This window comes from Micromonospora sp. NPDC005367, assembly GCF_040606825.1.
Taxonomy (GTDB): domain Bacteria; phylum Actinomycetota; class Actinomycetes; order Mycobacteriales; family Micromonosporaceae; genus Micromonospora.
In genome coordinates, this window is sequence record NZ_JBEXFP010000043.1 from 1 (window position 1) to 57,671 (window position 57,671).

Genomic DNA, 57,671 nt, shown 5'->3' on the forward strand with positions numbered 1-57,671 from the left:
TGGTCGCCGCCTGGGCGAGCGCGCTCGCCACCGCCGAGGTGGCACCCGGCGAGGTCCGCCTCATCGAGACGCACGGCAGCGGCACCCCGCTCGGCGACGCCATCGAGGTGGCCGCGCTGCACGAGGTGTACGCGGGTGGGCCGGCCGACAGCTGCGCGCTCGGTTCGGTGAAGACGAACATCGGGCACCTGGACGCCGCCGCCGGGATAGCCGGCCTGATCAAGGCGGTGCTCGCCGTCCAGCACGGCACCATCCCGCCGAACCTGCACTACACGCGCCCGCACCCGGAGATCGACCTGGCCGACGGTCCCTTCTACGTGCCCAGCAAGGTGCGGGACTGGCCGCAGGCGGCGCGCCGGGTCGCCGGGGTCAGCTCGTTCGGGCTGGGCGGCACCAACGCCCACGTCGTGGTCGAGCAGCCGCCGCCGGTCGTACCGGTCGGTGGGCAGCCGTCCCCGACGGCGCACCTGCTGCCGGTCTCCGCGCGTACGCCGGCCGCGCTGCGGGACGCGCTGACCCGGCTGCGGCGGCACCTCACCGGCGCCGCCCCGCCCCTGGCCGAGGTCGCCGCCACGCTCGCGCTCGGCCGGCGGGCGTTCGGGTATCGGGCCGCGATGGTGGTCACCGACCTGGCGGGAGCGGTCGCCGCCCTGGACGAGCTGCTGGAGACCGGCGCTCGGGTCGTGGGCGAGCCCGGAGCACTGCGTGAGCTGGCGGGCGCCTGGGTGGCGGGGCAGGACGTCGACTGGGCGGCGCTGCATCCCGAGGGCCGCGTCCGGCGCACCGGCCTGCCCACCTACGCCTTCCAGCGGCAGCGGTACTGGATCGATCCCCCTCGGAAGGGCAACCGGTGAACTGGTTCGTCTCCGCCGGCGGCCGTGGCGTGGCCCCGGTGCAGCTCTTCTGCCTGCCCTATGCCGGTGCCGGGGCCAGCGCCTTCCGGCGCTGGCAGGCCGGCCTCGGCGCCGGTGTCGAGGTGCTGCCGGTGCAACTGCCGGGCCGGGAGAACCGGATCACCGAGGACCCCCGATTCCAGGTGGTGGACGTCGCCCGGGCCATCGCCGAGCGGGTCACCGGCCCGTACGCCGTGTACGGCCACTCGATGGGCGGCCGGCTCGGCTTCGAGGTGGTCCGCGAGTTGAGCCGCGAGGGGCGACCGCTGCCGATCCGGCTCTACGTCGGTGGGGCGCGCGCCCCGCACGTCACCGCACCCAGCCTCTTCGACGGTCTCTCCACGGTGGACGACGACGAGTTGCTGCGCCGCCTCGGTCAGGGAGGTGGCCTGCCCGCCGAGGTCCTCGAGCACCCCGAGCTGGTGGAATTGCTGCTGCCGCTGCTGCGCGCCGACTTCGGCCGGGTGGACAGCTACCGCTACCAGCCCGGTGATCCGCTGCCGGTGCCGATCGTCGCGTACAACGGCCGGCACGACCGGGCGGTGACACGCGAGCACAGCGAAGCCTGGAGCCGGCACAGCGCGGTCGGCTTCACCCTGCACGAGATCGCCGGCGGGCACTTCTTCCTGCACGACGCGTTGGACGAGCTGCTCGCCGCGATCCGCGCCGACCTCGACGCCGCCGTCGCGCAGAGCGCCACCGGGCGCGGTCCGGTGGTCCGGGCCACCACGCCGCTCGGCGCACACCGGGTGCCGCTCGGCGAGGCCGGCTGGTCGGTCTGGCGGGACGCCGTCCTGCGTACCACCGGCTTCCCGGCCGACGGGCTCACCGTCTTCTCCGCACCGCAGGCCGCGGCCGCTGCCGACGAACTGCTGGCGACCGGTTCGGGAGTCGAGCACTTCGACAAGGAGTTCGCCGAGGCGGTGGCGGTCGGCGCCGAGCGGCTGAGCGAGCTGGCCGACGACCGGCTGCTTCGGGAGGCGATCACCTGGCAGAACCGCAACATGCTGACGGCCGCCGACGCGTTGCGGCGAGACGGTGCGGACGCACCCCGCAACGCACGCCGACGGGAGCGGGAACGGGTACTGCTCAGGTACTGGCAGCGTTACTGCGGCAAGAACGAGACGATCGGCTTCTTCGGGCCGAGCTGCTGGGTGACGCTCGACCCGACCCGGCCGGCGACCGTCGCGGTGCGCCCCGGACCAGCCCTCGCCCGTAGTCGTCGGGTGTGGTTGGAGTCGTGGGCGCTGGCCGCGTACGCCGACGCGATCGGGCGGGACCTCGCCGTGCGCGCCTGGTGGCCGCCGTGCCTCGCTGCGCACCTGCGCCTGGTCGACCGTGCGGTACATCGTCCCGGCCGACCACCCGTGCCGCTCACCCCGGTCGAGGCGGCGCTGCTCGCCGCCGCCGACGGCCGCCGCAGTGCTCGGGAGCTGGTCGCCGACCCGGCGATCGGGCTGCGCCGCCCCGAGGACGGGTACACGCTGCTCGACCGGCTCGTCGAGCGGGAACTGATCACGTGGGACGCGGCACTGCCGGTGAGCCCCGCCGCCGAGGACATGTTGCGGAGACGGATCGAGTCGATCGGCGACGGCCCGGCGCGGGAGACGGCCCGGGCCGGCTTCGACGAGCTGTGCGCCGCCCGGGACGAGGCGGCCGTCGCGGCCGGCGACCCGGACCGTCTGCGCGGCGCGCTGGACGCGCTCGACGCGACGTTCAACGCGCTGACCGGTATGCCACCCCGACGGCGCGCCGGTCAGACGTACGCCGGGCGGACACTCTGCTACGAGGACACCAGCCGCGACCTCGACGTGGTGTTCGGCGCGCCGTTCCTCGACGGGATCGCGGCGCCGCTGGACGTGCTGCTGCGGGCCGCCCGCTGGCTGGCCGGCGCGCTGGAGCAGGCGTACGTGGCGGCGTGCCGCGGGCTCTACGAGGAGCTGCGAGCCGAGGCCGACGGCGGGCAGGTGGCCCTGTCCGACCTGTGGTTCCTGATGCAGGGACTCTTCTGGGGCGACGCGGAGCGCCCGGTGGACACGGTGGCCGCCGAATTCGCCGCGCGCTGGGCGGGACTGTTCGGGCTCGCCGACCTGCCGGCGGGGACGACAGATGTTCGGCTACGGGTGGCCGACCTCGTCGACCGGGTCGCCGAGGTGTTTCCGGCCGTCCGCCCGGGGTGGAGCGGCGCCCGGGTACACAGCCCGGATCTGCAGATCTGCGCGACCGACGCGGAGTCACTGGCGCGCGGTGAGTACACCGTGGTCCTCGGTGAGATGCACACCGCCTGGCCGTCCTTCGACTCCGAGCCGCTGGCCCGGTCCCATCCCGACCGGGAGCGGCTGCGCTCGGCGTTCGCCGAGGACCTCGGCGAACGGCGGATCCGGTTGCTCCTCCCCGCCGACTGGCCACGCCACACCGGCCGGGTCGCCGAGGCGCTGACCGGCCCGACCGACCGGCAGCTGGCGTTCGTACCCGCTCCCGGCGCCGATCCCGGGCGGGTGCTGCCGACGGTGGCCCTGACCGTCGGCGAGGTGTCGGGAGAGCTCGTAGCGACGGCACCGGACGGGCAGCGCTGGCCGCTGATCGAGATCTTCGCCGGGGTGCTCGCCGCGCACGCCGTCGACGGGTTCAAGTTGGTGGCCACCGCGCCGTACACACCCCGGATCACACTGGACAGGTTGGTGGTGGCCCGGCAGACCTGGCGGACCACGGTGGGGCGGAGCGGGCTGGCCGCGGTGACCGGAGAGCGGGAACCCTTCCTGGCCGTCCGTGCCTGGCGTAGCCGGCTCGGCCTGCCCGAACAGGTGTACGTGAAGTTCGCGACCGAACCCAAACCCTGCTTCGTGGATCTGAGCAGTCCGGCGTTCGCCACCATGTTGTGCGCCATGGCCCGGGCCGCGGGCGACGAGGCGGCCCTGACGGTCAGCGAGATGCTGCCGACCCCGGACGACGCCTGGGTCCCCGACGCCCAGGGACGGCGCTACCTCAGCGAGCTGCGTCTGCAGATCACCGATCCGATGAGTTACCGGGGAGAGAACGGGTGACCGACATCCTGACCATCAGCGCGGCGCAGGGGGAGTCGCTGCCCTGGCCGGACGCGACGCTGGCCGAGTTGATCGTCGCGCAGGCCGCCCGCACCCCCGACGCGGTGGCGGTGCGCCAGTGGGACGACCGGCTCAGCTACCGCGAGCTGCTGGACCGGGCCGGCGGGGTGGCCGCCGTGCTGCGAGCACGCGGCGTCGGCCGGCAGAGCCGGGTCGGTGTCTGCGGCCAGCGGCGGCCGGAGCTGGTCGCGACCGTTCTCGGCGTGCTGCTCGCCGGGGCGTGTTACGTGCCGTTGGAGCCGGGTGGCCCGCGCCGGCGGCTCCGGGAGATCGCCGCGGACGCGGGCGTGACAGTGGTGATCGGGGACGCGGCCGAGACCGAGTTCGCCGACGCCGCGGGTATCGAGGCGCTGGGGCTGCCCGGTCCGGCGCCCCTCGCACCCTGCCCAGCGCGGCCCGAGGACCTCGCGTACGTGCTGTTCACCTCCGGCTCGACCGGCCGCCCGAAGGGGGTGCTCACCACCCACCGGAACCTGGTCGAGTTCCTGCACGGCGTGGTGGCGATCAGCGGCGCGGACGCGGAGGTGCGCAGCCTCGGCATCGCCTCGCTGGGCTTCGACACGGTCACGATGGACCTGTTCGTTCCGCTGCTGCTCGGCGGCTCGGTGCAGCTGATCGGCGCGGCGGAGCGCGCCGACCCGGTCCGGCTGGGTCGCTTCATCGCCGCGCACGAGGTCAACTGGGGCTTCATCACACCCACCGTGCTGTCGATGCTGGACCCGGCCGAACTGCCCGACTGGCGGGTGGTGTTCTGCGGCGGTGAGGCGGTGCCGGCCGAGCTGGCCGCCCGGTGGGCGCGGGGGCGTACCTTCCTCAACGGCTACGGGCCGACCGAGACCACCGTGCTGGCGTTGAGCTGCCGGTTGACCGCCGACGAGACCGATCCGGTGCCGATCGGCCGACCGCTGCCCAACCACCGCGCGTACGTGGTCGACGCCGGTCTGCGTCCGGTGCCGCCCGGGGAGACCGGCGAGCTGCTGATCGGCGGACCCGGTCTGGCCGACGGCTATCTCAACCGGCCGGGGCTGACCGCCGAGCGGTTCGTCCCGGACCCGTTCTCCGAGGTGCCGGGGGCGCGGTCGTACCGCACCGGTGACCTCGTCCGGCAGCTGCCGGACGGCCGGATCGTCTACCTCGGCCGGGCCGACCGGCAGGTCAAGGTCCGTGGCCAGCGGATCGAGTTGGGCGAGGTGGAGGCGGTGCTGGCCGAACTGCCCGGAGTGGACCGGGTGGTGGTCGAGGCGATACCCGGACCGGCCGGTACGGAACTGGTCGCGTTCGTCACCCCGATGGACGCCCCCGACGACGAACGGCTGCGCGACTACGCCGGACCCCGGTTGACCGCCGCGATGCTGCCGGCGCGGGTGCTGCGCCTCGACGACCTGCCGGTCAGCCCGATCTCCGGCAAGCTGGACCGGCCGGCACTGCGCGCCCTGGCCACCGCCGCCCGTGCGGACGGCCCGGAGCAGGCGCCGGCCGGCACGGACGAGCCGCTCGACGCGGCGGTACGTCGCATCTGGACCCGCCTGCTCGGCACCGTCCCCACCGCGGAGACGGATTTCCTCGCCGCCGGCGGCAACTCGATCGCGGCGATGCGGCTGGTCGCCGCGCTCCGTGCCGAACTCGGCCGGCACGTCGACACTCGCGACGTCCTCACCGACCGGACGTTCACCGGCCTGGTCGAGCGGGTCGCCACCGCCCCGGCGGCCGACGGCGACGCGCTCACCACCGGTAACCCGCCGACCCTGTCCCCACCGCAGCGGCGGCTGTGGTTCCTCGACCAGCTCGCGCCGTCCAGCGCGCCGTACAACATCGCGTTGGCCCACCGGCTGCACGGCCCGCTCGACGTCACCGCGCTCGGTGCGGCGTTGCGGGCGGTCGTCGAGCGGCACGACGTGCTGCGCTGGCGGATCCCGCAGACCGGCGGTGTGCCGTACGCCGTCCGTGAGGAGCCGACCGACGTGGCCGTGCCGGTGGTCGACCTGACCGGCGACGACGACCGCGAGCGGAAACTCGCGGGGATGCTCGCCGCCGGCGCCGGGCACACCTTCGACCTGGCCACCGGGCCGCCGTGGCAGGTGACCGTCTACCGGCTCGGCCCGGCCGAGCACGTGTTGGCGATCACCCTGCACCATGCGGTCTTCGACGGCTGGTCCGAGACGGTTCTCTACGACGACCTCGGGGCCGCGTACGAGCAGGCGGTGGCCGGGCGGACGCCGCGGCTGCCCGCGCTGACCGCCGGCTACGCGGACTACGCGGTGTGGCGGGCGGAACGGGACCGGCGCCGGGGCGAGGCCGACCTGTCCTGGTGGACGGCGCATCTGCGGGGCGCGCCGACCGTGCTGGACCTGCCGCGGGACCGACCTCGCCCGGCCGTGCAGACCTACACCGGAGCCGAGGCCGCCGTCCGGTTGCCTCAGGCGACCGATCGGGCGGTGCGCACCCTGGCCGAACGGCTGGGAACCACGGTCGCCGCGGTGCTGCTGGCCGGCTTCGGTGAGCTGCTGGCCCGGCTCACCGGCGGTGACGACCATGTGCTCGGCGCGGTCGTCGCCGACCGGAGGCTGGCCGCCTTCGACGACGTGGTCGGCTTCTTCATCGACACCGTGCCGGTCCGGGTACGCACCGGCGGGGCGAGCTTCGCCGAGCTGGTCGACCGGTGCGCCACCGAACTGCACGAGGTGACCAGTCATCCGGCCGCGCCGCTGGAGCGGATCGTCGAGGCGCTCGGCGTCGGCCGGGACACCTCCCGCGCGCCACTGGTGCAGGTGCTGTTCAACGTGCTCAACTTCGCGCCGCCCCGCCTGGCGCTGGCCGGCCTCGCCGGCGAGGCGGTCCCGGTGCCGAAACCCGGCTCACCGTTCGACGTGACCGTGTACGTGGTCGAGGACGCCGGCCGGATCGGTGTCGAGGTGGTCCACAACCCGGACCTCTTCGACGGTGAGCGGATCGACGTGCTGCTGACCGACCTGGTGGCCCTGGTCGGCGCGCTCGCCGCCGAGCCCGACGCGCCGGCCCGCGAGGTCGCCGCCGAACTGCCCCGCCCGGCCGTCCGGGTGGCCCAGCTCGGCGCCATGACCGTCGCCGCCACCGAACCGCCGCGCACCGCCCTGCCCGCCGGAGCGGACGGGCTCACCGAAACCGAGGAACTGGTCGCCGGCATCTGGCGGGAGGTGCTGGAGCGCGACCGGATCGCCGTCACCGACAACTTCTTCGACATCGGCGGGCACTCGCTCGCGCTCGCCGAGGTGCACGCCCGGCTGGCCGCCGCCACCGGCCGCTCGATCAAGATGCTCGACCTGTTCCGCCACCCCACGATCCGTGCGCTCGCCGCCAGCCTGGACGGCGCCACCGACCGGCCCGAGCTGGCCCGCGCTGCCCTGCGTGCCGCCGCCCGGCGCGGCCGTACCCGTCGAAACCCACCCCGCCGCCCCGGCGGCACCACGCACTGAAGGAAGCCGTGATGGACGTCCCGACCGCAATCGACCTGTCCGACGGCGACGGCATCGAGCCGATCGCGATCGTCGGAATGGCCGCCCGCCTGCCCGGCGCGGCGGACGTGAACGAGTTCTGGCGCAACCTGGTCGACGGGGTGGAGTCGGTCACCGAGCTCAGCCGCGAGGAGCAGCTGGCCCGGGGCGCCACCGTCGAGGAGGTGGACGATCCGGGCTGGGTCAACCGGGCCCCGCTGATCGACGGGTACGACGAGTTCGACGCCGCGCTGTTCGGGATGACCGATCGGGAAGCGGCGATGACCGACCCGCAGCACCGGCTCTTCCTGGAGTCCTGCCACACGGCGCTGGAGGACGCCGGCTACGACCCGTCCCGCTACGACGGCGCGGTCGGTGTGTACGCGGGCACCGGCGGCAACACGTACCTGCACCGCTACGTGCTGCGCAACAAGCGGGTCGGAGGCAACCCGCACAGCGCGGTCTCCATCGCCGCCGGCAACTCGCCGAACTACGTGGCGACCACCGTGTCGTACCGGCTGGACCTGCGCGGCCCGAGCCTCACCGTCCACACCGCCTGCTCGACGTCGCTGGTCGCGTTCCACCTGGCCTGCGAGGCCCTGCGCAACGGTGAGTGCGACATGGCGCTCGCGGGCGGGGTGAACGTCGAGCTGCCACACGTCGGCTACCTCGGCATGGAGGGTTTCACCTCGCCCGACGGGCGGTGCCGGCCGTTCGAGGCCGGCGCGAACGGCACCGTGTGGGGCAGCGGCGTCGGCGTCACCCTGCTCAAGCGCCTCTCCGACGCGATCGCCGACGGCGACCCGATCCGCGCGGTCGTGCTTGGCAACGCGATCAACAACGACGGCGCCGGCAAGGTCGGCTTCACCGCGCCGAGCGTCGACGGGCAGATGGAGGCGGTCGCCCAGGCGGTCGCCATGGCTCGCGTCGACCCGCGCACCGTCAGCTACATCGAGGCGCACGGCACCGGCACCGCCATGGGCGACCCGATCGAGGTGGCCGCGCTCTCCGCGGTGTACGGCAGCGAGACCGACGACCGGGGCTGGTGCGGCATCGGCTCGGTGAAGTCCAACATCGGCCACCTCAGCCAGCCCTCCGGCATCGTGAGCGTCATCAAGACGGTGCTCGCGATGGAGCACGGCCTGATCCCGCCGACGATCAACTACGAGACCCCGAACCCGGCCATCGACTTCGCCGACACGCCCTTCTACGTGGCGAACACGCTCACCAAGTGGGACACCGACGGTGGTCCGCGTCGGGCCGGCGTCAGCTCGTTCGGCATCGGCGGCACGAACGCCCACGTGGTGCTGGAGCAGGCGCCCGCGGCGTACCGGAGCAACCGGCGGGTGCGTGCGGCGCAGTTGCTGCACGTCTCGGCGCAGACCGCCACCGCGTTGGAGAGCGCGGTGCGGCGGCTCGCGGCGCGCCTCGGCGAAGCGGCCGACGCCGCTCCGGAGTACCTCGCCGACGTGGCGCACACGCTGCGGGTGGGACGGCGAGAGCACCCGCACCGGGCGGCGGTGGTGGCCGTCGACCTGTCCGGCGCGGTGGCCGCCCTCGGCGATCCGAAGCGCCTGCGGCGCGGGGTGACCGACGGTCCACCCCCTCGGGTCGGCTTCCTCTTCTCCGGCCAGGGCGCCCAGTACGCCGGCATGGGCGCGCAGCTCTACGCCGAGGAGCCCGGGTTCGCCGCGGTCGTCGACGAGTGCGCCGAACTGCTCCACCCCGAACTGGGGCTGGACATCCGGGACCTGATCCTGGGCCGGGAGCCGGAGGCCGGCGAGAAGCTGACGCAGACCCGCTACACCCAACCGGCCCTCTTCGTGGTCGAGTACGCCCTGGCGCGCCTCTGGCAGGACGCCGGGGTCAAACCGGCCGCGATGATCGGGCACTCGATCGGCGAGTACGTGGCCGCGACCGTGGCCGGCGTGCTCAGCCTCCCCGACGCGCTGCGGGTGGTTGCCGCCCGCGGTCGGCTGATGCAGTCCCTGCCGGCCGGCTCGATGCTCGCCGTCGCGCTGGACGAGTCGGTGGTCGCCGAGCGCCTGCCCGACGGGTTGGCCGTCGCCACGGTCAACGGCCCCGGCACCTGCGTGGTGGCCGGCCAGACCGAGGCGGTCGCCGCGTTCGCCGAGACGCTCAGGGGCAAGAGCAAACTGCTGCGCACCTCGCACGCCTTCCACTCGCCGATGATGGAGCCGATCCTGGGCGGGTTCACCGCCCTGATGACGTCGGTGACCCTGCGTCCGCCCACGATTCCGTTCCTGTCCAACGTCACCGGCACCTGGATCACCGACGAGCAGGCCACCGACCCCGCGTACTGGGCGTCGCACCTGCGCCGGCCGGTGCGCTTCGGTGACTGCGTGGCCACCCTGCTCGGCGAGGGCACCTGGCAGCTCGTCGAGTGCGGTCCCGGGACGCAGCTGGCCAACCTGGCCCGGATGCAGGTCGCCAAGGCCTCCCCCGAACAGCGCAAGCTCACCCCGCTGGGCAGCCTCCCCGGGCCCGGCGACTCCACCGGCGACCTGGCCACCCTGCTCGGCGCCGCCGCCGTGCTCTGGTGCGCCGGCACGCCGGTACGACTCGGGGCCGACCCGCAGGCGCGGCGGGTGCCGCTGCCCACCTACCCGTTCGAGCGGCGCCGCCACTGGGTCGACCCCGACCCGCAGCAGCAGGTGGCGGCCACGGTGGAGACCGGGCCGCGGCCGCTGCCGGAGTGGTTCGCCGTGCCGGTCTGGCGGCAGGCCGCCGCGGAGCCGCGCACCGAGCCGCTGGGTCGCTGCCTGGTCCTTGTCGACGGTCCGCGCGGCGACGCGCTGCTCGCCGGGCTGCGGGCCGGGGGCGCCGACCCGATCGAGGTACGCCCCGGCGACGGCTTCGCCGCCACACCGACCGGCTACCGGCTGCGCCCCGGATCGCGGGAGGACTACGACACGCTGGTCGCCGCGCTGACCGCCGACGGCGTACCGGCCCGGATCGTGCACGCGTTCACGCTGGACGGTGGGCCGACCGGCACCGACATCACGGCGACCTGGGCCGCGCAGGAACGCGGCTTCTTCAGCGCGCTGCACCTGGTGCAGGCGCTCGCCGGCGCGGGCCTGACCACCGAGGAGGACAGTCGCACGCTGGACCTGGTCACCGCCGGCGTCGGCGACGTACGCGGCGACGACCTGGTCCGGCCGGAGCACGCCACCCTCGCCGGACTGGCCCGGGTGCTCCCGGCCGAGCTGCCCGGGCTCGCCGTCCGGCTGATCGACGCCGACCCGACCGACGACGGCGGGCGTGCCCTCGTGGCCGAGCTCCGTCGCCCGCGCGACCCGGCACGGGCGGAGCTGGCGCTGCGGGGAACGCGCCGCTGGGTGGCCGACTACGAGCAGGTCACCCTCGACGCGGAGGGTGAGCCGGGCGCGCTGCGCGACGGCGGCCGGTACCTGATCACGGGTGGTCTCGGTGGCATCGGCATCACCCTCGCCGAGGACTTCGCCCGGCGGGCGCGGGCCCGGCTGGTGCTGCTGGCCCGTTCCGGCCTGCCCCCGCGGGAGCAGTGGGACGACCACCTCGCCGTGCACGGCAGCGACGACCGGGCCGGCCGGGCGATCGCGGCGATCCGCCGGATGGAGGCCGTCGGCGCCCAGGTGCTGGTGCTCGCCGCCGATGTCACCGACCCCGACGACCTGCGCCGGGCGCGGGCCGCGGCCGAGGAGGCGTACGGCGGGATCGACGGCATCGTGCACGCGGCCGGCCTGCCCGGCGGCGGCATGGCCGAGGTCAAGGAGCGGGACGAGGCGGAACGGGTGCTCGCGCCGAAGCTCGCCGGCACCCTCGCGCTGGCGCAGGTCTTCGGTGACCTGCTGCTGGACTTCGTGGCGCTCTGCTCGTCGATCACCGCGGTGGTCGGCGGGTTCGGGCAGGTCGACTACTGCGCCGCCAACGCGTTCCTCGACGCGCACGCCCGTGCCGGGCAGGGCTGGCGGGCGCCGGTGCTGTCGCAGAACTGGGGCGGCTGGGCCGAGGTCGGCATGGCCGTCGAGACCGAAGTGCCCACCGGGTTCCGCGCCGCCGGCCGGGACACGGTGACCAGCACCGTCGACCATCCGGTGCTCACCACCCGGGTCAGCGGGCCGGAGGGGACCGTGCTGCACGGGCTCGTCTCGGCGACCACCCACTGGCTGCTCGACGAGCACCGGATCGGCGGGGTTCCGGTGGTGCCGGGCACCGCGCACCTGGAGTCGGTGCGCGCCGCGGTGGCCGCGGCGGTGCCCGCTACCGCCGCCGACGCGGTGCTGGAGCTGCGCGACGTGGTCTTCCTGGAACCGTTCGCCGTGCCGGACGGCACGATCGCGCAGTACCGGGTCGAGCTGACCGCCGCCGACGAGGGCGTGGACTTCACGGTGCGCAGCCTCGCCGGCGGGCGGCTGCGGACGCACGTGCGCGGTACGGCCGGCTGGACCACCGAGCCGGCCCCGCCGGCCCGGCAGGTGACCGTACCGGGCCGCCGAGTCGACGACGACGCCTCGTTCGGCCGCGGCCGTACCAGCATGCTGACCTTCGGCCCACGATGGAAGGCGCTGCGGGAGCACCACCTCGGCGAGGGCGAGGAACTGGCACGCGTCGAGGCGCCCGCCGAGGCGGCCGGCGAGGCGGCCGCGTGGGGCCTGCACCCGGCCCTGCTCGACGTGGCCACCGCGTTCGGCCGGGGCCAGGGCTCCGGCACCTACCTGCCGATGTCGTACGGGCGGATCGTGGTACGCGGGTCGCTGCCGGTGCGCTTCACTAGCCACCTGCGGCACCGGGCCGGCGGCACCGACGAGGTGGTCGCCGCCGACCTGAGCCTGCGCGACGAGGCGGGCCGGGAACTGGTCGCGATCAGCGACTTCGTGTTGCGTCGGGTCGACCAGGCTGCGGTCACCGGCGGTCTGGCCGCGACCGCCCCGGCCGAGGAGGCGCCGGCCGGGCCGAGTGAGGACATCCGGCCGGTGGACGGGGCGGAGGCATTCCGCCGGAGCCTCACCGCCGGGCTCGGAGCGCAGGTGGTCATCGCCACCCGGACGGTCGCAGCCATCCGCGAGCGCGCCGGTCGGGTCACCACGGAGAGCATCGAGGGCGAGCCGGAGACCGCGGCCACGCCGGTGGCGTCCGGTGGGGGATCGGCCGCGCCCAGCACCGAGCTGGAGGTCGCCGTCGCCCAGGTGTGGCGGGATGCCCTCGGCGTGACCGAGGTGGGGGTCGACGACGACTTCTTCCACCTCGGCGGCAACTCGCTGGTGGCGGTGCAGCTGATCGCGGCGATGCGCAAGGCCACCGGTGTCCGGCTGCCCATGCGCAGCCTCTTCGAGACGCCCACCGTGGCCGGGCTCGCCGCCCGGATCGAGGAGTTGCGCGCCGCCACCCCCACCACCGACGACCCGCCGGCCCCGGCGGCCATCCCCGCCATCCCGCGACTGCCGCGCGCCTGAGAACCAGAACAGGAGTTGGAGAGACTCATGAGCGACACGATCGCCACACTGCCGGTGGTCGTCGAGAACGACGGCCGAGCCCTCACCGATCTCATCGCCGACCGTCGGGTGGAGCTGCGCGCCGCCCTGGTCGAGCACGGCGGGCTGCTGTTCCGCGGTTTCGACGTGGGCGGGGTGGACGGTTTCGACCAGGTGGTCCGCACCCTGTCCGGGGAGCCGCTGACCTACACGGAGCGTTCGTCGCCCCGGCACGCCATCAAGGGCCAGGTCTACACCTCGACCGACTACCCGCCGGACGAGGAGATCTTCCTGCACAACGAGAACTCGTACCAGGCCCGCTGGCCGCTGACGTTGTTCTTCTACTGCATCACCGCACCCGAGACGCAGGGCGCGACGCCCCTGGCCGACGTACGGCGGGTGTACCAGGAGATCGACCCGCAGGTGCGGGAGGAGTTCATCCGGCGCCGGTGGATGCTGGTGCGCAACTTCCACGAGGACTTCGGGACTCCGTGGCAGCACGTGTTCAACACCGACGACCGGGCCGAGGTCGAGGCGTACGCGGCGGCCAACCGGATCCAGCTGGAGTGGCGGGGCAAGGGCGGGCTGCGCACCCGGGCGGTACGCGACGCCGTACACCACCGTCCCGGCTCGGACGTCCCGCGCTGGTTCAACCACGCGACGTTCTTCCACATCAGCACCCTTCCGAAGGACTACCAGGAGGGGCTGCTCGACATGTTCGGCGCCGAGGACCTGCCGTCGAACACCTACTACGGCGACGGCGGTGAGATCCCCGCCGACGTCATGGGCCACCTGCGGGCCGCGTACCGGGCCGCGAGCGTCCGCTTCGACTACCAGCGCGACGACGTGCTGGTGGTGGACAACATGACCGCGGCGCACGGTCGTGAGCCGTTCACCGGCCCCCGCAGGATCGCCGTCGCGATGGCCGAGCCGTACACCCCCGAGAGCACTGGAGCGATCTGATGGCCGAACCCCGATTCCTCGTCGTCCGCAACGACGAGGAGCAGTACTCGATCTGGTCGAGCGACCGGGAACTGCCCGCGGGCTGGCACGAGGCCGGGTTCACCGGCAGCCGCGATGAGTGCCTGGCACACATCGACGGCGTGTGGACCGACATGCGCCCGCGCAGCGTACGGGAGACGGCGTCATGACCAAGGAGTGGAGCTTCCCGGCGTCGTTCGCCCAGGAGCGGATCTGGATCGCCAACCAGCTCGACACCGCCTCGCCGGTCTACAACATCTCCAACCCGTGGGTCTTTCCGTCCGGGGTCACGGCGGAGCAGGCCACCGACGCGTTCAACCAGGTCGTCGCCCGGCACGAGACGCTCCGCACCCACCTGCGGGTCGACGACGGCACGCTGGTGCAGGTGGTCCGCTCGACGGAACGGTTCGAGCTGCCCGTGGTCGACCTTCGCGAGCTGAGCGGCGCCGAGCAGGAGCGGCGGTACGACGCCGAGCTGACCGAACTCGCCCGTACGCCGATCCCGCTGGACGCCCCGCCGCTGTGGCGGGCCCGGCTGCACCAGCTCGCCGACGACCGGGTGACGCTGCTGTTCGTGGTGCACCACGCGGTCTACGACAGCCACTCGTCGGTGATCTTCACCGCGGAACTGGCCGCGTTCAGCCGGGCCGCGCTGACCGGCGCGCCCGCCGAGGTGCCCGAGCTGCCCATCCAGTACGCCGACTTCGCGGTGTGGCAGCGCGAGCAGCTCGCCGGCGCGGAGTTGGAGCGGCAGCTCACGTTCTGGCGGGAGCGTCTGGCCGGGGCGCCTGCCGCGACCGGGCTGCCGCTGGACCGCTCCCGCCCGGCCCAGCTCGGCTTCGCCGGCGACGAGGTCCGCTTCGACCTGCCCGAAGGGCTGCTCGGCCGGGCGACGGCGCTCGGTGCCGGCCGGGCGGCCACCCCGTACATGGTGCTGCTGGCCGCGTTCGCCGCGTTGCTGTCCCGGACCGCCGGCGAGGAGGAGGTGGTGGTCGGCGTCTCCACCGCCGGCCGGGACGGCCCCGAGGTGACGCCGCTGATCGGCATGTTCGTCAACCCGGTGGCGCTGCGTTGCGACCTGACCGGCGACCCGACGTTCGGCGACCTGCTCGTCCGGGTGCGCGACGGACTGGTCGACGCGCTGGAACACGGGCAGATCCCGTTCCAGCGGCTCGTCGAGGCGGTCGCGCCGCAGCGCGACCCGTCGGTGCAGCCGATCTTCCAGACCGCGCTGAACTACATCCCGGACTCCGGGCTGGACGCGGTGGCGCTGGGCACCACCAAGGACGACCTGGCCTTCGACATCACCGCCGAGACCAGCCGCCTGGTCTACCGCACCGCGCTGTTCGACCGGGCCACCGCGGAGACCGTCGTCGCCCGCTACGTCCGCCTGCTCGACACGGCCGTCGCCGATCCGCAGCAGCGGGTCTCGGCGCTGCCGCTGCTCGACGACGCCGAACGGGAGCGGGTGCTGGTCACCTGGAACGACACCGCCCGTGAGCTGCCGGCGTCCACGGTGGTGGACGAGCTGGAGCGGCAGGCGGCGCGGACCCCGGAAGCCACCGGGCTGGTCCACGAGGGCGTCGCGCTGTCGTACGCCGAGCTGAACGCCCGGGCCAACCGGCTCGCCCGACTGCTGGTCAGCCGCGGCGCCGGCCCCGAGAGTCGGGTGGCGCTGGCGCTGCCCCGCTCGGCGGAACTGGTGGTGGCCATCCTCGCGGTGCTCAAGTCCGGCGCCGCGTACGTTCCGGTGGACACCGGCTACCCGGCCGGCCGGATCGCGTACCTGGTCGAGGATGCCGAGCCGACGCTGGTGCTGACCACCGCGGAGACCGCCGGGCTGGTGCCGGCCGGGGCGCTGGTGCTCGACGCGCGCACCGCCGCCGAACTGGCCGACGGCGACCTCACCGACGCCGATCGGCTCGCCGCGCTGCGCCCGGAGCACCCGGCGTACGTGCTCTACACCTCCGGTTCCACCGGGCGGCCGAAGGGCGTGGTGGTGGAGCACCGCGCGGTGACCGCCTACCTGGCCTGGGCCCGGCACACCTACCCCGGGCTGGCCGGCACCGCGTTGCTGCACTCGCCGGTCTCGTTCGACCTCACCGTCACCGGCCTGCTCGGCACGCTCACCGCCGGCGGCACGGTGCGGCTGGCCGCGTTCGACGACGCCGCCGCCCGCACGGGCGGCCGCCCGACGTTCCTCAAGGTCACCCCGAGCCACCTGCCGCTGCTGGAGCCAGAGCTGTCGCCCACCGGTGACCTGGTGATCGGCGGCGAGGCGCTCACCGGCGAGCAGCTGGCGCGGTGGCGGGAGGGGCACGCGGACGTCGCGGTGATCAACGAGTACGGCCCTACCGAGGCGACCGTCGGCTGTGTGGCGGCCGGGATCGCACCGGGAGAGACGGTGCCCGCCGGTCCGGTGCCGATCGGACGTCCCACCTGGAACACTCGCGCGTACCTGCTCGACGCGGCGCTCAACCCGGTGCCGCCGGGGGTGGTCGGCGAGCTGTACGTCGCCGGTGACCAGCTGGCCCGCGGCTACCTGCGCCGGCCGGGCCGCACCGCGGAGCGCTTCCTGCCCTGCCCGTACGGGGCGCCGGGGCAGCGGATGTACCGCACCGGGGACCTGGCCCGCTGGCGGTCCGACGGGACGATGGAGTACCTCGGCCGCCGCGACGACCAGGTGAAGATCCGGGGCATGCGGATCGAGCTCGGTGAGATCGAGTCGACGCTGCTCGCCCGGCCGGACGTGCGGGAGGCGGCGGTGGTGGTGCGCACCGATTCCGGCGAGCCGGAGCTGGTCGGCTACCTGGTCGGTACCGCCGACCCGGCGGCCCTCGCCGTGGACCTCGCCCAGGAGCTGCCCGCGCACCTGGTGCCGGCCGCCTTCGTCGTGGTCGACGCGCTGCCCCTCACCCCGAACGGCAAGCTCGACGTCGCGGCGCTCCCCGCACCGCAGGCCACCCCCACCGCCGGCGGGTACGTCGCCCCGCGCACCGAGGCCGAGGCGCTGGTCGCCGAGGTCTACGCCGAGATCCTCCACGAGGACAAGGTCGGCGCGTTGGACGACTTCTTCGTCCTCGGTGGCAACAGCCTTCGCGGCATGCGGGCGATGGCCCGCATCCGCGCCGAGGTGGACGTGGACCTGCCGATGCGGGCGCTGTTCACCAGCCCGGTGGTGGCCGACCTGGCCGCCCTGATCGAGCAGCGGATCGCAGCTGAGCTCGACGGGCTTTCCGAGACCGAGGTCGCCGCGTTGCTGGCGGCGGAGAAGGACAAGCCCTCATGACCGACCTGAAGGATCCGGCGCGGGACCCCGCCCGGCAGGCGCTCATCGCGCAGCGGTTGCGACGGCGACAGTCCGCCGCTCCCGCGGCGCGGATCACCGTGCGTCCGCCCGACGCCCAGGTGCCGCTCTCGTACGCCCAGGAGCGGGTCTGGTTCATGGACCAGCTCGCCCCCGGTGAGGCGGCCTACCACATCGCGGTGCCGATGCGGGTACGTGGCCCGCTGGACGTATCGACGCTGCGCGCGGCGCTCGACGGCCTGACCCGGCGGCACGAGTCGCTGCGCACCCGGTTCCCGGCGGACGCCGACGGCCGGCCCACCGTCGTGATCGAACAGACCGTCGAGGTGCCGCTCACCGTCGTGGACGCGGCCGACGCGACGGCGGCGCAGGAGCTGGTTGAGGCGGCCTCGACCGATCCGTTCGACCTGGCGCACGGTCCGTTGCTTCGTGCCCTGCTGATCCGGCTGGCGCCCGAGGAGCACGTGCTCTTCCTCGGCAAACACCACATCGTCGGTGACGGCTGGTCGGTGGACCTGCTGCTACGTGACCTGGTCACCCTGTACCGGGGGGCCGAGCCACCCGCCTTGCCCGTCCAGTACGGCGACTTCGCCGTCTGGGAGGCGCAGGAACTGGCCGGGCCGGCTGCGCAGGGACACCTGGAGTTCTGGCGGCAGCGCCTCGCCGGGGTCACCCCGCTGGAGCTGCCGCTGGACCTGCCCCGCCCGGCCACCCAGACCTACCGTGGTGACTTCGTCGAGTTCACCCTGGACGGAGCGACCCGGGACGGCCTGTACGCGCTCACCCACTCCTACGGCGGCACGCTGTTCATGACGCTGCTCGCCGCGTACCAGGTCCTTCTGGCTCGTCACGCCAGCCAGGAGGACTTCGTGGTCGGCGCCTCGGTCGCCGGCCGCTCCGTCCCGGAGCTGGAGAACGTGGTCGGCATGTTCATCAACATGCTGCCGCTGCGCGCCGAGTTGGCCGGCGAGCCCACCTTCGGCGAGCTGCTGGAGCGGACCCGGCACAGCGTCCTCGACGCGCTGGAGCACGGCGAGGTGCCGTTCGCCAAGGTGGTGCACGAGCTGGGACTGCCGCGCGACGTCAGCCGGTCGCCGGTGTTCCAGGCCATGTTCGTGCTGCAGAACTACGACATCGGCCGGTACGCCAACGTCCCCGGCGACAGCACCGTGACGTTCACCTGGACGCCGATGGAGCTGCGGGCCACCCGGTTCGACATCGAGCTGCACGCCGTGGAGACCGTCGACGGGCTCTGGGGCAAGCTGGTGTTCAACACCGACCTGTTCGCCCGGGAGACCGTGCAGCGGCTGGCCGACCGGTTCGGCACGCTCCTGCGGGCCGTGGTGGCCGCGCCGGACACTCCGATCTCCGCGCTGGACCTGCTCGCCCCGGTCGAGCGGGAGCTGCTGGCGGCCTGGAACGACACCGCCGCCGGCTTCCCGCGTGAGCAGACCCTGCACGCCCCGATCGAGGAGCGGGCCGCCCGTACGCCGGACGCGGTGGCGCTCCGGTTCGAGGGCGCTTCGGTGACGTACGCCGAGCTGAACGCCGCCGCCAACCGGGTAGCGCACCGGCTGCGCGCGGCCGGTGTGGGCCCGGAAACCCTGGTCGGGGTCTGTGCGGAGCGCTCGGTGGAACTCGTCGCCGGTCTGCTCGGCGTGCTGAAGGCCGGCGGGGCCTACCTGCCGCTGGACCCGGAGTATCCGGCCGACCGGCTGGCGTTCATGGTCACCGACGCGGACGCGCCGCTGGTGCTGGTCCAGGAGCACCTGCGTGGCGTGCTGCCGGAGACCGGCGCCACCGTGCTCGTCCTCGACGACGAGCGGACCTGGGCGGACCAGCCGACGACCGACCCGGCCCCGGCGAGCGGCCCCGAGCACCTCGCGTACGTCATCTACACGTCGGGCTCGACTGGCCGGCCGAAGGGGGTGCCGAACACCCACCGGGGCATCGTCAACCGGCTGGACTGGATGCAGCGGACGTACCGGATCGGCCCGGACGACGCGGTGTTGCAGAAGACGCCGGCGAGCTTCGACGTGTCGGTGTGGGAGTTCTTCTGGCCGCTGCGCGAGGGCGCCCGGTTGGTGCTGGCGAAGCCTGGCGGGCACAAGGACGCCGGCTACCTGCGGGACCTGCTGATCGCCGAGGCGGTGACCACCACCCACTTCGTACCGTCGATGCTGACGGTGTTCCTGGCCGAGGAGGGCGTCGAGGCGGCGACCGCGCTGCGTCGGGTGATCTGCTCCGGCGAGGAGCTGCCGCCGGCCACCGCCACCGACTTCACCGCCCGGCTGCCCTGGTGCGGCCTGCACAACCTGTACGGCCCGACTGAGGCGGCCATCGACGTCAGCTCCTGGCACTGCGACCCGGCGCTGCTGGCCGGTCTGACCAGCGTGCCGATCGGCGCGCCGATCACCAACATGCGGCTGCACGTGCTCGACGCCGCCGGCAACGAGTGCCCGGTCGGGGTGGCCGGTGAGCTGCACATCGGCGGTGTGGGGCTGGCCCGCGGCTACCACCGCCGGCCGGCGCTGACCGCTGAGCGGTTCGTGCCGGACCCGTTCTGCGGCGAGCCGGGCGCCCGGCTGTACCGCACCGGTGACCTGGCACGCTGGCGGCTCGCGCCCGGCGCGGACGGCGAGGACCGCCCCGGCGGGGTCATCGAGTTCCTCGGTCGCGTCGACCACCAGGTCAAGCTGCGCGGTCTGCGGATCGAGCTGGGTGAGATCGAGAGCGCGCTGCGCGAGCGGCCCGGAGTGACCGAGACCGCGGTGATCGTCCGGGAGGACATCCCCGGCGACAAGCGGCTGACCGCCTACCTGGTGGGCACGGCCGAGCACGGTGAGGTGAAGGCGGCGCTGAAGGAGACGCTGCCGGAGTACATGGTGCCCGCCGCGTTCGTGACCCTCGACGCGCTGCCGCTCAGCCCCAACGGCAAGCTGGACCGCCGGGCGCTGCCCGCGCCGGTGGTGACCCGCGAGGCGTCGGTGGCGCTGGTGGAGCCACGCGACGACACCGAACGGCTGCTCGCGGGGATCTGGTCGGACGTGCTCGGCGTGCCGACGCTGGGCATCGACGACGACTTCTTCGACCTCGGCGGGCACTCCATGCTCGCCACCCAGGTGGTCGCGAAGATCCGCAAGGCCGAGCACGGCGGGCGGCCGGTCGGCGTGATGGACCTGTTCCAGCAACGCACCATCCGGGAACTGGCCGCCTTCATGTCCGGCGCGACCGGCGAGGAGGGGCCGCGCCGGCTGCTCTACGAGCTGACCAAGCCGATCCCGGCGAACAAGCGCGTCGTGTCGTACGTCTGCGTGCCGTACGGCGGCGGCAGCGCGATCGTCTACCAACCCCTCGCGGACGCCCTGCCGGCCGGGCACGCGCTCTGGTCGCTGGCCATCCCGGGGCACGACGTCGGGCTCAGCGAGGACGCGGTGCCCTTCGACGAGCTGACCACGCGGGTGGCCGAGGAGATCCTCGAACGCGTCGAGGGCCCGATCGTGCTCTACGGCCACTGCGGCGTCGGCAGCGCGATCGTGACCGAGGTGGCCCGTAAGGTGGAGGCGACCGGCCGTGAGCTGGAGGCGCTCTACATCGGCGCGATGTTCCCGTTCGCCCGCCCGAAGGGGCTCTTCGCGGCGGTCCGGACCCGGCTGGAGGCGCTGCGCAGCAACCGGCACTACGCGAGTTGGCTGAAGTCGATGGGGGTGGACACCGACGAGCTGGATCCGGAGCAGGCCGACCGGATCATCAGCAACATGCGGGCCGACTCCCGCGCCTCGGAGGAGTACTTCACCGGTCTGCTCGACCGTCGGGTGACGAAGTTGCGTGCCCAGATCGTCTCGGTGGTCGGCTCCGAGGACCCGGTCACCGACTACTACACCGAGCGGTATGCGGAGTGGCAGTTCCTCAGCGACACGCTGGCGCTGGTGGTGCTCGACCAGGCCGGGCACTTCTTCCTGAAGTACCGGGCGGACGAGCTGGCGGAGATCGTCACCCGCACGCACCGCGCCGTCGGCGACGGGACGGTCGCCGAACTCAGCCGCGAGGCGCGGGGCGAGGACGCGAGCTGGGCGGTCCACGACACGCTGGCCGTCGACGTCGAGAAGCAGCCCAAACCCGACACGGTGAAGCCGAGCATGGCCCGCTTCGTCGCGGTCACCGCCGGGCAGCTGGTCTCCACCACCGGGTCGGCGCTGACCGCGTTCGCGTTGCCGATCTGGCTGTTCAACCGGACCGGATCGGTGGCCGACCTGGGTCTGCTCTGGGCGCTGGCGCTGCTCTGCGGCGTGTTGATGCTGCCTGTCGCGGGGGCGATCACCGACCGGATGAGCCGGCGGAAGATCATGATGATCGCCAGCAGTAGCGCCGGCTGTGTGCAGGTGGTGCTCGCCGTGCTGCTCTGGACGGACAGTCTGGCGTTGTGGCACATCTACGGTCTCGTGGCGTTGAGCCAGGTGGCCGGCTCGTTCCAGCGGATCGCGTTCCAGTCGGCCGTGCCGCAGCTCGTGCCGAAGCGCTACCTCGGGCATGCGATGGGCATCACGCAGCTCTCCAACGGCTTCGCCATGCTGCTCATGCCGGTGTTCGCCGCCGGTCTGCTGGCCGCCATCGAGCTGAAGGGCATCGTGCTGCTCGACGTGGCCAGCTACGTGCTGGCCGTACTCACCCTGGCGCTGGTCCGCTTCCCGAACGCGCTGGGCTGGCGGCCGAGGGAGCGGCTGCTCGTGGCGATCGCCAACGGGTTGCGTTACTCCTGGCAGCACCGCGGGTTCCGGCTGATGCTCGGCTACTTCGCGCTCGGGAACATCTTCCTGGCCCCGGCGCTGGTGCTCATCACGCCGCTGGTGCTGTCGTTCGGCACCGTGACCCAGGTGGCGCAGGTGGCGCTCGCCGAGGCGCTCGGCGCGGTCGCCGGTGGCGTGCTGATGTCGCTCTGGGGCGGCCCTCGGCGCCGGCGGATGATCGGCGTGCTCGTCGCCAACCTCGGTACCGCGATCGGCTGCGTCCTGATCGGCCTGGACGCCTCGCTGGTGATGATCTGTGTCGGCGTGTTCTGGCTGGCCACGGCGATGACCACGGCGCAGTCCATCTACGCCACCATCGTGCAGGTCAAGGTGCCGCAGCGGTTCCACGGCCGGGTGTTCAGCCTGAACCAGACCATCTCCTGGTCGACCCTGCCGATCGGGTTCGCGTTGCTCGCCCCGGCGGCCACCGGCCTGTTCGAGCCGATGTTCGCCCCGGACGGCGCGTTGGCCGGCTCGGTTGGCACGGTGATCGGTACCGGGCCGGGGCGGGGGATCGCCTTCGCGTACGTCTGCTTCGGCGCGGCCCTGGTGCTGATCACTATCGGTGGCTTCGCGATCCGGCTGCTGCGTCGCTTCGACCTCGAGGTCGAGGACTCGCTGCCGGACGACCTGGTCGGCGCGCAGGAGCGGGAGCGGCGTATCGCCGCCCGCGCCGCCGAACGGGAGGAGAAGGCGCTGGTAGCGGCGTGAGCGGTGGTGGGGGCTTCCTGCCTTGACCGGAGGCCCCCACCGCCGCCCCGCCGATCGGTCGCGACGGCAGGTCAGGGCAGGTCGGGTCGATCGGCCAGGTCCGCCTCGGGCAGTTCCTCCGGCCGTGCCACCCACGCCGAGTAGACCGGCACGCCGTGCCACGGCCCGGCCGGTGAACCGTCGCGGGTGTCGGTGGCGACGGCGACGACGGCGTACGGGTGGCCGAAACGCAGGTCGGCAACGCGTACGACGGCTTCCGGCGGTATACCGGCAACCGCGGCGAGCGCGGTCACCGCGGCTGCCTCGAAGCCGTACCGGCCGTAGCGGGCCGTCGCGGCCTGAGCCGCTTCGTAGCCCATACCCGGGGCACCCATCAGCTCACCAAGGGCGCCCACTGCCCGGTCGAAGCCGAGGCCCTTCGTGGTCAGGTCGTGCCGGCTGTCCGCCGTCCAGCAGGGAAGCACCGCGCTGAGTCGCTCCTCACGCCCGAACGCCCGGCTCTGCTCCTCGCGCAGCGCCCAGAGCGGGGTCTCACCCAGCGGCAGGTCGTAGAGGGATCGACGCCCCCTCCCAGGGGACGTCGTCGCGTTGATCGCCACCTCGTGGGCGGCGGCGAGCACGTCGGACGCGGGCACCTCCGGCAGCGCGGCCACCGAGACGACCAGCAGGCCGGCCGAGCGGCCGTCGACGGTCTCCGGTTTCGCCTGCGCGGCGTGCACGGCCACGTCGCCGGCCCGGGCGGTGCCGGCGATCCAGCAGGTGTGGCCGTGCCACGGGGTGCGCAGCACCCGGCGCAGCTGGCCCGCCCAGGCGCTGCCGGACCCGAGCGCGTCGGCGGACGTCACCTGGAACGGGGTGGCCCACGTGATCCGGGTGGCCAGTGCCGTGGCCATGACCAGGAGGGTGTCCGGCTCGACGGTGAGCGGAAACTTCTCGATCATGCCCAGGGTGTGCTCCCGCGCCCACGCGTCCAGGGCCGCCTGCTCGGGCAGCGGCCCCGTCTCGGTGCTCTTCGGCAGCGCGGCCCGCCACTGCGCCAGGGCGTCGATCGCGGTGCGTTCCCACAGCGCGCTGGCCGAGGCGACCAGCGGGTGCGGCGCGTCCAGCAGCGTCCGTGCCGTCGCGGCGGCCCGGTCGGCGTCGGCGCCGAGCACCTCCTCCAACTCGGTACGCGTCCGGCCGGTGGCGGCCGGGCCGACCAGGGCGAGCAGCAGCCACGCGCCGAGCGGGGAGGCGATGTGGTGCCCGGGGCCGATCAGGCGGTGCATCCGTTCCGCGTATCGGGCCACGGGCCCGGTAGAAACCATCATCGCTCCACTGTGCCCGCCGACCGCGCCGGCGTCAGCCCGTCACTCCGGGTCGGCGCCGATGACCTCCGCCACCTGGGCGGGCAGTGGGTACGGGAGCTCCGGCGGCAGTAGCGCCTCAGCGGCCGCATCGTCGCCCGCGTCGAGTTGTTCGCGTACGGCCCGGGCGGTCGGCGTCACGCCGGTGAGGGAGACGAGCCACTCGTCGACGTACCGTCGTGCGGCCTCGCCGGTGAGCCCCACCTGGAGCGAGCGGTGCGGCAGGGCAGCGAGTCGTAGTGACCGTTCGGGGTCCCACTGCACGCGCACCGGGCTGGCTTTGAGCCGCCGGGACCAGTCGCGGCGGTCGGCGTACCGGTTCCGGTCGAAACTGCTCAGGCAGGCGTTCGCGAGCGCCCACTCGAATCCGGCCCGGTTGATCCGGGCAGCCAGCACCCGTTCCTGTCCGGGCTTGGTGGCCCAGCCGCAGCGGTACATCATCCAACGGAACGACGGCTTGATCCACGTCATGCGCTCACGCTTGAACGGGGGTACGAAGCGCCCCGCGGCCAGCGCTGGCTCCGCGATCTCCAGCCGGTACGCCTGGTACACGGTGACCGTTTCGTCGTCGAAGAGCGCCCGGATCTGGTGCCGAGGGACTGTCATGCCGCCGATGCTGGGTGATCCCGCGCCTCGAGGCCAGCGGATTTCCTGCGGCCGAGCCGGCTCTCGAAGCGGGCCACGGCTACGGACGGTTCCCTGACTCAGCTCGCGGGAGCCGTTACAGATAGGCTTCCGGGCCGTGGCAGGTCTGTTGAAAAGCATGGCGGCACGCATCAGCCGGGCCGGTGGAGCGATGGTTCCCCGCCAGCGACGTGCGGAGCCCACGCCGGCTCAGGTCGCGCGTCGGCGTCACGTCGCCGCGCTTCAGCGCCGCGAGCTGTCGTACGCCCCGGAGCTGGACGGGCAGGCCGACCCGGGTGAGATCGTGTGGACCTGGGTGCCGTACGAGGACGACCCGCGCCAGGGCAAGGACCGTCCGGTGCTCGTGGTCGGCCGCAAGAGCCGCACCCTGTTCGGGCTGATGCTGTCCAGTCAGAGCGCCCGGGACGGGCAGCGGCACTGGCTCGCGCTCGGCCCGGGTGACTGGGATCGGGACATGCGGCCCAGCTGGATCCGACTGGATCGGGTACTGACCATGCGTGAGGACAGCATCCGCCGCGAGGGCGCGATCCTGGATCGGGCCCGCTTCGAGCGGGTCGGCAGGGCGTTGCGCGCCGGCTACGGCTGGCGCTGATCCCGGCCGGGCCACCCGACGCCCGGCTGTCGGCCCTCTTTGCGCTGTTGAGGGCCAGCGCCTTGGCGGTGCGGCCGGTGGTGTCCGGCCTGCTGGACCTCGCGATGGAAAGACCGGATTCCGCTTGACCGGGTGCATCCGTGACGTATATTCAACTCATCGGTTTATCAACCAAGTGGTTGAGAGAAGGCGATGACAACAGATCCGGTCAGCACCGTGTTCGCCGCCCTTGCGGACCCGACCCGCCGCGCGATCCTCGCTCGGCTGGCGGCCGGCGAGGCGACGGTCAACGAGCTGGCGGCGCCGTTCCCGGTGAGCGTCCAGGCCATCTCCAAGCACCTCAACGTGCTGGAGCGGGCCGGTCTGATCGTGCGCACCCGGGAGGCGCAGTGGCGGCGGTGCCGGTTGGAGCCGGCTCCGTTGCGCACCCTCGCCGAGTGGGTCGACCAGTACCGAAGGCTCTGGGAAGACCGTTACGACACATTGGACGACTACCTCAACGACCTGAAGGGGAAAGACGATGAGCCAGCTCAGTGACCTCGCGATCGACCTGCCGTCGGACCAGGAGATCACCCTCACCCGCGCCTTCGACGCGCCACGAGAACTGGTGTTCGCCGCACACGGTCAGGCGGAGCACCTGAAGCAGTGGTGGGGGCGGGGCAACCCGCTCGACGTCGAGATCGACTTTCGGGTCGGTGGCCGGTACCGGTTCGTCGAGCACGCGAAGGACGGCAACTCCTACGCGTTCCGGGGCGAGTTCCGGGAGATCGTGGTGCCCGAGCGCATCGTGCAGACCTTCGAGTACGAGGGTATGCCCGGGCACGTGGTGGTGGAGACCCTCGCCTTCACCGAGCAGGACCGCCGGACCGTCGTCACCGGCACCAGCCGGTTCGACACGAAGCAGGAGCGCGACGGCATGCTCGACACCGGAATGACGCAGGGCGCGGCCGAGTCGTACGCGGCACTGGAGAGGCACCTGGCCACCCTGCGCTGACGTGCTGTGCCGGCGCCCGACGTGGGTCAGGCGCGGGTGGCCGCCGTGGGGGTGTGGGTCGGCCAACCCACCAGCCGGGGCCGCCGTCGAGCGCTGACGTCCTCGACCCAGCCGACGAGCAGCACGATGACGAATAGCAGTACGAGCGCCACCGCCAGGTATCCGACCTGCCCCAGCCGCCAGGCACCGATCTGGTCGCCAACGACGAAGCAGACCGCGATCGCCGCGTTGTGCCAGAGGTAGATGGTCAGGGCCCGGCTGTTCAGCCAGGTGACCAGCCGGTCCAGCGGCCGGGCCCGGGCCAGCCAGGCCATCGGGGGTCGTGCCCGCAGCAGCAGGAGCACGAAACCCAGCGAGTAGAACGCCTGGGCGGGTGGGATGTCGTTCAGATCGAAGCCGTCCGCGGGGTGCGTCACCGTCCACCCGACCCCGACCCCGACCCCGACCCCGACCCCGACCCCGACCCCGACCCCGACCCCGACCCCGACCCCGATCCCCAGGCACAGCACCGCCGTGAGGAACAGCGCCGGCAGAGGAACGCGGTGCAGCGCACCGTCACGATGGGCGAAGCCGACGAGCCAGCAGGCGCCGAAGGTGGCCAGGTCGGAGACGACCGCGTGGACCTGGTCGGTGAACGGTGGCGCGGTAGTCTGCAGCAGTACGACGGCTGCGAGGGGCAGCAGCACGGTCGGCAGCGGCCACCGGCGATAGAGCCGGAGCAGCGCGGGGGAGAGCAGGACGAGCCAGAGGTACGTGACCAGGTACCAGAGCACTCCGGTGACGTCCTGCGCCCAGGCGCTGCCCGCCGGTTGGGCGACCGGCACCAGCCAGGTCAACAGCCCGGGCCACGCCGGCCGATCCGGCCAGCCCTGCCAGACCATCACCGGCACGAGCACCGCGCCCAGCATCCAAAACGCGGGCAACAGCCGCCGCAGCCGGCCCTGGACCGCCTGAACGGACGTACGGTCCAGGGACCGGGCCATCAGCGAGCCGCCGAGCGCGAACATCACGCCCATGGCGGGAAACGCGATGCTCAACCAGGCGTAGCCCCACACGTGGTAGATGATCACCCGCAGCAGCGCCAGCGCGCGGAGCGTGTCGAACCACCGATCCCGCCCTGTTCCGGCGCCGGCCGGCTCAACGGCGCGGCCGGCCGCACCCGGCCGCACCGCGCTTTCGCCCACCACGCTGGCGTTCATCCCGCTCCCCACTGCGACGTCTGCTCGGCTACCGCCGGCGTCACCGGCCCACGCCGGTCTTCGCCACCGCGGCAGGGTACTCGTCAGCACGGGCGGCATCAGCAGCCGCGCCACGGTGGTCCCGGTGGCGCCGGGGAGGATCAGCCAGGTGACGCGTGCTCGTCGCCGTCGGCATCCACCGCCCAGGCCTGTCGAACTCCGGGGTGGCCGGGCGTACGGGTCACTCCGGCCAGTGTCCGATGTCGACGAGCTGACGGGTCTGCCGGCCCGAGTTCAGACTCTTCGCCCGGTACATCGAGGCGTCCGCCTGGCGTAGCGCCTCGGGCAGTTGGGTCGGGCTGGTGACCGGCGCGAGGCCCACCGAGGCCGTGACCCGCAGGGTGAAACCGCCCATCGAGATGGGCGCGGCGAGCATCTCGTAGAGCCGCCGGCTGGCGTGGTCGATCCAGCGCCGGTCGAGGGTCGGAGTGACCAGCAGTCCGGCGAACTCGTCACCACCGAGCCGGGCCACGAGGTTGTCGCCGGCGAACGCGGCCAGCCGCTCCGCCATGCTGATCAGCACCTGGTCGCCCGCCGCGTGCCCGTACTGGTCGTTGACCTGCTTGAAGTCGTCCAGGTCGAGCACCACGGCCACCACCGACCGTCCGGAGGCGTCGGTGAGCAGCGCCGCAGCCAGTCGATAGAACGCGCGGCGGTTGGGTAGGCCGGTCAGCGGGTCGTGGCTGGCGGCGTGCCGCTCGGCGGCGAGTTCCGCCTGCAGGTGCTCTATCTCGGCCTCGGCCCGTAGCGCTCGGCGGCGCAGTTGCCATGAGGAGATCAGTGCCCCCGCGGCGCAGATGCCGGACGCCACACTCACCGGATCCGGCACCCGAGCCCTCCCGTCACGCCAGCGCCCGGGTTCCGACATGCCCGGGCGGGCCCTCGTTGTCCCTGGTCACGGCCCAGGTTAGGTAACTCAACGTGAACAGATAAGTACCGTTCACGTGGGTTATCATGCTCGCCGTCCGATGCAGATGCAATAGCAGATGCACGTGCAGCAGCGTCCGATGTCGACACTCTCTCCGCGCCGCCACCGCTCCTCCCCACGGCATCGGCCGGCTCCTGAACAGAAAGACCCCTCCTCATGCAGCAGCCGATTAACGGTGTCCCCGCCGACCAGCTCCCACCGCTGGACTGGCAGAAGAGCCGCCGGAGCAACCCCAGCGGCAACTGCGTTGAGCTGGCCGAGCTGCCCGGGGGTGGCGGCGTGGCCGTACGCAACTCGCGCTACCCGGACGGACCCGCGCTCATCTACACCGTCGACGAGATCGCCGCCTTCGTGCTCGGCGCCCGCGACGGCGACTTCGACCACCTGATCGCCTGACCGTCACCGCCGGTACGCGGGTGGTACACCTTCTGCGCGCGTCCGTGGCATGCTTACTGGTCGGTCGGGCCGGGTGCCCCGACCGCGCTGGTACGCGGAGGTCGGCACGTGACGATTGTTCCCGCCGACGGCGGCCCGACGACCGGGCCGACCGTGCTGCGCATGCTGCTCGGCGCCCAGCTGCGCCGCCTGCGTGAGTCCAGCGGGGTCACCCGTGAGGGCGCCGGGTGGGAGATCCGCGCCTCCGAGTCGAAGATCAGCCGGATGGAGCTCGGCCGGGTCGGCTTCAAGGAACGCGACGTCGCCGACCTGCTCACCCTCTACGGCGTCAAGGACGACGAGGAGCGGGAGGTACTTCTCAAACTCGCCCGGGACGCCAACAGCCCCGGCTGGTGGCACCGGTACGGCGACGTGCTGCCGAGCTGGTTCCAGTCCTACCTCGGCCTGGAGGCCGCGGCGGCGCTGATCCGCACGTACGAGGTGCAGTTCGTTCCGGGGTTGTTGCAGACCCCCGCGTACGCCCGGGCGGTGGTGCTGCTCGGGCACGGCACGGCGGCGCCCGACGAGATCGACAGGCGGGTGGGTCTGCGCGTGCGGCGCCAGGAGGTGCTGCGCCGGGCGGACCCACCGCAGCTGTGGGCCGTGCTGGACGAGGCGGCGCTGCGCCGCCCGATCGGCGGCCCGGAAGTGATGCGAGGCCAGTTGAGCGCGCTCATCGAGGCGACCCGGTCGCCGAACATCCGCTTGCAGATCATCCCGTTCACCGCCGGCGGGCACGCCGCCGCCGGAGGAGCGTTCAGCATCCTGCGCTTCGGCGACCAGGACCTGCCCGACATCGTCTACATCGAGCAGTTGACCAGCGCCATCTACCTCGACAAGCGTGACGACCTGGACCATTACGCGCTGGCCATGGAGCGGCTCTGCGTCGAGGCGGAGCCGCCGGAGCGTACCCCGCAGCTGCTCACGCGCCTGCGCGACGACCTCTATCCGGGCTGACCGCCGCGCGGCCACCCCGGATTCGTGTGCCGGGCCGATCTCACACCGGCCATCCGGGTACGAGCGAGCCAGCCGGTGCGGAATCGGGCACGGGAAGTGGTGGCGCACGGTGGCGGCCAGGCAGACTGGACGGCCATGTCGCCGTTCACGTCCGCACTCCGGTTGCACGATCGGTACGTCCTGCGCGAGCGCATCGGCCTCGGCGGGATGTCCGAGGTGTGGCGCGCCGACGACGAGGTGCTCGGCCGGTCCGTCGCGGTCAAGGCCCTCGCCACGGAACTCGCCGCCGACCCGGAGCTGCGGGCCACCATCCGGCGCGAGGCCCGCGCCGCCGCCCGGCTGACCCACCCACACGTCACCCGGGTGTACGACTACGGCGAGGCGACCCTGCCCGGAGGCGAGGTCGTGCCGTACCTCGTCATGGAACTGGTCGACGGCCACAACCTGGCCGACCGGGTCGCCGGCGGCCCGCTCCCGTGGCCCGAGGCGGTCCGGACGGCCGGGCAGGTCGCCTCCGCTCTCGCCGCCGCGCACCGGATGGGAGTGGTGCACCGCGACATCAAGCCGGGCAACGTGATGCTCACCGAGACCGGCGCCAAGGTCCTCGACTTCGGCATCGCCACGCTCGCCGGCCCGCACCACCCGCTCGCCGGGCAGACCGCCGAACTGCTCATGGGCACCCCCGCCTACGTCGCCCCGGAGCGGCTCTCCGCCGGACCACCCGACCCGGCCAGTGACGTGTACGCCCTCGGCGCGCTGCTCTACCGCACCCTCACCGGCCGCCCGCCGCTGCCCGTGCAGACCTGGGAGGACGCGGTCGAGGTGCACCAGCGGCACCGGCCCGTGCCGCCGCTGCAGGTTCCCGGACTGCCGGCCGACATCGCCGACCTGGTCCTCTCCTGCCTCGCCGCGGACCCGGCGTGGCGGCCCAGCGCGGCGCAGCTCGCGAACCGATTCGGCGCCGTCCCCGCCGACCCGCCCACCGCGGTCCTGAACAACTCACCAGCCGACCCGGCCACCGCCGCCCTGCGACCCAGTTCGGCCGGCCGGGCGACTGTCGCGTCCGCGCAGGCCCCCACCCTGATCGACGAACCGCCCAGCGCGCCCCGGCGTGCCGTACCGGCGCCGCGACGGCGATCCCGCAGCCCATTCGCCGCGATCATGGCCGCCGCTCTGGTGCTCGTCTTCGCCCTGGGGGTGATGCTCGCCCTCGACAACGACCGGGGAACACCCTCGGCCGCCGGTACGGCGAGCGCCACGCCCCAGTCACCCTCGGCCTCCGCCGCCCCCGAGCCGCCGCCGGCGCCGTTGACGTCGGCGTCCCCACCCGCACCGACGACCGAGGCGCCCGGGCCGATCGACCTGCGGCAGCTCGCCACCGAGTTCGTGACACTTCTCGTACAGGCGCAGGCGCAGGGCCAGGTCGACCGGCGGACCGCCGACGACCTGCGCGACCAACTGGCCGACCTGGTCCGCGGCAAGCCGAAGGACCGGGCCAAGCACGTGCGAAAACTGCGCGAACGGATCGCCGAAGCGGCGGAGCGGGACGAACTCTCCTCCGGGACGGCGGACCGGCTGGACGACCTGCTGGAACGCGTAGAGGTGCACGTCGGCCGCGGCGACCACTGAGCCTTCCCGACCCGGTCCGGCGTCCCGCGCCGCCGGTCGCCGGGGGATGCGGTTTTCCGCATCCCGGCGCTGTGGCTTCACCGCACGCTTGGAAGGCCATCCTCATGGTCGCCTCCCAGGAACAGTTCGTAGCGTTGACCCATGATTCGAACCGCGCACGCCCTGCTCGCCTCGGGAGGTCTCGCGGCGGACGCCCAACCGCCGCAGGACGGGATCGTCGGCTACGTCACGGACCTGGTGGAACGGCTCGGTGGACCCGGCGCCGGCCTGGCCGTGGCGCTGGAGAACCTCTTCCCGCCGATCCCGAGCGAGGTCATCCTGCCGCTGGCCGGTTTCGTCGCCGGCCAGGGCCGGATGAGCGTGCTCGGGGCGATCTTCTGGACGACGCTCGGCTCACTGCTCGGCGCCCTGGCCCTCTACGGGATCGGAGCCGCGCTCGGCCGGGACCGGATCCGGGCGGTCGCGGCGAAGCTGCCACTGGTCAAGCTCAGCGACGTGGACCGGACCGAGGCCTGGTTCATCCGGCACGGTGTCAAGGCGGTCTTCTTCGGGCGGATGATTCCGATCTTCCGGAGCCTGATCTCCATCCCGGCCGGCGTCGAGCGGATGCCGATCGCCATCTTCGCCCTCTACACGACGCTGGGCAGCCTGATCTGGAACAGCACGTTCGTGTTCGCCGGCTACCTGCTCGGCGACAACTGGCACCTGGTCGAGGGGTACGTCGGCGTACTCCAGAACGTCGTGATCGTGGTGTGCGCGGCGGCGGTCGCCTGGTTCGTGGTGACCCGGGTGCGTCGCGCCCGCCGCGCCGGCCGGGAGCCGGAACCGGCGACGGCCCGCAACCCGGGGACGGGCGTGCCCGACCCGAGCGGCCGCGGCACCCTCTACCGCAGTGGCGGTTGGGACGACGGCGGGCACGGTGGGGCACGTTGACCCACCCTGTCCGGGTCGGGGCCGGCGTCGCCGCCGGCGCGCTGACCGCCGCCGGGGATCTGGCCTTCCTCCTGGCTGCCGCCGTGGCCGCCGCCGGGTCCGTGCTCGTGCCGCCGGCCCGCCGCCGGGCCGGCACGCTGATCCCGCGGTACGCCACGACGCTGGTACGGCTCGAACGCCGCCGGCTCGCCGAGCTGCTCGGCGCGACCGAGTTGCCTCCGATCCGTACGGCCGGCTGGCGGGACGTCACCTATCTCGCGGCCCGGCTGCTCCCGGGTGCGCTGGGCGCGCTGGCGTACCTGCTGCTGGCGATCGGTGCGGTGCTCGCCTGGATCCTGCTGTCCGCCACCGTGCGCGGTGACCTGTCCGTGTCGGAGTTCCTGCTGCAGGTCGTCATCGGCATGGTGTTGCTGATGTTGAACGTGCAGGCCATCGGCAGCGTGGGCGCGCTGGACGTCCGGATCGCCCGGTGGCTGCTCGACCGCGGCGCCCGAGCGGCGCTGGAGGACCGGGTTCGCGAGTTGGCCAGCACACGGGCGGGTGTTATCGCCGCCGTGGACGCCGAACGCCAGCGCATCGAGCGGGATCTGCACGACGGACTGCAACAGCGGCTGGTCGCGCTCGGCATGCTGCTCGGCCGGGCGCGGCGCAGCCAGGACACCGAGCGGACGTACGCCCTGGTCAAGCAGGCCCACGAGGACGTGCAGCGGGCGCTTGAGGAGTTGCGCGAGGTGGCCTGGCGGGTCTATCCCTCCGCCCTTGAGGAGAGCGACCTCGGGCAGGTGCTCGGCATGGTCGCCCAACGCTCCACCGTGCCGGTACGGATCCGGTGCGACCTGCCCGTACGACCCGATCGGCAGATCGAGACGGTGCTCTACTTCGTGGCCTGCGAGGCGCTCACCAACGCCGCGAAACACGCCGCGGCTAACCTGGTCACGATCGACATCGAGCCGCGGGAGGGGGCGATCCGGATGCGCGTGCGGGACGACGGCACGGGCGGTGCGGATTCCTCCGGCCGCGGCCTGTCCGGGCTGGCCCGCCGGGTCGCCGCGCTGGACGGGCGACTGCGCGTGGACAGCCCGGCCGGCGGGCCGACGACCGTACTGGCGGAACTGCCGTGCGCGTGACGCTCGCCGAGGACTCCACGCTGCTGCGCGAGGGGCTGGCACGGCTGCTCGTCGAGGAGGGCCACCTTGTGGTCGCCTCCGTCGGCAGCGCCGATGAGCTGCTCGAAGCGGTCGATCGCGAACGCCCCGACGTGGTCGTCACCGATGTCCGGATGCCACCCAACCACACCGACGACGGTCTGCGAGCCGCATTGGAGATCCGCCACCGCTGGCCCGACACCGCCGTGCTCGTACTGTCCCAGTACGTCGAGAAGCGGTATGCCAGCCGACTGCTCGCCGACCGCCCAGAGGGCGTCGGGTACCTGCTCAAGGACCGGGTCGCCCAGGTCGACGACTTCCTCGACGCCCTGGACCGGGTGTGCGCGGGGGCGACCGCCCTGGACCCGGAGGTGGTACGCCAGGTCGTGTCCGGCTCGGACCGCACCGATCCGCTCGGCCGGCTGACCGCGCGCGAACGGGACGTCCTGCACCACATGGCCCAAGGCCACACGAACGCCGCGATCGCCGAGCGGCTGCACGTATCGCTCAGCGCTGTAGAGAAGCACGTGAACGCGATCTTCGAAAAGCTCGACCTGTCCGACGTCACCGGCTACAGCCGCAGAGTGCTGGCGATCCTCCGCTATCTATCCGCCTGACCCGTCTGATCGACTCGGGTTCCTTGACGTCGGGGTGTCTGGGACGCGTGGCTGCCCCGACTTCATGGAAGTCGAGTTGACCATGCGCCGGGCGTAGGGGAGGGGCGGCGCAGACGACGAATCTTGGACGGTTACCGCTCGTGGCGACCGTGAAGGGTCCAAGGTTCGCGCGTACCGCCGGCCACGAAATGGTTCCGGGAGGTGGGAAGAAGCGCGGGCGCGGGTACGTTGTGCAGGGTGTCGGTGTGACCAGTGTCCCCGGGCCTCACCTAATAAATGCCTTCGCGGAATACCGTTCGGCTGGAGCCGCGTTGCGCCACTCGCCGCGAGGCGACCTGCACACCGGCACTCCAAGCGCCGCCCTCGACCGTCTGGTCGGGGGCGGCGCTGTCGTTACCGGCTCTTGTCCGGTACGACAGAATGGCGAGATGAGCGTCGAGTCGTCCTGGGCGGAGCTGCCCGGCGTCGTCGTACTGCCGAGCGGTGCGGTCGTACGCGGGCGGCGAATCACCGATGCGGTGTCCCCCGCGGACTTCGCGTTGCTGCTGGCTCCTGGTCCGACACCGGCGTGGCCGCACCGGCGGATCCGGTGGCCGGACTTCTGGATTCCGGTGGACCGCGCCGACGCGCTGGACGCCCTGGGTGAGGCATTGCGTCGCGCGCATGGCGGCGAGCGTGTGGAGGTTGCCTGCCGTGGCGGCCAGGGCCGTACCGGCACTGCCCTGGCCGCGCTCGCGGTGCTCGACGGTATGCCCGCCGGGCAGGTGGTCGACTGGGTACGCGCCAACTACCGGCCCCGGGCGGTGGAGACGCCCTGGCAGCGGCGGTGGCTGCGCCACCTCGTGTGACAGCGACGTACCGCCGTCCATCTTCGATTACCCGGGAGGACGGGGGTGACCGTCCAGCCATGGTTTGCCCGTTTTGGGGATTAGGGTGCTGGCATGAGAGATCGGCTGCTGGCCACCACGGCGACCGCCGCCCTGCTCACCGTCGGCGTCGCTGTCCCTGCTCCGGCGGCACCGTCCGCCACCGCCCGCTCCGGGCGTGCCGGCCAGGCGGGCGCGGCGCCGGCCGTACCGTGCCCCCGGGCGGCGGCACCGGCGGCCTCCCGGCCCGCGCGTCCCTCCCCGCCGCCGGGTGCCGCGCGGGACCGCGCCGTCGGAGGTACGGCGCTGGCCACCGCGGGGCTGGTCGTACCGCCCGAGGCTTCCGCACCGCCCAGGATCACCGCCACCTCGTGGCTCGTCGCCGACCTGGACACCGGTCAGGTGCTGGGTGGCTGCGGCCCGCACGAGTACGGCACCCCGGCGAGCGTGCAGAAACTCCTCCTCGCCGCGACGATGCTGCCCCGGCTCGACCCGAAGCAGGTCGTCACCGTCACCGACGAGGACATGGACATCGAGCCCGGCTCCTCCGCGGTCGGCCTCGTCGAGGGCGGCCGGTACACCGTCGAGACGGTCTGGCTCGGGCTGCTGCTGAACTCCGGCAACGAGGCGGCCAACGTGCTGGCGCGGCTCGGCGGCGGCGCCGACGGCGCGGCCGGTGGGGTACGCGAGATGAACGCGTACGCGCATCGCCTCGGCGCGCTCCAGACCCACGCGGTCACCCCCTCCGGACTGGATGGGCGAGGGCAGTTCACCAGCGCCTACGACCTGGCGCTGATCGCCCGGGCCTGCTTCGCCGACCCGACCTTCCGGCGGTACGCGCTGACCAAGGTGGCCCGGATCCCCGCCCAACCGGCGCAGCGGACGAAGGGCTTCCAGATCCAGAACGAGAATCAGCTCATCTTCGACTACCCCGGGGCGTTGGGCGGCAAGACCGGCTACACCGACCTGGCCCGGCACACGTACGTGGGCGCGGCCGAACGCGACGGCCGTCGCCTGGTCGCCACACTGCTGGGCGCCGAGTCCCAGCCGAGCCGCGGTTGGGAGCAGGGCGCGGCGCTGCTGGACTGGGGCTTCTCGCTGCCCCGGACGGCCACGGTGGGCAGGCTGGTCGAGCCGGGGGAGCTTTGGGCGACGCCCACGCCGGACCCGACCCCGCCCGCGGCCGCCGCGGAGGCGCGGCCGGCCGCCGCGAGCGGACCGGTCGGCAGTGGGATGTCGAAGTCGTGGTCGGTGGGTTTGCTCGTCGCCGCGGCGACCGTCATTCTGCTGACCGGCCTGTCGTGGCGCCGCCGCGCGGCACGCCGGAACGCCTCCTGAGCGGGGCTGCACGCGCAATGCCCCACCTGAGCGAAGCTGCGCGGCGGGCTCGACCGGCGCGGCACGCGGCTTCTGCGCGGACCGGATGACTCGCCGGGGCGCGGCCCGGATCGACAACCGCCGACGGATATCCATAGACTCCGGTCGCTCCGGCACCACGAGTCCAGGAGGATGCCCGTGTCGCGTGAACCTCGACTGCTGCCCGCCCCGGCCCCGCGTCGGCTCCGGCGTACGCTGCCCCGTCTCGCCGGTGCGGCCCTGCTCGCCGGCGCGATGGTCGCCGCCGGCGCCACCGCCGCGGTCGCCGCGCCCGCCACGGCAACCGGCGCCACCGCCGCGGTCGCCGCGCCCGGCGGTCCGCGTACGACAGCGACCGGCGCCGCTGTCGTGCCGGCCGCGCCCGGCGGTCCCCGTACGACACCGGGGCCGTGCGGCTACACGGCGACGCCGGACGACCCGGCCGTCCGGCCGGTCCCGCTGCCGCCCGACCCGCGCCGTACGCCGGACAAGGGCCAGGTGCGGGTCACGCTCCGCACCGACCACGGGCCGATCGGGCTGACCCTGGACCGGGCGGCGGCGCCCTGCACGGTGCAGAGCTTCCTGCACCTCACCCGGCACCGCTTCTACGACCGGACACCGTGCCACCGGCTGACCACGTACCCGACACTGAGCGTCCTGCAGTGCGGCGATCCCTCCGGTACCGGTTCGGGCGGGCCGGGTTACCGCTACCGCGACGAGCTGCCGACCGATCTGCCTCCCGCGCCGACCGATCCGACGGGTGAGCGGCGGGTCTACGCCCGGGGCACGCTCGCCATGGCCAACGCCGGTCCGGACACCAACGGCAGCCAGTTCTTCCTGGTGTACGCCGACTCGGCGCTGCGGCCCAGCTACACGGTCTTCGGCTCGGTGGACGCGGCCGGGCTCGCCACGCTGGATCGCATCGCGGCCGGGGGAGTGGCTCCGACCGAGGCGGATCCCGCACCGGTCGACGGCGCGCCGGCACTGCCGGTGGAGATCCGCGAGGCCGTACGGCATCACCACTGACACCGTGTCGAGGTGGGGGTCCCGGTCACGGCAGTGTCGGGATCCCCATCGGGGTATCGCCCGGCACGACGCCCGCCCGGGTGGGGATCATCCTGTCGGCGGTGAGGGAATGAGGGCGTCGCGAGAGCGGCTCATGCGTCAGTGCCGCGCTCGGTCCCGTCCTGCAGCGGCTCGGGTGGCAGGGGCCGGGCCGGTCGTGGGATCGAGGGCGCTGGAGCGCAGGAGGCGCGGACGACCAGCTCGGTCGGCAGCCGGACGTGCGAGTCTCGTTCGATGCCACCGATCAGGTCGATGAGCAGCCGCAGCGCCTCGGCGCCCATCCGTTGCAGGGGCTGCGCGATGGTGGTCAGCGGCGGGTTGACCAGCGCCGATTCCGGGATGTTGTCGAAGCCCATGACGGACAGGTCGTCGGGGACGGAGAGGCCCGCGCCGCGCGCTACGTCCACTGTGGAGATGGCGGAGAGGTCGTTTCCCGCGAAGACGGCGGTCGGCCGGTCCGGGAGCGCGAGCAGTTCCCCGGCCGTGGCGGCAGCGCTCTCGATCCGGAAGCCGCCGACGCGCACGAGTTTCTCGTCCACCGGCACGCCGGCGTCGGCCATGGCCCGGCGGAAGCCCGCCTCGCGCAGGCGGGCCGATTCCAGGTCGGGGCGTCCGCTGATGTGCGCGATGCGGCGGTGACCGAGCGACAGCAGGTAGTTGGTCGCGAGTACGGCCCCGGCGAAGTTGTCGGAGTCGACGGTGGGCAGGCCGGAGGGGCCGGTGTGCGGGTCGACGGCCACCACGTGGAAGCCCTGCTTGGTCTCGACCACGGTCGGTGTGACGATCACGGCCCCGTCGATGAGCGTCCCGGACAGGCGGGCCAGGGAGCGTCGTTCCCAGCCGATGGCGGTGCCGTCGCCGTCGCCGCCGGAGTAGGCCAGCAGCTGGTAGCCGGTGCCGGTGACCTCCTTGGAGGCGCCCTTGAGCAGCTCGGTCGAGAACGGTTCGAACTCGGCGACCAGGATGCCCAGGACGTTCGTACGGTGACTGCGCAGGCTCTGCGCCCCCAGGCTGGCCTCGTAGCCGAGCTGGTGGATGACCTGCCGTACGCGTTCCACGGTCGCCTGTGCCACGCCGTAGCGATTGTTGACGACCTTCGACACGGTAGCCACCGAGACGCCGGCCGTACGGGCCACGTCCGACATTTTGACACGCTCCGGGAAGGTCACGCCGACGATGATAGAGGGCCGCCCGAAGTTCCTCGTCAGGGTTTCGAAACCGTTATCGACAACGGTTGACACTCGGTTACGGGGCTGTAAAACTCGCCGCACTGATTCCCGCCACTGCTAGTCGAGGAGACGTGTCGATGGCGATGAAGCACCGCGCGGCCGCCGGCCTGGCGCTATTCCTTAGCACCGCACTGCTCGTCGCCGGGTGTAACGGCGGCGACAGCGAAGCCCCCGCCGAAAGCGAGCTCTACAAGAACCCGGTGACTCTGACCTGGTGGCACAACGCCTCGCAGGACGGGCCGCTGAAGACCTACTGGGAGAAGGTCGCCAAGGACTTCAACGCGCTCCACCCGACCGTCACGATCCAGATCGAGTCGATCGAGACCAACCAGCTCCAGCGCACCCGGCTGCCTGCCGCACTGCTGAGCAACGACCCGCCGGACATCTTCCAGGCCTGGGGTGGCGGTGAGATGCGGGAGCAGGTGGAGGCCGACTACCTGAAGGACATCACCGAGCAGGTCAAGACGGAGGCCGCCGACATCGGTAGCGTCGCCGAGATCTGGCAGGTCGACGGCAAGCAGTACGGGCTGCCGTACCGGATGGGCGTCGAGGGTGTCTGGTACAACAAGGACATGTTCGCGAAGGCGGGCATCGCGGCGCCGCCGGCCACCTTCGACGAACTCAACGACGCGGTCACCAAGCTGAAGGCCATCAACGTCATCCCGATCGCGCTGGGCGCCGGTGACAAGTGGCCCGCCGCGCACTGGTGGTACAACTTCGCGTTGCGCGCCTGCTCGGTCGACACGCTCAAGAAGGCGTCCACCGAACGCGTCTTCGACGACCCCTGCTTCGTCAAGGCGGGCCAGGATCTCCAGACCTTCATCGCCACCAACCCGTTCCAGCCGAACTTCATCGCCACCCCGGGGCAGAACGACCCGACCAGCGCCAACGGCCTGCTGGCCAACGGTAAGGCCGCGATGGAACTCATGGGCGAATGGAACCGGGGGACCCTGGACACCGTCGCCGAGGACCGGGAGGCGCTCGGCAAGTTCATCGGCTGGTTCCCCGTACCGGCGATCTCCGGTTCCGCCGGCGACCCGAAGGCGGCTCTCGGCGGCGGCGACGGATTCGCCTGCGCCAAGAACGCCCCGGCCGAGTGCGTCGAGTTCCTCAAGTATATCGTGAGCCCCGAGGTGCAGACGGGGTACGCCGAGACCGGTACCGGTCTGCCCGCCCGCAAGGCCGCCGGAGACACCGTCAAGGATCCCGCCTTGAAGTCCGTCCTGGAGGCCACCTCTGGCGCCTCCTACGTGCAGCTCTGGCTGGACACGGCGTTCGGCAGCACCGTCGGCACCGCGATGAACAACGCCGTGGTCGCGATCTTCGCCGGCAAGGGAACGCCTGAGCAGGTCGTCGACGCGATGAAGGCGGCCGCGAAGAAGTGACCTCCACCAACCCGACCCTGAGCCCCGCCGGCGGTGCGGACGCGCCGTCGGCGGGGCTACGGCCCTCCAGGCGCTCATCCGTCCGCGCCGCGCAGACCCGGCGCAAGTGGTACGAGATCATCGGGCTCACCCTGCCCGCGGTCATCGTCTACGTGATGTTCGTGCTGGTCCCGATGGGATTCGCGGTCTACTACAGCCTGTTCCGCTGGCGTGGGATCGGACCGCCGACCGACTACGTCGGATTCGACAACTACGTGCTCGCCTTCCAGGACCCGATCTTCCTCGACGCGCTGCGCAACAACGCCATCATCGTGGTCGGCTCGCTGGTCGTCCAAGGTCCCATCGCGCTGGCCGTGGCCCTGCTGCTGAACCGACGTTTCCGTGGCCGCGCCGTGTTCCGCCTGATCGTCTTCGTGCCCTACGTGCTCGCCGAAGTCACCGCCGGCATCATGTGGAAGCTGCTGCTGACCGACAACGGGACGGTCGACGCGCTGATGCGGTCGCTGGGGCTGGGCAGCCTGGTACGGGCCTGGCTCGCCGACCTCGACATCGTCATCTGGACGATGCTGTTCGTGCTCACCTGGAAGTACGTCGGCTTCGCCATCATCCTGCTGCTCGCCGGTCTGTCGAACGTACCGCCGGAGCTGACGGAGGCCGCCGCGATCGACGGCGCGAGCTGGTGGCAGACCCAGCGCCACGTCATGCTCCCGCTGCTGGGGCCGACGTTCCGGATCTGGATGTTCCTCTCGATGATCGGTTCCCTGCAGGCCTTCGAGGTCATCTGGGTGACCTCGGTACCCGCAGTGCGGTCGCTCGGCGCCTCGGCCACCATGGCCACGTACATGGTGGACAACGGCTTCTTCGCCCGGTTGTGGGGCTACGGCAACGCGGTCGCCGTGATCCTGTTCGTCATCTCGTTCGTCGTGGCGCTGCTGTTCCAGCGTTTCCTGCTCCGCCGTGACATCGAGGGCGCCGTCACCGGAAGGGTGAACTGACAGTGGCCGTCCATCCCGCCCCGTCCCCGTCCGTGACCCGACGCCCGGTGGCGTGGGGCACCCCGCTCACGTACGCGCTGGCCCTCGCGGTCGCGGCCGTGTCGATCGCCCCGGTGGTCTACGTGATCATCGGCGGTTTCCGCACCACCCCACAGATCATCGCCGACCCGGCCGGCCTGCCCGACCCGTGGGTCTGGGACAACTACGCCCGGGTGCTGACGCAGAGCGACTTCTGGAAACAGGCGTTCAACAGCGCGGTGATCGCCGTGGGTACCACGGTCGGCGTCGTGGTGCTCGGCGTCTGCGCGGCGTTCGTGCTCGCCCGTTACACCTTCCGCGGGCGTGAGGGCCTCTACACCTTCTTCACCCTCGGCCTGCTCTTTCCCTCCGGCGCGGCGATCCTGCCGCTGTACCTGATGCTGCGCGACCTGACCCTCATCAACTCCTACTACGCGGTGATCCTTCCGCAGATCGCCTTCGCGCTGCCCCTCACGATCGTCATCCTGCGCCCCTTCCTCACCGCCGTCCCCCGCGAACTGGAGGACGCCGCCGCCATCGACGGCGCCGGCCGGCTCGGCTTCCTGTGGCGCATCATGCTGCCGCTGTCGCGGCCGGCGCTCGTCACCGTCGGGGTCCTCGCGTTCGTGGCCAGCTGGAACGCGTTCCTCCTGCCACTGCTCGTCCTCGGCGATGCCGACCTGCACACCCTGCCGCTGGGCGTGCAGAACTTCTCGAGCCAGTACACCTCCGACACAGCCGGAATCCTCGCCTTCACATCGCTGGCGATGTTGCCGGCACTTCTCTTCTTCACCTTCGCCGAGAAGCAGATCGTCGGCGGCCTGCAAGGTGCGGTCAAGGGCTGAGCAGCAGCCCGGCGAACCGCGGAAGAGAAGACACAGCATGACCGTCTACCTGTACGCCCACCGAGCGCTGCCCGGGCCGATGGGCGTCGGAGGAAAGTGACCGACAAGTGACCGTGGACATCGAACCAAGCATCGCCATCTGGAACGACCCCTCGTACGACCTGGCCACCCGCGTCGACGCGCTGGTCGCCGCGATGACCCTGCCGGAGAAGATCGCTCAGCTGTACGGCGTCTGGGTCGGCGCCTCGGCCGACGGCGGCGAGGTAGCGCCGTACCAGCACGAGATGGAGGAAGTGGTCGACCTCGACGCGCTGCTGCCCACCGGTCTCGGTCAGCTGACCCGACCGTTCGGCACCGCGCCGGTGGACCCGGCGCTCGGCGCGCTCTCGCTGCTGCGGACCCAGCAGCGCATCGTCGAGGCGAACCGGTTCGGCATTCCGGCCCTGGCGCACGAGGAGTGTCTGGCCGGCTTCGCCACCTGGGGCGCCACCGCCTACCCGGTGCCGCTGTCCTGGGGAGCCACCTTCGACCCGGAACTGATCCGGCGGATGGCCGCGGCCATCGGCGCCGACCTGCGCCGCGTCGGCGTGCACCAGGGGCTCGCGCCGGTGCTCGACGTGGTCCGCGACGCCCGGTGGGGTCGGGTCGAGGAGACCGTCGGCGAAGACCCGTACCTGGTCGGCACGGTCGCCACCGCGTACGTCCAGGGGCTGGAGTCCGCGGGGGTGGTCGCCACCCTCAAGCACTTCGCGGGCTACTCCGCCTCCCGGGCCGCACGCAACCACGCGCCGGTCGGCATGGGTCCGCGTGAACGCGCCGACGTGATGCTGCTGCCGTTCGAGATGGCGGTACGGGAGAGCGACGTCCGCTCGGTGATGCACGCCTACACCGACACCGACGGGATACCGTCGGCCGCCGACGAGCAGCTGCTCACCGGCCTGCTCCGGGATACCTGGGGCTTCACCGGCACGGTGGTCGCCGACTACTTCGGCATCGCGTTCCTGCACGCCCTGCACGGGGTTGCCGGCAGCTGGGGCGAGGCCGCCGGTGCGGCACTCGCCGCCGGAGTGGACGTCGAGCTGCCCACGGTGAAGACGTTCGGTGAGCCGTTGCGCGCGGCGCTCGCCGCCGGCGACGTGCCGGAGGCGCTGATCGACCGGGCGGTGCGTCGGGTGCTGTTGCAGAAGGGTCAACTCGGGCTCCTGGACGCCGGGTGGTCTCCGGTGCCCCCGGCACTCGACGGCGTCGACCTCAGCGACCCGGAGACGCTACGTGGCCGCGTCGACCTGGACTCACCGGTCAACCGGGCGCTGGCCCGGCAGGTGGCCGAGGAAGCCGTGGTGCTGCTGCGCAACGAGGACATCCTGCCGTTGGCCGCGCCCGCGCGGATCGCGGTGATCGGGCCGCAGGCGGAGAACTCCACGGCGGTGCTCGGCTGCTACTCCTTCCCGCTGCACGTCGGTCCCCGCCACCCGCAGGTGCCGGTCGGGATCGAGCTGCCGACCCTGGCGCAGGCGCTGCGCGCCGAGTTCCCGTCCAGCACGGTGGTGGTCGAGACCGGCGTGAGCATCGACGGCCCCGAGACGGACGGGATCGCGGCGGCCGTCCGGGCCGCCCGTGGCGCCGACCTGGTGATCGCTGCCCTCGGCGACCGGGCCGGGCTGTTCGGCCGTGGCACCAGCGGCGAGGGCTGCGACGCCGAGTCGCTGGCCCTGCCCGGCGTACAGGGGCAACTGCTCGACGCGCTGCTCGATACCGGGACGCCGGTGGTCGTCACGATGATCGCCGGCCGGCCGTACGCGCTGGGGCGCGCGGTCGACGAGGCCGCCGCCATCGTGCAGTCCTTCTTCCCCGGTGAGGAGGGGACCCCGGCGATCGCCGGGGTGCTCAGCGGCCGGGTCGAACCGCGGGGGCGGCTGCCGATCAGTGTGCCCCGCCGCCCGTACGCGCAGCCCGGCCCGTACCTCACCGCCCGGCTCGGGCAGGTCAGCGACGTCTCCAACCTCGACCCGAGCCCGGCGTACGGGTTCGGGCACGGACTCAGCTACACCCGGTTCGACTGGTCGAAGCTGGTGGTCGAGAGGAAGGTGGCCCAGACCGACGGCGAGCTGGCGCTGAGCTTCACGCTGCGCAACGCCGGCGACCGGTGGGGCAGCGAGGTGGTTCAGGTGTACGCGCACGACCCGGTCGCGTCGGTGGTGCAGCCGGTGCAGCGGCTGATCGGCTACCAGCGGGTGTCCCTCGAACCGGGCGCCTCCTGCCGGATCGCGGTGACCGTGCCGGCCGACCTGTTCTCGTTCACCGGACGGGACGGGCGGCGGGTGGTCGAGCCGGGCGGCCTGGAGCTGCGACTGGCGGCGTCGAGCACCGACGCGCGGCTGGTGGCGCCGGTGGAGCTGCGCGGGCCGGTCCGGTACGTCGACCACACCAGGCGGATGCATCCGCGCTTCACGGTCACGCCGGTCGAAGGCTGACCGGGTGTACACCGACCTGCCCGAGGAGCGGTTGCGCGCCCACCGCAGCGGTGTGCGGAACCCGGAGGACTTCGACCGGTTCTGGGCGGACACGCTGGCCGAGGCCCGGTCGGCGGGCTTCGCCGTCCGGGTCGAGCCGGTGCCGACCGACCTGGCCGGCATCGACGTGTACGACGTGACGCTTCCCGGCTTCGCCGGCCAGCCCGTCCGGGCCTGGTTGCGGGTGCCCAGCGGTGCCGGGGCGGCCCTGCCGACCGTCGTCCAGTACGCCGGCTACGGCGGCGGGCGGGGCCACCCGCTGGAGAACCTGCTCTGGGCCGCGGCCGGGTACGCGCACCTGCAGATGGACACCCGCGGGCAGGGCTCGGGGTGGAGCCGGGGCGACACCCCCGACCCCGCCCCGGCGGGCCCGGAGGTGCCCGGGGTGATGACCCGGGGCGTCGCGGATCCGCGCACCTACTACTACCGGCGTCTGATCACCGACGCGGTCCGGGCGGTCGACGCCGCCCGGGCCCTGCCGGCGGTCGACCCGGAGCGGGTCGCGGTGCTCGGGCACAGCCAGGGCGGTGGCCTGGCGCTCGCGGTCGGCGCGCTCGTGCCCGACCTGCGGGCGGTCGTCGCCGGAGTGCCGTTCCTCTGCGACATCCCGCGCGCCATCGTGGTCACCGACGCCCGCCCGTACCGGGAGGTGCGTGACTACCTGGCCGTCCACCGGGACGCCGAGGATCGGGTGCTGAACACGCTGGCGTACGTCGACGGGGTGAACTTCGCCCGCCGCTGCCACCTCCCGGCGCGGTACTCGGTGGCGTTGATGGACGACATCGTGCCGCCGTCGACCGTGTTCGCCGCCGTCAACGCGCACGCCGGGCCGACCGAGTTGTCGGTGTGGCGCTACAACGGCCACGAGGCGGGTGGCATCGAGGACGACGAGGCGGCGTTGCGGTTCCTCGGAAAGCACCTGGCCGACGACACCGACCTCGCACCGGGGGCCGGTGGAGGCTGATAGACAGGACGGGTGCGCAGGTCGGGGGCGGTGTGGTGCGGTCGGGCGACGAGCCGGCACCGGTCGCGCCGACCCCCGGCCCGGCTCACCGCCGCACTGCTCGCGGTCGGCGTGCTGCTGACCGGTTGTAGCCGGTCGCAGCCGCAGCCCGCGCCGACGCCTCCGGCTCCGCAGCCCTCGCCGACCGGCCCGCGACCGAGCAGCGTCCCGCCGTCCGCCACCGGCCGGCCGGGGCTGCCCGGCTTCGTGGTGCTCGGCGACGTCGATCCGCGTGTCCGCACCGACATCCGGTACGCCAGCCCACACAACTTCGTCGGTCGGCCCATCACCGGCTACCGGGAGCCGCTGTGCCTGCTGACCCGGCGGGCGGCGGAGGCGCTGCGCCGGGTGCAGGACGCCGCGCTGGCCGGTGGGCACAGCCTCAAGGTGTACGACTGCTACCGCCCGGTGCCGGCCGTGAACGATTTCGTCGCGTGGTCCAAGCGCCCCGGCGAGCAGCGGAGCAAGGCCGAGTTCTACCCGCACGTGGAGAAGTCCCGGCTGTTCGCGGAGGGGTACATCGGCGCGCCCACCGCGCACAGCCGGGGCAGCACGATGGACCTGACGCTGGTTGCCGAGCCGCCCGCCGACCAGCCGCCGTTCAGGCCCGGCCAGCCGCTGCTGTCCTGCACCGCGCCGCGCGCCGAGCGGTTCCCGGACAACAGCATCGACATGGGTACCGGCTTCGACTGTTTCGACCCGCTGGCGCGGACGGCCGCACCGGGTGTCAGCGGCCCGGCTCGCGCGAACCGGATGCTGCTCGAACGGCTGATGACCGACGCCGGGTTCGTCAACTACCCCGGCGAGTGGTGGCACTACAGCTTCGTGGACGAGCCGTACCCGGACACCTTCTTCGACGCCCCGGTGGCCCGCTCGTCGGTCGGGTGAGCGGCCCACCGGCGGGTCGGGCATGATCCTCTCCGGCGCCTACCGGCGCAGCCCGCGGCCGGTGCCGGCGCGGGCGTCACGGAGAGGGGAGCGGGCAGTGACGACGGAGCGGATCGGGCCGCCGCTGACCGGTGGGGAGCGGGAGACGCTGCGGGCGTTCCTCGACTACCACCGGGCGACGCTGGCCATGAAGTGCGACGGCCTCAGCGACGAGGAGTTGCGGCGGCAGTCGTCGCCGCCCTCGACGCTCTCCCTGCTCGGGCTGGTCCGGCACATGGCCGAGGTCGAGCGGACCTGGTTCCGGAAGGTCATCAACGCCGAGGACGTCCCGCTGCTCTGGTCGGACAGCGGCGACTACCAGGTGGCGTACGACGCCGGCTCGTCGACCCGGGCGGAGGCGTTCGCCGCCTGGCAGCAGGAGGTCGAGCACTCCCGGCGGATCGAGCGGGCGGCGGAGTCGCTGGACGTCACCGCACACAACGCCCGCTGGGGCGAGGACGTGTCGCTGCGGCTGGTGATGCTGCACCTCATCCACGAGTACGCGCGCCACAACGGGCACGCCGACCTGCTACGCGAGGCGATCGACGGCACCGTCGGCGCCTGACCGGTCAGCGGTCCGCGCCGCCCCGGCGGGCAGGTGCGCGCCGCCGGTGCGGTGCCGCCGCGCGGTGGCGATCGTCCGGACGTCTCAGGCCGTGCTGGTTCCCGGCAACGGCAGCCAGGCGAGCACGTCCTGGATCTTCCTGTCCCAGTAACCCCAGTCGTGGCCGCCCGGGGAGAATTCGACGGTGAGCGGCACACCTCGATCCCTGGCGGCGGCGACGAAGTGCTGGTTGTCCTCGTACAGGAAGTCCTCGGTGCCACAGGCGACGTAGAGCGCGGGAGGTTCAGGGTTCTCCTCGCCCGCCCGGTCCAGCAGTGCGATGGTGTCGTCGTCGGTGCCGGCGACGGGGCGGCCGCCGAAGACGGTGTGCCAGACCTCCGGGTTGATCGGGTTGGTCGGGTGCTGCCGCCGATGGGCGAGATCGAGGGCGCCGGAGAGCGCCGCCGCTGCCGCGAACCGTCCCGGGTCGCGTAGCGCCCACTTCACCGCGCCGTAGCCACCCATCGACAGGCCGGCGACGAACGTGTCCTCCCGGCGTTGCGAGATCCGGAAGAAGGAGTGGCACAGTTGCGGCAGTTCCTCGCTGAGGAAGGTCCAGTACCGGTTGCCGTGCGCCTCGTCGGTGTAGAAGCTTCGGGCGACCTGGGGCATCACCACGGCCAGTCCGAGCGGTGCCACGTACCGCTCGATGGAGGTGCGGCGCAGCCAGATCGTGTCGTCGTCGGTGAGCCCGTGCAGCAGGTAGAGCACCGGGGGATCGCCGGCGGTCGCACCGCCGGACATGCCGATCTGCGACGACGTGCGCTGCGGCAGGATCACGGTCATCGAGGTGCTGAGGGTGAGCACCTCGGAGTAGAAGTCAACACGCATCAGGGCCACGTTCGTCGACGGTAGCCGGTAATACCGATTGCAGCCCGCCCACGGTCGGCCTACCGTCGTTCCCGCAAGGTCAACCGATCGGTCCGAGGGAGTACGTCGTGTCGCCACGTACCAACACCCGAGCCACGCGGCTCACGCCGGACGGCGGCGCGTGGCTGTCCACAGGGGAGAAGGCTCTGGGCCGGGGCCGGTTCGTGGAGGGCCGGCATCGGGGGAGGCGGCGCGACTGACGCGCCCGCGTACACGCGCAGCCGCCCACCCCGCCGGGGTCCGGGCGGCTTTGTCGTCCGTGGCCCCGGCACCGGGCGGGTCGGGGGGTCACCCGCCCGGGCACGGGCCGTTGGAGCAGCGGAAGCTCGCCCGGTTCTCACCCGGGAGGTCACGGGTTCGAATCCCGTACGGCCTACGCGTCGGCACCGAGCGGCGCACGGTATCGCGGTTGTAGCGCAGCCCGGCAGCGCGTCACCTCGCCACGGTGAAGGTCGCCGGTTCGAATCCGGCCAGCCGCTCCGAGTCGAATCGATAACGAGACCAGGAGAATTCGATGGGTTTCAACACGCTGGTCGGCACCCGCGCGCCGGTACGGGTCTGGACCGACCCGTACGGCATCGAGCCGCAGGCGGCGAAGCAGCTGCGCAACATCGGGACGCTGCCCTGGGTGGAGGGCGTCGCGGTGATGCCGGACGTCCACTTCGGCAAGGGCGCCACGGTCGGCTCGGTGATCGCGATGCGGCAGGCCGTCTCACCGGCAGCGGTCGGCGTGGACATCGGCTGCGGGATGTCGGCCGTGCGTACCTCGCTGACCGCCGCCGACCTGCCCGACGACCTCGCGGGGCTGCGTTCGGCGATCGAGGCGGCGATCCCGGTCGGCTTCGCGAAGCGGGATAAGGCCGTCGATCCGCGGCGGGTACGTGGCCTGGAACAGGGCGGATGGGACGACTTCTGGCGGCGGTTCGCCGACCTCGACCGCCGGGTGGCGCAGCTGGAGGTCCGCGCGCAGCGGCAGCTCGGCACGCTCGGCGGCGGTAACCACTTCATCGAGGTCTGCCTCGAGCAGGGCGGCGCCGACGAGGGGCGGGTGTGGCTGATGCTGCATTCCGGGTCCCGCAACATCGGCAAGGAGCTGGCCGAACGGCACATCGGGGTCGCCCGCCGGCTGCCGCACAACGCCGACCTGCCCGACCGGGACCTCGCGGTCTTCCTCGCCGGTACGCCGGAGATGGATGCGTACCGCCGGGATCTCTGGTGGGCGCAGGAGTACGCGCGCCGAAACCGGGCCGTGATGCTGGCGGTGCTCTGCGATGTGGTGCGGAACCGGTTCCCGCAGGTGCGCTACGACGAGCCGATCTCCTGCCACCACAACTACGTGGCGGAGGAGAGCTACGGCGGGGTGGACGTGCTGGTGACCCGCAAGGGTGCGATCCGGGCCGGCCGGGGCGATCTGGGCATCATCCCGGGTTCGATGGGCACCGGGTCGTACATCGTGCGCGGGAAGGGGAACCCGGACGCGTACTGCTCGGCCTCGCACGGGGCGGGGCGGCGGATGTCGCGGGCGCAGGCGAAGCGCACCTACAGCACCGACGACCTCGCGGCGCAGACGCAGGGTGTGGAGTGCCGCAAGGACGCCGGGGTGGTGGACGAGATCCCCGGCGCGTACAAGGACATCACCGAGGTGATGGCGCAGCAGGAGGACCTGGTCGAGGTGGTCGCTCACCTCAAGCAGGTGGTGTGCGTGAAGGGTTGAGGCGCGGGTGGCGGTCGTTGGGCCGTCACCCGTTCCGGCGTCGGTCGTCGCGGATGTCGTCCCGGCGAGTCAGGCTCCAGTAGCCGACGCTCGGCTGCATCCCGAACGTGCGGTTCGTACGCAGGATCGCCTCGTTTCCGTCGTCGTTGTGCGTGCTCACCGCGGTCGCGCCGCGCCGGTGGGCCTCCCGCAGGGCGGCGGCCTTCAGGGCCGTGGCCACTCCTCGGCCGCGATGGTCGACCGCAACGCCGGTGTAGACGGTGTACCAGTCGCTGCCGTCGCCCTGGGGCGTGACGATGGTCAGTCCGCACGGCGGGGATCCGGGTACGTCACGTGGCTCGGCCAGCAGCACGACCGCGTCGTCGGTGAACAGCCGATGGGCTTGCGAGACGTCGACGTCCTGATCCTCGGCGCCGGGTACCGGCAGGCCGGGCAGGCTGCGGGTGATGCAGTCGAGGACCATCGCCTCCTCGGCCCAGAAGTCGGCGACGCGGACGCGCACTCCCGCGGTGTCCGCGCCGCGTGCCGCACGCTCCGTCAGCTCGTCGCCGCGCCCGGCCAGATCGAAGCGCCAGCCGACGCTGTGGTGCGTGACGGTCAGGCCGTACCGTGCGGCGAATTCCCGGCCGCGCTCCAGGTCGTCCCTGAGCGTGCTGGTCACCACGTGCTGGCGGCCCAGGTTGCTCCGCGCCCAAGTGGCCAACTCGTCCGCGAGCGCGGTGCCGATCCCGCGTCCGCGCTCGTGTGGGGCGACGGCCACCAGCGCGGCCACGGTGCCCGGCCAGGCCGGCTCGGTGATGATCTTTCCGGCGCCGACGATCACGCCGGCCCGCTCGGCGACGATGGCGTGGTGGATCTCGTCGGCGTCCGTGCTGGCCAGCCGCTCCAGCAGCCGGTGCCGCTTGTCGTCGCCCGCGCTGAGGACCAGCAGATCGGCGGTGGCGGTGAGGTCGTCGTGGCGCATGGCGCGGATCGTGGCTGCCGCCTGCGCGTTCGGTGATGTCACGTGGTCGGAAGCTACCCGGCCTGTCCGCGCGGCCAACAATGATCTTTGCCACGCCGCGTGGCCGCCGGGCGCCCGAGCGGTACTCCGGCTCGGGCGGCCGCGGTGCGCCGAGCGGCGTGGGTCAGTGCAGCCGGGTCTGCCAGTCGGCGGGTACCCGGCCACGCGGACCGGGCGCCGGCTGGTCGAGCGGGTGCGAACTCGGCTCGGCCAACGCGGGCCCGTTCTTGTAGAACTGGTCGTTGGAGTAGTCCCAGAACCAGGACTCGCCAGGCTCGAAGCTCTGGATGATCGGGTGGCCGGTCGTGGCGGCGTGCGCGGTCGCGTGCTGGCTGGGCGAGGAGTCGCAGCAGCCGATGTGCCCGCAGGCCGCGCAGCGGCGCAGGTGGAACCACCAGCCGCCGGTGGACTCGCACTCCAGGCAGCCCGTGCCGCTCGGCAGGGCGGCAGGATCGATCGCCGCGGTCGCCTCCGCCGGCTCGGAATGGTCACTCACAGCGCCGTCCCTTCCCCTCCATGGCTCCCGGATGCTCGGTCGCAGCTGAACCGTAAGTGTCCACCCGGTCGCCGGTCTCGGAGTCTGGCACTCGGCGGCGCCGGCCGCTATCGCGCCCCCCTCGCGTTGTGTCCTGGCCGACGGCGTTCCCGGCCTGTCTTGTTCGGCTCGACATCAACCAGGTCGTGGTGTCCCGTTCTCAGAAGGTCGACTTCGGCACCTTCGCGCCCTGCGCGACTCGGGTCGGGCCGGTCGCCGAGGGGCGGACGTCGACATCGAAGATCTCCGTGGGGAGGTAGACCGTCGCGCAGGAGTTCGGGATGTCCACCACGCCGGAGAAGCGACCCTCGATCGGCGCCGCGCCCAGGATCAGGTACGCCTGCTCCGGGCTGTAGCCGAACTTCGTGAGGTAGTCGATGGCGTGCAGGCAGGCGCGCTGGAACGCCAGTTGCGAGTCGAGGTAACGCTGTTGCCCGTCGAGGGTCACCGAGATCCCGGAGAAGGCGAGCCACTGGCAGTACTGCGGGTTGTTGTTGCCCGGCAGGAAGATCGCGTTCTCCGTCACCCCGTACGTCCGCATCCCGTCCTTGATCAGGTCGACGTGCAGGTCGACGAAGCCGCCCATCTCGATCGCACCGCAGAAGGTGATCTCCCCGTCGCCCTGGGAGAAGTGCAGGTCGCCCACGGAGAGGTTGGCGCCGGGCACGTAGACCGGATAGAAGATCCGTGATCCCTTGGTGAGGTTCTTGATGTCCTGGTTTCCGCCGTTCTCCCGGGGTGGCGCGGTTCGCGCCGCCACCGCGGCCGCCCGTTCGTAGTCGGACCCGGTCAGCGTGCCGAGTACCGCGTCCTGCGGCAACGGCGGCAGCGCCAGCGGCGGCACCCGGTCCGGGTCCGTCTCCGCCAAGGTCCGCTCCCGCCGGTTCCACCTGTCGAGGAGGTCGGCGGAGGGCGCCGTGCCCATCAGGCCGGGGTGGATCATGCCGGTGAAGGAGACGCCGGGGATGTGGCGTGACGTCGCCCGCTGCCCGCTGAAGTCCCAGATCGCCTTGTACGCGTCGGGGAACTGGTCGGTGAGAAAGCCGCCACCGTTCTGCTTGGCGAAGATCCCCGTGTATCCCCAACCCTGGCCGGCGAGCGGACCTGAATCCTCCTGCGGGATCGGCCCGACGTCGAGGATGTCGACCAACAGCAGGTCGCCGGGTTCGGCGCCCTGTACGGCGAACGGGCCGCTCAGTGCGTGCACGATGGACAGCGGCGCGTCGCGCACGTCGTCCGCGGAGTCGTCGTTGTGGATCTCGCCGTCGAACCACTCCCGGCAGTGCACCCGGAACGTCGCGCCCGGCTTGACCGTCGCGACGGGCGGGATGTCGGGATGCCACCGGTTGTGTCCGATCTTCTCCTGCTCGGTGAACCGCTTCGTCGAGTCCAAGGCAAAGATGACCTCGGGCATCAGTCGCTTCCCTTCGTCACACCGCCCGCCACGGTGGTGAGCTTCGGTCTGGGCCGGCGGGTTCCCATGGCTGCTGGACCGCCGGTGGAGTCACAGTCGGGGCAGCCGGGCGCGAGCCGGATGCACCGGCGGGGCCGGCACGGCCCGCCGTCCCGGGACACCCGACACGACCTCGGGTGTCTCCGCGCTCCGGGCGGCCCGGTCGAGGGCCGCGCTGAGCGCGCGAGGCGTCCGCGCCAGCGGCGGCGCGGACCAGACCCGGGCGGCCTGCTGCCGGCACTCGGGGCAGTTGACCGACGCCCCGGCCTGGCCGAGGGGGAGCCGCACCTCGAAGTCACCGTCACGCGGGCACCGGTACTCGTACGTCGCCACCCGGTCTCCTCGCCCGTCACCGCCGTTCGGTGCCCGCGCGGACCCGCGCCGGCCAGGTCAAGAATCGGACGCATCCGGGCGCGCCGCAGCCCAACGTGCGAGGTCGGCCGCGATCGGGTGACGGTGACGATCGCCCGGCCGGGTTGCCACGGCTCAACCCAGGTGCGCCGGGCCGCCGGTGGGCACGTCCTGCCGGCGCACCCTGATCAGGAACAGGGTGGTCAGGCCGGACAGCAGGATCAGCCCGGTGGCCCAGGCGAAGGCCACCGAGTAGCCGTGCAGCAGCGCCCGGACCTGGACGATCGGATCCGGCGTACGGGTCGCCAGGTAGCCGGCGACGGCGCTGGTGTACAGCGTGTTGAGCAGCGCGGTACCGAGGGATCCGCCGATCTGCTGGGTGGCGTTGAGGGTCGCGCTGGCCGCGCCCGCGTCGTGCTCGGGCACCCCGTACAGGGCGAGGCTGGACAGCGGTACGAACGTGAAGCCGAGCCCGAGGCCGAGGACGATCTGGGCGGGCAGCAGGAGGGCGACGAAGGGGGTGTCCACGTCCACCTGGGTGAGCGCCACCATGCCCGCCGCGGCGAGCACCGCGCCGCCGAGCATCAGCGGCTTGGCGCCGATGCGGGGCAGCAGCTGGCTGGCGCCGCCCGCGGCGAGCAGCACGCCGGCGGTGACCGGTAGGGAGGCGAGCCCGGCCTCCAACGGCGTGTAGCGGAGCACCGTCTGCAGGTAGATCGTCAGGAACAGGAACGCCCCGAACAGACCCGCGCCGATGAGCGCGGAGGCGAGGTACGCCCCGCCACGGTTGCGGTCCAGCAGGATCCGCATCGGCAGCAGTGGATTCCTGGTGCGCAGCTCGATGAGTACGAACACGGCGAGCAGCGCCACGCCGACCACGATGAACGTGAGGGTCGGAGCCGCGGTCCAGCCGTCCTCGGCGGCCTGGGTGAAGCCGTACACCAGGCTCACCAGGCCGGCGGTGACCACCAGCGCGCCGGGTACGTCGTACCGGGTGTCGCCGTGCGCCCGGCTCTCGGGGACCAGCGGAAGCGCGGCGATCAGCGCCACGGCGGCGACCGGGATGTTGACCAGCAGGCACCAACGCCAGCTGGCGTACTCGGTGAGCACGCCGCCGAGCAGGAGGCCGACGGCCGAGCCGCCACCGGCGATCGCACCGTAGACGGCGAACGCCTTGGCGCGTTCCCGGGTCTCGGTGAACAGGACGGTGAGCAGCGCCAGTGAGGCCGGCGCGAGCAGCGCGCCGAAGGCGCCCTGCAGGGCGCGGGCACCGAACAGCATCGCGCCGTCGCCGGCGAGACCGCCGATGGCGGAGGCGAGCGCGAAGCCCACCGTCCCGACGATGAAGGCGCGTTTGCGGCCCCAGTAGTCGGCGATCCGGCCGCCGAGCAGCAGCAGCCCACCGAACGCCAGCGTGTACGCGGTCACTACCCACTGCCGGTTGGCGTCGCTGATGCCGAGGTCGGCCTGGGCGTGGGGGAGCGCGATGTTCACGATGGTGGCGTCCAACACCACCATCAGTTGCGCGATCGCGATGACCGCCAGCGCGGCCCAACGCTTCGGGTGCCCGCCGGTCTCCGCCTCGGCGTCGGGCGCGCCAGGGCTGGTCGAGCTCGTTGCGGGCATGGCGAAGCCTTCCGTGCGGACTCGGTACCGGCTCTGAACGTCGGGACGGTCGCGCCGGGACGATCGGCGGCGCCCGCCGTCCGGCCCGCGCGGGCCCGTGTCCGGCTGCCGAATCCGCCCGCCCCATCTCCGCGAAAACTCTTCGCGTCAGACGCTAGCCGCGGGGATCCGGTCCGCGCAGCGGCTTCGGAGATCCGTCCCCGGTCGGATCACCGGGCCCGGCCAACGTGGGCGGGAGGGGCGTCGGGCGGCACCGGCGCCATCACGCCGGCAGGCTCACCCTGGCCGCTACGGCAGCTTGGCGGGGGCGTAACAGGCGGGTCGCCGCGGTGCCGGGGGAGGCCGCCTACCGCTCGGCGGTCTGGCGGCGGTAGTGACGGGCGACCCGGGCGCGGTTGCCGCACGAGGGTTTACACCACGCCTGGCGTGGATGCTCCTGCACGAAGTAGCGCACGCAACGCGGAGCGGGGCAGGCCCTCAGGCGTTCGCGGGCCGGACCGGTGAGGAACTCCGCGGCGGCCCGGGCGAGTCCGGCGACGAGGCGCAGCCGGACGTTGGTGACTCCGCCCCGCCAGCCGAGCGTGGGGGCGGTATCCGGCGCCCAGGTCAGCACCGGGGAGACCGGCACCGCCGCGGCTGCCTCGTTGAGCCGGTCGACGGCCTCCTGCGGGGGGAGCAGGGCCGCGGAGTCGGCCCGGCTGGGCGGGCCGGGCCGGACGGCCTGCGCGAAGAGGCTGCGCACCGCCCGGCGCAGCGCCACGACGTCCCGCCGGGTGCGCTCGTCGGCGACGTCTAGGGCGTCCAGGTCGCCGGCGTACGGCCGCAGCGAGGTGGCGTTCTCGCGTAGCCACGTCGCCAGCCCGGTGACGTCGTCGAGGTCGTCGGCCACCCCGCCGTCGCCGTCGTGCCGGATCGTGCCGGCCAGCGCCAGCGCGACGTGCTGTTCCATCCTTCTCCTCCGGTTCGGGGCCGGCTTGCGCCTCCGGCGAGATCAACTGTAGCGTCCCTAACGCTTCAGATGCAGCTAGACATTAGGGAGCGGCCAGTGCTCGTCATCGCTCACCTCAGCGACACCCACCTGGACAGCCATCCGCGGTCGGCCGAGCGGACCGCCCGCGTGATGGACCACCTGAACGGACTGCCACGGCCGGTCGACGCCATCCTGGTCACCGGTGACATCGCCGACCACGGCGAGGTGGCGGAGTACATGCTCGCCGCGCGCCTGCTCGCCTCCCCGACGCCGGTCCTCGTCTGCCCCGGAAACCACGATGTGCGCGCCGCGTACCGCAAGGGTCTGCTCGGTGACGACTCCGGCGCGACCGGCCCGATCAACACCCGGCACGACGTGGCCGGAGCCGTCTTCCTGCTCGCCGACTCCACCGTCCCGGGGTCCGACGACGGTCACCTCGACGCGGAGACGATGGAGTGGCTCGCCGCCGAGCTGGACTCCGTGCCGGCCGACGCGCCGACGTTCATCGCGTTCCACCACCCGCCGGTCGCCCTGCACCATCCGGTGATCGACCCGACGCGGCTGCTGCCCGCCGAGCCCCTGGCCGAGTTGGTCGCCGCCCACCCGCAGGTCGTCGCCGTGCTGACCGGGCACTTCCACACTCCGGCGGCGAGCACCTTCGCCGGCCGCCCCCTGCGGATCGCGCCGGGGGTCGTCTCGTCCCTGCGCATGCCGTGGGAAGGGGAGGGACGCCTGACCACCCAGGCGCAGCCGCCCGGGATCGCGTTCCACGTGTACGACGACGCGGGGCTGTTCACGACCCACTACCGGGTGGTGGTGTGAGCGTGCCGGGTGTGGCGCTGCTCGGCTTCCTCGTCGCCGTCGCACCGATCACATTGGCCCCCGGCACGAGCCTCACCCTGGTCGTCTCACGGGTCACCGCAGGCGGGCGCCGGCCGGGCTGGTGGGTGATTCTCGGGACGGTGACCGGGCTCTACGCCCACGCGGCACTGGCCGCTGCGGGGCTCGCCGCGCTGGTGCTCGCCTCGTCGCGGGCGTTCTGGACGGTCAAGCTGGTCGGCGCCGCGTACCTGGTGGGGCTGGGACTCTGGCTGCTCCGGTCCGCGGCCCGTCGCGCCTCGTCGGCACGTCCCGGGCACCGCCCGCCGGCCGCGGCACAGGACGACGCGACAGCGTCCCGCTCGGCACGCAGCCGCCTGCCCCGGCTGCCGTGGCAGGTGAACCATCCCTACCTGCAGGGACTGCTCGGTAACGTGCTCAATCCCAAGGCGGCCGCCGTCTACCTCACCCTCGCGCCGCAGTTCCTCGACCCGGACCGGCCGGTGCTCGCGCCGATGCTGCTCCTCGCCACCGGGCATGCCACCCTGCACACCTGCTGGCTGGCCGGCTGGACCGTCCTCTCCGGCGCTGCCGCCAAGCTGCTGCGTACGACCACCGCCCGTCGCCTGCTCGATCGGCTGGCCGGCGCGATCCTGGTCGGTCTCGGCGTGCGAAGCGCCGTGGCCTGAGCGCCCGACTTCGCCCCGGCCAGCTCGTAGCGCATACGGCTGCGATCCGGCCCCGCGTCGATGCCTGCCGTCCTGACCGGACGGACACGGCGGGCGCCGGCGGCCACCGCGCAGGCCGGCAGGACGGAGGTGGACGAGTCCCCGGACGGGGGGAACCGGACAGCCGCGACGTGCGGTACCGTGCCTCCCATATCGACCCCTTCCGAGGTGAACCCATGCGTGTGGTGGCCGCGCTCGCCCTGACTCTCGCGATGGCGCCCGCGCCGGAGCCGTCGCCGTCCCCTTCGGTGCCCGGCGGTCTGCTCGGCGGTCTGGTCGGCGGCCTCGGAAGCCTCGTCGACGGGCTGCTGGGCGCCGGCGACGATGACGCGCCGTCCGTCCCGCCGTCCAGTCCGCCATCCGATCCACCGTCCGCGGCGCCCACGACGCCCGGCCCGTCCGCCACGTCGATTCCCACGCCGGGTTCGCTCGCCCCCTCGGCGGCCGCGCCCAGTGGGGCGCCGACGAACGCTCCCGGTGGCGTCCCGGGCCGGGTCGTACGCCCTGGTGGCGGCCAGGCGCCCAGCGTCGTGGTGACGGTGGTGCCGCAACCGGCCGGCCCGCCTGGCGTGACACCGTCCACCTCGGATCGTCTCGCGGTGCCGACCGT

Annotated in this window: 43 protein-coding genes and 2 tRNA genes (1 of these 45 running past the window's edge); 33 read left to right on the forward strand and 12 right to left on the reverse strand. The window is 72.7% G+C overall.

Annotation, left to right across the window (positions count from 1 at the left end; genetic code table 11):
- The 8 genes from ABZS42_RS24625 to ABZS42_RS24660 all read left to right on the forward strand — a co-directional run.
- Positions 1 to 854: ketoacyl-synthetase C-terminal extension domain-containing protein (locus tag ABZS42_RS24625; protein WP_355149014.1), on the forward strand; the 854-nt coding region annotated here is incomplete at its 5' end.
- The gene (locus ABZS42_RS24630) at positions 851 to 3,937 is read left to right on the forward strand and encodes a thioesterase domain-containing protein (protein ID WP_355149016.1); all 3,087 of its coding nucleotides are present in this window, start codon (positions 851 to 853) and stop codon (positions 3,935 to 3,937) included. The genes ABZS42_RS24625 and ABZS42_RS24630, both read left to right, overlap by 4 nt.
- A complete protein-coding gene (locus ABZS42_RS24635) occupies positions 3,934 to 7,449 on the forward strand; it encodes an amino acid adenylation domain-containing protein (protein ID WP_355149018.1) in 3,516 nt (1,171 codons plus the stop codon). Before ABZS42_RS24630 ends, ABZS42_RS24635 begins: the two co-directional genes overlap by 4 nt.
- 11 nt (positions 7,450 to 7,460) lie before the next feature.
- Positions 7,461 to 12,923: an SDR family NAD(P)-dependent oxidoreductase gene (locus ABZS42_RS24640; RefSeq protein WP_355149020.1), complete on the forward strand. Its 5,463-nt coding sequence runs from the start codon at positions 7,461 to 7,463 to the stop codon at positions 12,921 to 12,923.
- Positions 12,924 to 12,950: 27 nt separating this feature from the next.
- Positions 12,951 to 13,904 carry a TauD/TfdA family dioxygenase gene (locus ABZS42_RS24645; RefSeq protein ID WP_355149022.1) on the forward strand — a complete coding sequence of 318 codons (954 nt, stop codon included), beginning with the start codon at positions 12,951 to 12,953 and terminating at the stop codon, positions 13,902 to 13,904.
- Positions 13,904 to 14,092, forward strand: coding sequence for an MbtH family NRPS accessory protein (locus tag ABZS42_RS24650; protein WP_355149024.1), 189 nt, complete (start codon positions 13,904 to 13,906; stop codon positions 14,090 to 14,092). The genes ABZS42_RS24645 and ABZS42_RS24650 overlap by 1 nt, the downstream gene beginning before the upstream one ends.
- Positions 14,089 to 17,211: an amino acid adenylation domain-containing protein gene (locus ABZS42_RS24655; protein ID WP_355149026.1), complete on the forward strand. Its 3,123-nt coding sequence runs from the start codon at positions 14,089 to 14,091 to the stop codon at positions 17,209 to 17,211. Before ABZS42_RS24650 ends, ABZS42_RS24655 begins: the two co-directional genes overlap by 4 nt.
- Positions 17,208 to 22,727: an amino acid adenylation domain-containing protein gene (locus tag ABZS42_RS24660; protein WP_355149028.1), complete on the forward strand. Its 5,520-nt coding sequence runs from the start codon at positions 17,208 to 17,210 to the stop codon at positions 22,725 to 22,727. Before ABZS42_RS24655 ends, ABZS42_RS24660 begins: the two co-directional genes overlap by 4 nt.
- 71 nt (positions 22,728 to 22,798) lie before the next feature.
- Here ABZS42_RS24660 and ABZS42_RS24665 read toward each other — a convergent pair whose 3' ends face one another.
- Positions 22,799 to 24,037 (reverse strand): serpin family protein, encoded by a 1,239-nt coding sequence (locus tag ABZS42_RS24665; protein WP_355149030.1) that lies wholly within the window; start codon positions 24,035 to 24,037, stop codon positions 22,799 to 22,801.
- Between the two features lie 39 nt (positions 24,038 to 24,076).
- On the reverse strand, positions 24,077 to 24,679 hold the full coding sequence (locus ABZS42_RS24670) for a DUF4291 domain-containing protein (RefSeq protein WP_355149032.1): 603 nt from the start codon (positions 24,677 to 24,679) through the stop codon (positions 24,077 to 24,079).
- 136 nt (positions 24,680 to 24,815) lie between these two features.
- Here ABZS42_RS24670 and ABZS42_RS24675 point away from each other — a divergent pair, with 136 nt between their 5' ends.
- From ABZS42_RS24675 to ABZS42_RS24685, 3 genes are all read left to right on the forward strand, one after another.
- The gene (locus ABZS42_RS24675) at positions 24,816 to 25,310 is read left to right on the forward strand and encodes a type II toxin-antitoxin system PemK/MazF family toxin (RefSeq protein WP_355149034.1); all 495 of its coding nucleotides are present in this window, start codon (positions 24,816 to 24,818) and stop codon (positions 25,308 to 25,310) included.
- Positions 25,311 to 25,502: 192 nt separating this feature from the next.
- Positions 25,503 to 25,847: a metalloregulator ArsR/SmtB family transcription factor gene (locus ABZS42_RS24680; protein WP_355149036.1), complete on the forward strand. Its 345-nt coding sequence runs from the start codon at positions 25,503 to 25,505 to the stop codon at positions 25,845 to 25,847.
- Positions 25,831 to 26,304, forward strand: coding sequence for an SRPBCC family protein (locus ABZS42_RS24685; RefSeq protein WP_355149038.1), 474 nt, complete (start codon positions 25,831 to 25,833; stop codon positions 26,302 to 26,304). The genes ABZS42_RS24680 and ABZS42_RS24685 overlap by 17 nt, the downstream gene beginning before the upstream one ends.
- Positions 26,305 to 26,330: 26 nt before the next feature.
- On the opposite strand, the gene ABZS42_RS24690 is transcribed toward ABZS42_RS24685, so the two are convergent.
- Together ABZS42_RS24690 and ABZS42_RS24695 are read right to left on the reverse strand one after the other, a co-directional pair.
- Positions 26,331 to 27,503: an acyltransferase gene (locus ABZS42_RS24690; protein WP_355149040.1), complete on the reverse strand. Its 1,173-nt coding sequence runs from the start codon at positions 27,501 to 27,503 to the stop codon at positions 26,331 to 26,333.
- Positions 27,504 to 27,723: 220 nt separating this feature from the next.
- Entirely contained in the window at positions 27,724 to 28,371 is a 648-nt protein-coding gene (locus ABZS42_RS24695; protein WP_355149042.1) for a GGDEF domain-containing protein, read from the reverse strand.
- A 255-nt stretch (positions 28,372 to 28,626) separates the two neighbouring features.
- Here ABZS42_RS24695 and ABZS42_RS24700 point away from each other — a divergent pair, with 255 nt between their 5' ends.
- From ABZS42_RS24700 to ABZS42_RS24740, 9 genes are all read left to right on the forward strand, one after another.
- Complete coding sequence (locus ABZS42_RS24700; RefSeq protein ID WP_355149044.1) at positions 28,627 to 28,866, forward strand: DUF397 domain-containing protein; 240 nt, start codon at positions 28,627 to 28,629, stop codon at positions 28,864 to 28,866.
- A 108-nt stretch (positions 28,867 to 28,974) separates the two neighbouring features.
- Complete coding sequence (locus tag ABZS42_RS24705) at positions 28,975 to 29,862, forward strand: helix-turn-helix transcriptional regulator (RefSeq protein WP_355149046.1); 888 nt, start codon at positions 28,975 to 28,977, stop codon at positions 29,860 to 29,862.
- Between the two features lie 135 nt (positions 29,863 to 29,997).
- Positions 29,998 to 31,491, forward strand: a complete 1,494-nt coding sequence (locus tag ABZS42_RS24710) for a serine/threonine-protein kinase (RefSeq protein WP_355149048.1) — start codon at positions 29,998 to 30,000, stop codon at positions 31,489 to 31,491.
- Positions 31,492 to 31,632: 141 nt separating this feature from the next.
- Positions 31,633 to 32,424, forward strand: coding sequence for a DedA family protein (locus ABZS42_RS24715; RefSeq protein ID WP_355149050.1), 792 nt, complete (start codon positions 31,633 to 31,635; stop codon positions 32,422 to 32,424).
- Positions 32,421 to 33,551 carry a histidine kinase gene (locus ABZS42_RS24720; RefSeq protein WP_355149052.1) on the forward strand — a complete coding sequence of 377 codons (1,131 nt, stop codon included), beginning with the start codon at positions 32,421 to 32,423 and terminating at the stop codon, positions 33,549 to 33,551. The genes ABZS42_RS24715 and ABZS42_RS24720 overlap by 4 nt, the downstream gene beginning before the upstream one ends.
- Positions 33,542 to 34,186: a response regulator transcription factor gene (locus tag ABZS42_RS24725; protein WP_355149054.1), complete on the forward strand. Its 645-nt coding sequence runs from the start codon at positions 33,542 to 33,544 to the stop codon at positions 34,184 to 34,186. The genes ABZS42_RS24720 and ABZS42_RS24725 overlap by 10 nt, the downstream gene beginning before the upstream one ends.
- A 428-nt stretch (positions 34,187 to 34,614) precedes the next feature.
- Positions 34,615 to 35,034: a protein-tyrosine phosphatase family protein gene (locus ABZS42_RS24730; protein ID WP_355149056.1), complete on the forward strand. Its 420-nt coding sequence runs from the start codon at positions 34,615 to 34,617 to the stop codon at positions 35,032 to 35,034.
- 93 nt (positions 35,035 to 35,127) lie between these two features.
- A complete protein-coding gene (locus ABZS42_RS24735; RefSeq protein WP_355149058.1) occupies positions 35,128 to 36,390 on the forward strand; it encodes a serine hydrolase in 1,263 nt (420 codons plus the stop codon).
- Positions 36,391 to 36,663: 273 nt separating this feature from the next.
- Entirely contained in the window at positions 36,664 to 37,434 is a 771-nt protein-coding gene (locus tag ABZS42_RS24740) for a peptidylprolyl isomerase (protein WP_355149094.1), read from the forward strand.
- A gap of 131 nt (positions 37,435 to 37,565) precedes the next feature.
- Here ABZS42_RS24740 and ABZS42_RS24745 read toward each other — a convergent pair whose 3' ends face one another.
- Complete coding sequence (locus ABZS42_RS24745) at positions 37,566 to 38,642, reverse strand: LacI family DNA-binding transcriptional regulator (protein WP_355149060.1); 1,077 nt, start codon at positions 38,640 to 38,642, stop codon at positions 37,566 to 37,568.
- A gap of 137 nt (positions 38,643 to 38,779) precedes the next feature.
- Here ABZS42_RS24745 and ABZS42_RS24750 point away from each other — a divergent pair, with 137 nt between their 5' ends.
- From ABZS42_RS24750 to ABZS42_RS24780, 7 genes are all read left to right on the forward strand, one after another.
- Complete coding sequence (locus ABZS42_RS24750) at positions 38,780 to 40,087, forward strand: extracellular solute-binding protein (RefSeq protein ID WP_355149062.1); 1,308 nt, start codon at positions 38,780 to 38,782, stop codon at positions 40,085 to 40,087.
- Complete coding sequence (locus tag ABZS42_RS24755; protein ID WP_355149064.1) at positions 40,084 to 41,082, forward strand: sugar ABC transporter permease; 999 nt, start codon at positions 40,084 to 40,086, stop codon at positions 41,080 to 41,082. The genes ABZS42_RS24750 and ABZS42_RS24755 overlap by 4 nt, the downstream gene beginning before the upstream one ends.
- Positions 41,079 to 41,945, forward strand: coding sequence for a carbohydrate ABC transporter permease (locus ABZS42_RS24760; protein ID WP_355149096.1), 867 nt, complete (start codon positions 41,079 to 41,081; stop codon positions 41,943 to 41,945). Before ABZS42_RS24755 ends, ABZS42_RS24760 begins: the two co-directional genes overlap by 4 nt.
- Before the next feature lie 107 nt (positions 41,946 to 42,052).
- Positions 42,053 to 44,419 (forward strand): glycoside hydrolase family 3 N-terminal domain-containing protein, encoded by a 2,367-nt coding sequence (locus ABZS42_RS24765; protein WP_355149066.1) that lies wholly within the window; start codon positions 42,053 to 42,055, stop codon positions 44,417 to 44,419.
- 4 nt (positions 44,420 to 44,423) lie between these two features.
- Positions 44,424 to 45,422 (forward strand): acetylxylan esterase, encoded by a 999-nt coding sequence (locus ABZS42_RS24770; RefSeq protein ID WP_355149068.1) that lies wholly within the window; start codon positions 44,424 to 44,426, stop codon positions 45,420 to 45,422.
- Positions 45,423 to 45,518: 96 nt separating this feature from the next.
- Positions 45,519 to 46,349 (forward strand): M15 family metallopeptidase, encoded by an 831-nt coding sequence (locus ABZS42_RS24775; RefSeq protein ID WP_355149098.1) that lies wholly within the window; start codon positions 45,519 to 45,521, stop codon positions 46,347 to 46,349.
- 97 nt (positions 46,350 to 46,446) lie between these two features.
- Positions 46,447 to 46,953, forward strand: coding sequence for a DinB family protein (locus tag ABZS42_RS24780; protein WP_355149070.1), 507 nt, complete (start codon positions 46,447 to 46,449; stop codon positions 46,951 to 46,953).
- An 84-nt stretch (positions 46,954 to 47,037) separates the two neighbouring features.
- Here the strand turns inward: ABZS42_RS24780 and ABZS42_RS24785 are convergent, their stop codons facing one another.
- Positions 47,038 to 47,832, reverse strand: coding sequence for an alpha/beta hydrolase family protein (locus tag ABZS42_RS24785; protein WP_355149072.1), 795 nt, complete (start codon positions 47,830 to 47,832; stop codon positions 47,038 to 47,040).
- A 334-nt stretch (positions 47,833 to 48,166) separates the two neighbouring features.
- Between ABZS42_RS24785 and ABZS42_RS24790 the strand changes: the two genes are divergently transcribed.
- From ABZS42_RS24790 to ABZS42_RS24800, 3 genes are all read left to right on the forward strand, one after another.
- Positions 48,167 to 48,238 (forward strand) — tRNA-Glu (locus ABZS42_RS24790).
- Between the two features lie 29 nt (positions 48,239 to 48,267).
- Positions 48,268 to 48,341: transfer RNA gene (locus ABZS42_RS24795), tRNA-Gly, on the forward strand.
- 35 nt (positions 48,342 to 48,376) lie between these two features.
- Positions 48,377 to 49,576, forward strand: a complete 1,200-nt coding sequence (locus ABZS42_RS24800) for an RtcB family protein (RefSeq protein ID WP_355149074.1) — start codon at positions 48,377 to 48,379, stop codon at positions 49,574 to 49,576.
- 25 nt (positions 49,577 to 49,601) lie between these two features.
- Here the strand turns inward: ABZS42_RS24800 and ABZS42_RS24805 are convergent, their stop codons facing one another.
- The 6 genes from ABZS42_RS24805 to ABZS42_RS24830 all read right to left on the reverse strand — a co-directional run bounded on the left by ABZS42_RS24805 (position 49,602) and on the right by ABZS42_RS24830 (position 55,493).
- Entirely contained in the window at positions 49,602 to 50,582 is a 981-nt protein-coding gene (locus tag ABZS42_RS24805) for a GNAT family N-acetyltransferase (protein WP_355149076.1), read from the reverse strand.
- A gap of 121 nt (positions 50,583 to 50,703) precedes the next feature.
- Positions 50,704 to 51,075: a UBP-type zinc finger domain-containing protein gene (locus ABZS42_RS24810; RefSeq protein ID WP_355149078.1), complete on the reverse strand. Its 372-nt coding sequence runs from the start codon at positions 51,073 to 51,075 to the stop codon at positions 50,704 to 50,706.
- A gap of 199 nt (positions 51,076 to 51,274) precedes the next feature.
- On the reverse strand, positions 51,275 to 52,528 hold the full coding sequence (fmdA, locus tag ABZS42_RS24815) for a formamidase (protein ID WP_355149080.1): 1,254 nt from the start codon (positions 52,526 to 52,528) through the stop codon (positions 51,275 to 51,277).
- A gap of 90 nt (positions 52,529 to 52,618) precedes the next feature.
- Entirely contained in the window at positions 52,619 to 52,900 is a 282-nt protein-coding gene (locus tag ABZS42_RS24820) for an FmdB family zinc ribbon protein (protein ID WP_355149082.1), read from the reverse strand.
- 153 nt (positions 52,901 to 53,053) lie between these two features.
- Positions 53,054 to 54,544 (reverse strand): DHA2 family efflux MFS transporter permease subunit, encoded by a 1,491-nt coding sequence (locus ABZS42_RS24825; protein ID WP_355149084.1) that lies wholly within the window; start codon positions 54,542 to 54,544, stop codon positions 53,054 to 53,056.
- A gap of 346 nt (positions 54,545 to 54,890) precedes the next feature.
- On the reverse strand, positions 54,891 to 55,493 hold the full coding sequence (locus ABZS42_RS24830) for an ABATE domain-containing protein (RefSeq protein WP_355149086.1): 603 nt from the start codon (positions 55,491 to 55,493) through the stop codon (positions 54,891 to 54,893).
- 96 nt (positions 55,494 to 55,589) lie between these two features.
- Between ABZS42_RS24830 and ABZS42_RS24835 the strand changes: the two genes are divergently transcribed.
- The 3 genes from ABZS42_RS24835 to ABZS42_RS24845 all read left to right on the forward strand — a co-directional run.
- Positions 55,590 to 56,336, forward strand: a complete 747-nt coding sequence (locus tag ABZS42_RS24835) for a phosphodiesterase (RefSeq protein ID WP_355149088.1) — start codon at positions 55,590 to 55,592, stop codon at positions 56,334 to 56,336.
- Positions 56,333 to 57,022 carry a LysE family translocator gene (locus ABZS42_RS24840; RefSeq protein ID WP_355149090.1) on the forward strand — a complete coding sequence of 230 codons (690 nt, stop codon included), beginning with the start codon at positions 56,333 to 56,335 and terminating at the stop codon, positions 57,020 to 57,022. The genes ABZS42_RS24835 and ABZS42_RS24840 overlap by 4 nt, the downstream gene beginning before the upstream one ends.
- A 215-nt stretch (positions 57,023 to 57,237) precedes the next feature.
- Positions 57,238 to 57,671 carry the 5' portion of a hypothetical protein gene (locus ABZS42_RS24845; protein ID WP_355149092.1) on the forward strand. 265 nt of this gene lie beyond the right edge of the window, so 434 of the gene's 699 nt are visible here — the first part of the coding sequence; its start codon is at positions 57,238 to 57,240; the stop codon falls past the right edge of the window.

Excerpts from the sequence above, each read along its gene's own strand:
- ABZS42_RS24680 (WP_355149036.1), top strand. The coding sequence starts at position 25,503 with ATGACAACAGATCCGGTCAGCACCGTGTTCGCCGCCCTTGCGGACCCG.
- ABZS42_RS24665 (WP_355149030.1), bottom strand. The coding sequence starts at position 24,037 with ATGATGGTTTCTACCGGGCCCGTGGCCCGATACGCGGAACGGATGCAC.
- ABZS42_RS24830 (WP_355149086.1), bottom strand. The coding sequence starts at position 55,493 with ATGGAACAGCACGTCGCGCTGGCGCTGGCCGGCACGATCCGGCACGAC.
- ABZS42_RS24740 (WP_355149094.1), top strand. The coding sequence starts at position 36,664 with ATGGTCGCCGCCGGCGCCACCGCCGCGGTCGCCGCGCCCGCCACGGCA.
- ABZS42_RS24650 (WP_355149024.1), top strand. The coding sequence starts at position 13,904 with ATGGCCGAACCCCGATTCCTCGTCGTCCGCAACGACGAGGAGCAGTAC.
- ABZS42_RS24655 (WP_355149026.1), top strand. The coding sequence starts at position 14,089 with ATGACCAAGGAGTGGAGCTTCCCGGCGTCGTTCGCCCAGGAGCGGATC.
- ABZS42_RS24700 (WP_355149044.1), top strand. The coding sequence starts at position 28,627 with ATGCAGCAGCCGATTAACGGTGTCCCCGCCGACCAGCTCCCACCGCTG.
- ABZS42_RS24750 (WP_355149062.1), top strand. The coding sequence starts at position 38,780 with ATGGCGATGAAGCACCGCGCGGCCGCCGGCCTGGCGCTATTCCTTAGC.
- ABZS42_RS24645 (WP_355149022.1), top strand. The coding sequence starts at position 12,951 with ATGAGCGACACGATCGCCACACTGCCGGTGGTCGTCGAGAACGACGGC.
- ABZS42_RS24735 (WP_355149058.1), top strand. The coding sequence starts at position 35,128 with ATGAGAGATCGGCTGCTGGCCACCACGGCGACCGCCGCCCTGCTCACC.
- ABZS42_RS24670 (WP_355149032.1), bottom strand. The coding sequence starts at position 24,679 with ATGACAGTCCCTCGGCACCAGATCCGGGCGCTCTTCGACGACGAAACG.
- ABZS42_RS24710 (WP_355149048.1), top strand. The coding sequence starts at position 29,998 with ATGTCGCCGTTCACGTCCGCACTCCGGTTGCACGATCGGTACGTCCTG.
- fmdA (WP_355149080.1), bottom strand. The coding sequence starts at position 52,528 with ATGCCCGAGGTCATCTTTGCCTTGGACTCGACGAAGCGGTTCACCGAG.
- ABZS42_RS24685 (WP_355149038.1), top strand. The coding sequence starts at position 25,831 with ATGAGCCAGCTCAGTGACCTCGCGATCGACCTGCCGTCGGACCAGGAG.
- ABZS42_RS24800 (WP_355149074.1), top strand. The coding sequence starts at position 48,377 with ATGGGTTTCAACACGCTGGTCGGCACCCGCGCGCCGGTACGGGTCTGG.
- ABZS42_RS24690 (WP_355149040.1), bottom strand. The coding sequence starts at position 27,503 with ATGAACGCCAGCGTGGTGGGCGAAAGCGCGGTGCGGCCGGGTGCGGCC.
- ABZS42_RS24825 (WP_355149084.1), bottom strand. The coding sequence starts at position 54,544 with ATGCCCGCAACGAGCTCGACCAGCCCTGGCGCGCCCGACGCCGAGGCG.
- ABZS42_RS24660 (WP_355149028.1), top strand. The coding sequence starts at position 17,208 with ATGACCGACCTGAAGGATCCGGCGCGGGACCCCGCCCGGCAGGCGCTC.
- ABZS42_RS24715 (WP_355149050.1), top strand. The coding sequence starts at position 31,633 with ATGATTCGAACCGCGCACGCCCTGCTCGCCTCGGGAGGTCTCGCGGCG.
- ABZS42_RS24730 (WP_355149056.1), top strand. The coding sequence starts at position 34,615 with ATGAGCGTCGAGTCGTCCTGGGCGGAGCTGCCCGGCGTCGTCGTACTG.
- ABZS42_RS24640 (WP_355149020.1), top strand. The coding sequence starts at position 7,461 with ATGGACGTCCCGACCGCAATCGACCTGTCCGACGGCGACGGCATCGAG.